Raw genomic sequence first — 56021 nt, 5'->3', positions numbered from 1 at the left:
GCACGCGCCGGACGCCCGGCGTCCGGGCCAGAGCGCGGCGAACCGAACCGGCCCGTTGTGCCTGGGCGCAGGCACGCGGTGAGGTGAGATGTTCTTGTCATCGGGATGCCTCTGTATTCTCGTGTCAAGGCAGGTTTACCCGGGTGCGGGCAAGGAGGGGCGCGGATGGTCCGGCTGACCAGGGCTCAGCAGCAGGAGCGCACGCGCGCGGCCGTGCTGGCCGCGGCGAGGGCGGAGTTCGCCGAGCGGGGATACGCCGCGGCGAAGGTCGACGCGATCGCCGAGCGGGCCGAGCTGACCCGGGGCGCGGTCTACTCCAACTTCCCGAGCAAGCGGGCCCTCTACCTGGCGGTGCTGGTCGACCTGGTCGAGGGCGGCGTGACCGGCGACGCTCCGCCTTCACAGCCGTCGTCCTCTTCGCCACCGCCCGCCCCGCTACCGCCCGCCCCGTCACCGCCCGCCCCGTCACCGCCCGCCCCGTCACCGCCCGCCCCGTCACCGCCCGCACCGTCGTCGGCCGCCGAGGCGCTGGGGGCGTTCGCCCGTACCTGGCTCGAACGGCTGCCTCTGGTCGGAGACACACCCGCGGCCGGTCAGGTGCACGTCCGCTCGCTGGCCGGGGTGCTCGACGACGACGCGATCCGCACCGTGTTCGGTCAGGTGAACGGGCTGGAGACGCTGCTGCTGGCGCTCGCGCTGGAGGCGTACTCGCCCGCCGGTGCGCCGCCCGCGCGGCAGGTGCGGCGGGCCGCGCTGGCCCTGAGACTGCTGGACGGCCCCGGCGCCTCGGTGGATCCGGCGCTCGGCTTCGGCGACCCCTTCGACGTCGCGCACGGTTGCGCGCATCTGTACGGCCTCGCCCTCGCCGACACCTGGGACCCGCCGTACCTGCCCTACGTCGGTCCGGCCCGCTCCTGCCAGGACCGGTGGGACCCACCTCCGGAGCTGCGGGACCTGGTCACCGATCGCCCGGTCGGGTTCGACGAGGACGGTGTGATCGCGGTGCTCGGCGTCAACCGTCTCGACGCCGCCGAGGAGGCCGTCCGCGCCGCGCGGGAGGGCGACCGCGTCACCGTGGCCGTGGCGACGACCGACCCGGCCGAGTTGGGCCGTCTCGTACGGCTGAGGATCGGCGACTTCGCCCAGTGCCTGCGGCGCGTGTTCGCGCCGGACGCCTGGCCGCGCCTGCGTCTCGTCCTCGACGACCACGGCCTGCTGGCGTCGGCCGTGGGCGTGCCGGACGCCGGCGACGCCACCGAACACGCGGTACGCGTCCAGCAGGGCACGCTGGTCGCCCGAGCCCACGGACGGGGCGCCGCACACGCCGCCGCGACCGCCCATCCTGCGGCCACAGGCAGGTCCCGCACCACCCCCGACAGGGCCGCACCGCGACCCGGCCGTCAGGGCAGGTCCGGCGGCTGACCGACCCGATCGTCCCCTCGCCCGGCCGGACCGGGGCCATGGCAAATGTCATGCCCGTGCCGGGCAGATCCCACAGGAGCTCATGGCCGACGGCACTGCTGCCGCGCCGAGTCCCGCAGGAGGGTGGACGCATGCGCCACAACGGTCCCGACTCCCCGGCCTTCGACCCGGACGCCCATCCGCCCGCCCCCGCACCGCCCGCCCTCGCACCGGCCCTGCTCCACGACGCGTCACGGCGCCGCCGTGGCCCGCGGCCGGTTCCGCCGGGCGTTCCCTACCATCGCGTACTGGCCGGTGAGAAACGCCGGGTCGGACGCGGCGTCCTGGCGCTCGTGCTGCTCCTCGTCGGGCTGTTCGGCATCGGCGGTGTCCTCAGCGCCCTCGGCTCCGCCATCGACCAGGCGCTCGGCAGGACCAACCCGATCGCGGGCGGTACGGAGTTCACGCCGATCTACCACGCCGCGAACCTCATCTCGATCGCGCTGATGATCCCATGGAGCATGTGCGTCCAGCGCCGGCTGTACGGGGTGAGGGGGGCGTCGCTGCACTCCGTGCTGTCCGCCTTCCGTCCCGCCGTGTTCGGCCGCGCGGCACTGACGCTCGTGCCGATCTGGGTGCTCTACATGACCGGCTTCTTCCTCCTCTCGCCCTACACGCCAGGATCGTGGCGGTTCGCCGACCTGGTCGCCGTGTTCGTCATCACGCTGCTGCTGTCGCCCCTGCAGTCGGCGGGGGAGGAGTACGGCTACCGTGGCCTGGCGTTCCGGGTGGCCGCGAGCTGGGGCCGTGGGCCCCGTACGGCGCTCGTCCTCGGCCTGGCCGTGTCGAGCGTGCTGTTCGCGGCCATCCACCTGTCCACCGACCCGTGGCTGAACGGCTACTACCTCACCCTCGGCGTCACGTTCGGCCTCATCACGTGGCGCACGGGCGGTCTGGAGACGGCGATCGTCATCCACGCGGCCAACAACACGCTCGCGTACCTGCTGGTGATCGTCACCCACGCCGACCCCCTCGCGGGCGCCGACCGCTTGGCGGGCACGGGGACGGCCGTGATGCTCCTTCCCTGCGTCCTGTTGGCGGTGATCACCGCCGTCGTCTGGGCGCGCACGCGAAGGACCGGTCCCGGCCTGACAGCCTGACGGCTGGTGGGACGGCTGGGTGCCGTCCCACCAGCAGGGGGTCATCCGATCGCGTAGGCGCGGCGGATGGTCTGGGTCACGGTGTCGCCGTTGCCGTCGGTGGCGGTCGCGCGCAGCGACACGTGTCCGGCGGCGTCCGGGTTGGCGACGCGTGCCGTCCAGCCCGCGCGGGTGGCCTTCACGGGGACGGCGGTCCAGGTGGCGCCGTCATCGGTGGAGGTCTCCAGGCGGAGGTCCCGTACGGTGGCGTCGGCGGCGCCGGGGTTGCGTTCGGTCCAGATCGGGAGCGTGGTGGTGGATCCCGGCTCGGCGCGGTTGAGGTCGTCGAGCCCCTGGGGGGCGAAGCGGACCGCGGTGAGGGGGAGCGCCTGCGCCTCGGCGGTGCGCTCGGAGCGGAACGTCCAGGTCGCCTCGACGGAGGTGGACAAGACGGAGGCGCGGGTGCCGGTCGCGGTCAGCGTGTACGTGGCCGCCTCGGCCGGGAGCGTGGCCCCCAGCGCGCACCGGTCCGGATCCCACAGGTCGCACCCCGTGTGGTCCTTCCTGGCGAGCACCTGGTCGCCCTTGGCGAGCGTGATGGCGACGGCGGCGGTGGCGTCCGTGCCGATCCGGTTCCTGCTTCCGTCGGAGAACAGCCTGGTGGCGTTGAACGTCAGCGCGTCGCCCTCGCGCCGGCCGCCGGCGGTGGCGAACGACGGGCCGCTCACCGCGGCGTTCCACGTGTGGCGCGTGTGACCGGGGTCGACGCGCGTGCCCGTGTCCTCCAGTCCGGTGCTGCCGGACTCGACGGTGGTCCGCCAGGTGAATCCGGGCGTCCGGTACTGGATCAGCGTGCCCGGCATCGGGAGGTCCCGGGTCAGGGTGCCCAGTGACCACCAGTCGCCCGGCAGCCGGTAGGCCAGGTACTGCTTGCCGGTCGTGGCCGTGCCGGAGCCCTTGTAGGTGGTGGTCACCTTGGCGAGGTCCTTGGTCCTGGCCGCGTAGGTGGGGTCCTCGGGGATCCCTCCGGTCCGCCGGTCGACGAGGTCGTAGCGGTAGGGGCTCGGTGTCGCGTCCCGCTTGTGCCAGAGGGACCTGGTCTGCAGGGTCAGCCCCGGCTGCTTCGTCGGGATGAGGTAGAACTTGTCCGGTGTCCGCCCGAAGGCGAGCCAGCCGCCGCTCCACCCGCCGTGGGACAGGATGAGCTCGAACTCGTTCGCGGGGGCGGCCGTGGGTTCGTCGAGCGAGACCTTGACCTGGTTGCCGAGCCGGGCGTCGACGTTCGCCGCCACGCCCTGGGCGACCTTCACCGGCTGGTGGGCGGTGGTCGAGTAGGGCGACTCGTGGACGGTCAGGTACAGGTACCACTCGCCTGCCGGGAGCCGGACGCTGCCCGATCCTTTCTCGACGAGCGCCATGCGCGTGTCGCCCGCGGCGTTGTAGACGTGGCCGAGGGCTGAGGCGGGAGCGCCGCTTCTGCCGACGACCTTGATGGGCACGTCGTACGACTCGGGCTCGACGTAGGCGGTGGCGACGGTGCGGACGGTCTGGTCGCCGGCCTTGGCGGTGATGACTCCAGGGTGGTCACCGGGCGCCCTGGCGGCGGCGTCGATCGTGACGGTGACCGTGGTGCTGCCCTTGGCGGGGATCTCGACGCGCTGGGCGGAGACGCGCAGCGCCTCGCCCTCGACGGTGAGGTCGAGGGTGACGGGGGCGTCCCCGGAGTTGGTGTAGGTGACCTCGCGGGTCACCTCGCGTTCGGCCGGTCCGCCGTACGGGAAGGCGGCGTGGAGGTTGGCCGGGTCGGCCACGACCTGCTGGGCCACGGCGCGAACGAGGTCGACGCGTCCGGCGCCCTGGTCGAAGACCGTGGCGTCGGGCTGGGGGGCGGCGCTGCCGGTGAGGGCGGCCTTGAGCTGGCGGCCGGTCCAGTCCGGGTGCTGCTGGGCGAGGATCGCCGCCGCCCCGGCCACGTGCGGTGTCGCCATGGAGGTGCCGGAGTGGGCGACGTGCGGGCCGTTGGCCGTGCCCTTGGCGGCCGCCGCCGTGATGGCCACTCCGGGTGCGGTCACGTCCGGCTTGATCGCGTGGTCGTAGGCCCGCGGGCCCCGGCTGGAGAAGTCGGCCATCTTGTCGGTCTTGTCGACCGCGCCGACCGTCAGCGCCGCGTCGGCGCTGCCCGGACTGGCGACGCCCGCCTCCCCGTCGTTGCCCGCCGCGACGACGAACAGGGCGCCGGTCTGCTCCGACAGCGTGTTGACGGCCTGCTCGACCGGGTCGACGCCAGGGGAGTCGAATCCGCCCAGGCTCATATTGATGATCTTCGCCTTGACCTCGGCCGCCGCCCATTGCATGCCCGCCAGCAGCGCGGATTCGGTGAACCCCTGGGTGCCGAGCTTGCCGACGGCCAGCCTGGCGCCGGGTGCCACGCCTCGGTACCGCTCGTCGGCTCCCGCGATGGTGGCGGCCACGTGGGTGCCGTGGCCGAGATTGTCTGTCGTATCCGGTTCGTCGGAGAAGTTTTGTGCCTGGGTGACCACGCCCTGGAGGTCGGGGTGGTCGGCGTCGTAGCCCGAGTCGAGCACCGCCACGGTGACGCCCGCGCCGGTGAGGCCCTGCTGCCAGGCTTGCGGGGCGCCGATCTGCCGGACGCTCTGGTCGAGGGTGAACGAGCGTTTCCCGTCGAGCCAGATCTTCGACTTGCCTGACGCGAGGGTCTGGGCGCCGCCGACCACGTTCTTCCAGGTCGCCGCGGCGTCGGCCTTCGGGACCGTCATGGTGGCCAGGCCCAGCCCGGCCAGTGGCCTGACCTGCTTCGCGCCGCTGAGCGTGGCCGCCTCCCCTGAGGCGGACTGGACGATCAGCGGGATCGCGGGCTGTCGTGCGTCCCCGTAGCTCCACTTCAGGAGCTGGGTGACGTTGAACAGCCGCTCGTCGAGCAGCCCCTGCGCCAGCAGCGGCAGGGCGTCGGACGGCACGACGTGCAGATCCCCCTCACGCCTGGTCACGTCGAACGACACCTCGCGCTGAGTGCCGGGCTCGACGTGGTAGCCGCCGCCGGTGAGGGTGACCCGGTCGCCGGTCAGCAGGGTCACCGTCCCCGAAACGGGCGCATCGGCCTCGACTGCCGCCCCCGCGGCCGGCGCGGCGCCGGTGAGGGCGCCCGCGCCCATCGAGACCGCCATCGCGGCGGCGAGGACACCGTTGTGTAATCTCATGCGTTCTCCCCGTGTACGCTTTCGACACCGAGGCCCGGTCGCGGTTGTGACGGCCGGTTGGCGGCACAGCCTGAACGGGCACGCCCGGCACCATAATACGTTTAACGAAGCATGGTCAACCCTTCCGGCTCGCCGTGGTGACCGTCCGCCCGCCGATCGGCGGCAAATCCCCACACGCCATCCCGACTCCCTCTAAAGTGATCCAGTCAAGATCAAGATCCAGTCGAGATCACGGAGAGGGAGCACCATGAAGCAGACGACCGCGTTACGAGCCGGCGGCTCAGCGCTTGTGCTGGCGCTGATGGGAGGTGCCGCGCCGGTAGCTCTCGCACCCGCCGCGCTCGCCGAGGGGAAGGCGACGCTCGGGCCGTACGGCTACGGGAACCTGAAGCTCGGCATGACCGCCACGAAAGCCAAGGCGACCGGGAGAATCGTCCACAAACCTGACGGCGACTCCGCCCGGTGCACGGGGTGGGACCTCAAGGAGAACCCGTACGACGAGTACCGGGTGGGGATGTACATCTCCAAGAAGCACGGCGTGGCCATGATCGTCGCACCACCCGGGCTCAAGACGCCGCAGGGCATCAGCCTCGGGTCCACCAACGCCCAACTGAAGGCCGCCTACCCCAACCTGCGCCGCGGCCCGGGTGGCTACCCCGCCGCCACCGTGCCGGGCAACAAGAAGGCGTTCTACCTCTTCTACGTGTCCGCCAAGAACAAGGTCGAAGGGCTGAGCCTGGTCCTCGCCAAGCAGGACTGCGTCCGTTACTAGCGTCCGTTGCCGGCGCCCGTCACCGGGAGAAGGCGGCGCGGTGGGCGACGGCCCACTGGTGGAAGGTCCGCGGCGGCGTCCCCGTCACCTCCTCCACGGTCGGATAGAGCTGGGACTCGTCGAGGGTTCCCGCGCCGTAGAAGCTGAGGAACGCGTGGATGTACCTCTCCGGCATCTGCTGACCGGCCATGTCGGCCCGGGCCTCCTCGTCGGACAGCGCGTGGAAGCGCAGGTCACGACCGAGCACCTTGGCCAGCACGGCCAGCCGCTGCGCGGGCAGCAGCCGTTCGGGGCCGCTCAGCGGGTGGACGCGTCCCTCGTGACCGGGATCCAGCAGGGCGCGTACGGCCACGGCCGCGATGTCGTACGGATCGATGGAGGCGATCGGCACGTCACCGAAGGCGTCGCGCACGACGTCGCCCGCGCGCAGTTGCGGCAGCCAGCGCAGCGCGTTGGACATGAGCGCGTTGGGCCGCAGGAACGTCCAGGCCAGCCCGGACTCGCGGACGGCCGTCTCCGAGTCGATCATGTACTCCGAGACCGCGTTGCGGGTGTCGGTGGCGACCGTGGCCAGGCTGGACAGCAGCACCACCCGTTCCACCCCGGCCTGCCGCATCCGGGCGAGCAGCCCCGGCATGTCCCGGTAGCCGGGCAGCAGGAACACCCCGCGTACGCCGCGGAGGGCCGCGTCGAGCGACTCCGGCCGGTCGAGGTCGCCGACGACCTGCTCCACGGGCAGGTCGGCGGGCCGGCGCACCAGCGCGCGCGCCTTCTCCCCCGCGCGGACGAGCGCCTGGACGACCTCGCCGCCGGCGTTGCCGGTGGCTCCCGTGACGAGGATCATCGCAGCGTCCTGCCGAAGTGCGCCGCCACGGTGTCGACGGCGACGGTGACCTGGGGCTCGGTGTCGTAGAAGTCGAACTGGGTGCCCTGCGTCCAGTAGATGTCGCCGGGGCCGGCGAGTCCGGCGTGGAAGCGGCGGGCGCCGTCCGGGATGGCGGCGTCCTCGCTGTGCACGATCAGGGTGGGCTGGGTGATCCGCGGGGCCAGGGCGATGGAGTCGTAGGTGAGCCAGTCGGGCCAGGCCATGACGGCGTACCTGTTGGGCCAGGCGGGGATACCGCCGCGGGCCGGGTTGAGGTAGAAGTCGATGTCGTACGGCATGGCCGCGCGCGGGTCGCTGCCGGAGACGACCGGCACGTAGTCGATCTCGCCCGTCTCGTCGTAGCGCGACCGAGCCTCCCGCCCGAGCTTGATCTTCTCGGCGACCGCCTCGGCGCCGCCGTAGGCGACCTCGCAGATGGCCGGGTCGTGCAGCCACGGGGCGACCAGGGCCAGCGACTTGACGCGGGGGTCGTGGGCGGTGTTGTCGGCCATGTACATCGCCGCCGCGCAGATGCCCAGCGCGCCCAGCCGACCGCCGTCGACCGCGGGGTGATCGGCCAGGAAGGTCAGCGCGTTGTGGATGTCGCGTACCTTCCTGGCCGGCGACTCGACGTCCCGCGGCCGGCCCGCGGACTCGCCGAACCCGGTGAAGTCGAACGACAGGGCCGCGTAGCCGCGCTGGGCCAGGCGCCTGGCGTAGCGGTCGGCCATCAGCTCCTTGACGCTGGTCCAGGTGCCCGCCACCACCACGCCCGGGGCCCGCTCCCGCCCCTCGGGCAGGTACAGGTCGCCGGTGAGGGTCACGCCGTCGCTGTCGAAGGTGACCTTGTTCATGCGTACTCCAGAGTTGCCTTGGTGATCAAATCGTTGGTGACGTCGAAGCTGTGGCCGGCGCGGAAACCGCCTGCGCCACCGTGCTGGAAGCGGACCGGCACTGGGCGGCCGACGTGCCGGTGGTCGTCCGGGTTCTCACGGCATGAGTCCCCGGTTGCCGTCGCCCCAGGTCGCGGTCATCACCACGCCGGTGATCCGCCAGCCGTCGCCGGTGCGTACGAGGTCGAAGCGGTAGGTGCCGCCCAGCGTCCACAACGAACCGCCGTACGGCTCGGCCTTGCGGTGCGTGGCCTGGAAGGACGCGGTGCACACCGCGGTGTCGCCGTCGATGGCGACCAGATGGTTGCCCAGCAGGTGCTGGGTGGCCGCGAAGCCGCCGAGCACGCTCTGCCAGGCGGCGACGATCTGCGCCGGGGTGAGGGTGGCGGGCTCGCCGCCGTTGAGGCTGGTGTAGTCGAGGGTCACCTCGTCGGCGAACACCGAGCCGAGACGGTCCCATTCGCGCTGGTCGGCGTGCCAGGCCATACGTGTGCAGGTGTCGATGACGTCCAAACGATCCATGCGCCACAGCATGGCGGCCAGGAACGGCGCCAGGCAGGTGGAGGAGTTGCAGACCCGGTTGCAGCATCATGCAACGCCCCCGCGCCACGAGCCGCTGGACTGAAGTACGGCGGATGATCCGCGCCGATCACGGTTCGGGCGGGGACCGATGACTTCTTCGATTCCGGGGAGTCAACACGGCGGAGACACGAGAAGGCCCTGAAGGAGAGGAACCGTCATGCCCGCGATCGATCTCGAGTCCGCCGCCCGTGAAGTGGTACGCCTGCTGGACGGCGTGACCGAGGACCGGATGGACGACCCGACCCCGTGCGCCGGCACCTCGGTCGCCGGGTTGCTCGACCATGTGATGGGGCTGACCCTGGCGTTCACCTGGGCGGCCAGGAAGTCCGCGCCGGAGGGGGAAGCCCCGCGTCCGGGGATCGGGAGCGCCGCGCGGCTCGACCCGCACTGGCGCGCGCTGCTCCCGCGGCGGCTCGACGAACTGGTGGCGGCCTGGCGCGACCCGGCCGCCTGGGAGGGGACGGCCGAGGCCGGCGGCGTGACGCTGCCGGCCGAGCAGATGGCCGTGGTCGCGCTGGACGAACTCGTCCTGCACGGCTGGGACCTGGCCCGCGCGACCGGCCAGTCGTTCGCGTGCAGCCCGGCCGACACGGAGGCCGTCCTCGCGTTCACCACCGAGTCGGCGCGTCCGGAGGAGGCCGCCGGGAGGGAGGGGCTCTTCGGGCCGGTGGTCGAGGTGCCCGAGAGCGCCCCCGCGTTCGACCGCGCGCTCGGCCTCGCCGGACGCGACCCCGCGTGGACGCCGGAATCGGCGTGAGCCAGCGCCGCCCGGCAGCCGATGGCAGAAGGCGGAGTTGACACGCAGCCGGGCAGGGCGACGGTGGCCGATTGCCGAAGTGGCCCGTTCGCCGCGGCTCCGAGTGGCCGCTGGGCCGGTTGGCGAAGTGGCGCGCTCGCTACAGCTCCGAGTAGACGCTGAGCCGATTGCCGTCCGGGTCGCTGAACTCGAAGTAGTCCACCGCGCCCTCGACGTGCTCCAGCGGCCCGACCGGCACCCCGAGCCCGGCCAGCCGGGCATGCTCCTTGGCCGCGTCGCCCACTCCGAACCGGGGCACGATCTCGGCACCGCTGCGATCCGTTTCATCGACACCCAGTTGCAGCCACACCGGGCCGACCTGGAACTCCACCACGCCCTCAGCCGGCTCAAGATCCGGGCCGCCCAGGTCGAAAACCTGCCCGTACCACTCCATCGCACGCGCCAGATCGCTTACCGGAAGCCCGATCGTCACACCCGCAATCTCCATGTCGCACATCCTGCCAGACCCGCTGGAAGACCCGTAGCCGTTACCTGGCTCCCCTTGCTGATTCATAACCCGAATTCCAGCTATATGCACATCTCTGGGGAATCCACTAATCGCGATATCGACGTCCTTGTCGGCTGTGGCTTCGTGCGATCTGGCCGCATGAGATCCCAGTAATCATGCATGATGGCGACATGCCACCCAATTCCGCGATCAGGCAGGCCAAGCGCCGCCGTATCGCCATCTACGTGACTTTAATGGCGGTGACCGCCATCGCGGCCGCCGTACTGGTCGCCCCCAACATCTCTTTGGGGGAGTCCACCGTGAGCGACCCGCAAGGGACGGAACAATTTGTCGCGGAGTGGCGTCGCGGGGCCGTTCTCGGCTACACCTCCGGTAGCGCGGTCGGACATGTGTGCGCGTTGCTCGCCGGCCTGCTGGTGGGGCGGTGGAGCGTGCGCAGGGCGCGCCGAGCCGATCTCGCCACCGCGTTGCTCGCCGGTGCGGGGCTGGGGGCGACCGAACTGGCGGTGTCGTCGTGGCTGGCGACACCTCTCCTGTACGAGCGCTCGGGCTTCCCCGGGACGGGGGATCCGGCGGAGGACTGGGTCGTCGACCCGAGCCTGCACCATGACTTCAACGTCGTCGCCGCCATGGCGCTGGTCTTCGTCATGTTCCTGGTCGCCGCCGGCGCCGGGTTCTGGATGGCTCACCGGGCGCGGTGGCTCGGAGTGGCCTTGACCACGGTGTTCGCGGTCGTCGTTCCTGTCGCCCTCTTCTTCGTGACGGTCATCGCGCTGGTCCCGGACTTTTGAGTCGGGTCCGGGTGAGCGGTGTAAGGGCACTCCGCACGGGTTCATGAACGGCTCGCGCGGGCATCACCTCCCCGAAGTATCTCTATGTGGTCATATAGCTACCGAGGGTAGGAAATGATGGTGATGGACACGCCCCGACGGATCGTTCTGATGCGTCATGCCAAGGCCGACTGGAACGACGGGGCCGACCACGAGCGGCCCCTGGCCGACCGCGGCCGCAAGGACGCGCCCGCCGCCGGACGATGGCTGGCCGGATCGGGCATCAACCTGGACCTCGCACTCGTCACCACCGCCGCACGCGGGCGGGAGACCTGGAAGCTGGTGGCGGCCGAACTGCCGCGGCGTCCCAGGACCGTCTATGACGAGCGGCTGTACGAGACCGGACTGGGCGAGCTGATCGCCCTGATCAACGAGACCCCCGACGACGTCGGCGACCTCGTCGTGCTCGGCGGCAACCCCGGCATCCACGCCGCGGCCGACGCCCTGGCCCTCGAAGCGGAGGGAGACCTGCCGGCCAGGATGAACCGTTCCGGCTTCCCCACCGCCGCGATCGCGGTCCTGACCTTCACCGGGTCCTGGAAGGCCGTGGAGCACGGGACGGCCGAACTGGTCGCCTTCTGGGCCCCGCACCCCTGATCGGCCGAAGGCCGCCTGGCCTGCGCTTCTGGCGGTCGCCCGCGTGCTCAGCTCGGCGGGCGCGTCCCGCGCAGCCGGGCCATCCCGGGGACGAGGAGCAGGCACGGCGGGATCACCAGTACGAGTGCCGCCGCGCCCATGAGGACGGCGTGGTTTCCGGCCAGGGCCGCCAGCGGCCCGGTGACCGCCTGACCGAACGGCATGAGGCCGAACGTGGCGAGCCAGGCCAGCGAGGTGACCCGTCCGATCAACTGGTCGGGCACCTCCCGATACATCGCGACGTCCCAGCAGAGGGCATAGGTCTCCACGCCGAAGCCGGCCACGAGGTAGCAGCAGAAGAGCACCCAGACCGAAGGAGCGTACAGCAGGCCGAGAGGCACGAGGGCGTACGACGCCATCGAGCACATGGCCACGATCCCCGGGCGGCGCGGCTGCCACGCCATCATCGTGACGCTGCTGATCAGCCCGCCGGCGCCGTAGCACGCCAGGGCCGTGCCGTACGCCGTGAAGGACCCGAACGCGTCCCGGCTCAGCACGGGCAGCAGCACCTGGCTGGGCGCGATCACGAACATGAGGCTGACCGGGGAGAACAGGAGCAGGCCCGCCAGCCACGGCCGGCGAGCGGCGTCGGCGACTCCCGCAGTCGCCTCCTTGAGCAGGGAACGGCGGGCGACCGGCGTCCACGACGGCTCCGCGACCCGCCGGAAGGTGAGCGCGCCGGCCGCGAACAACAGCGCTGCCAGCACGAAGGCGAGGACCGCGCCGCCGCCCGCGAGCAGCGTGCCGGTCACCGGGCCGGCGATCACCCCTGTCCGGGTGCAGAGGTTGACCAGGGCGCGGCCGGACACCCGCCGGTCTTCGTCGAGCGTCCCGGCCAGGATGGCGTTCAGGGCGGGCCGGATGAACGCCTCCGCCGCGCCGACCACGAACAGGACCACCGCCAGCAGCCACACCACAGGACTGCGGCCCGCCACGACGATGGGGACGCCCGCCGCGACGGCGTCCACGGCGAGCATGACGGTCAGGATCCGCCGTCGCGGCAGGCGATCGGACCAGACTCCTCCGACCAGGAGCAGGCACAGCGAAGCGATGCCCTTGGCCGCGAGCACGACACCGACCACGCCCGCATCACCCCCGGCGCTGAGCACCGAGACGGTGACGGCGACCGCGAGGACCTGCTCGCCCATCACGAACGCGATCTGCGCCGACGCGATCAGCCGGAAGGCGGGATTCCGCAGCGCCGTCACATCGACGCGGAGCGGCACGAGTCGCACGCGGTCAGCCCCTCAACTTCCCTGGGCACGGGGTCGCACGAGGTCGGCCGTCCGCCTTCCCCGGGTTGGCGCACGCGCCCGACCAGCGCCGACACGCAGGCCGGACGCCCAGGCGTAACCGCGACTCACCCGGCTCCAGCACCTCGACCACCGCCATCGCGTGAGCACCCCTCTCCGCTCGACCGCCCCGCCCCTCCACGATCGCCCCTGGCCCCGCGCGTGGCACCCTCTCATCGCCCACAGCGGAACGTCTTCGCCCACGGCGCAAGCACGCGGCTCTCACCGGCACTCGAAACCCGACGCCCGGCTCAAGCGCGACAAGCATCAGGAGTTCGGCCATCAGGAGTTCGGCCGAGAAGAAGACGGCGCCGATGCATGCTGACCGAGCCAGGTCAGGCACGTGGAATGCTGGTTCGCCGAACTGGCGACCAAGCAGCTACGACGCGGCGTGCGCAAGACGGTGCAGGCGCTGGAGAAGGACTTCCGCACCTGGATCGCGTCCTGGAACGAGGACCCGCTTTACCGGCCCCGACCGCGCGAACCTGGGGCGGAGGACGCCGACCGTGAGTCGTGCGCGCCGTCGCCGGCGTCCTCCGTCATCGTTGCGTCACTCGGCGAACGGTCAGTTCACCCGGGTGACCCGGCCCATGGCCGGGACCTGCAGCGGGCTCTTCGCCCGGATGTAGGACTCGAAGGCCTCGATGTCGCGTACCTTCTCCACCCGGTCGGTGCCCTCGGTCAGCAGGGAGAAGCTGTCGCCGCCGGTCGCGATGAAGGAATTGGCGGTCAGACGGTACTTCGCGGCCGGATCGACGACGGTCCCGTTGAGCTTGATGGTGGCCGGGTCGATCTTGTCGCAGGCGGGCTTGGCGTTGTCGTAGGTGTAGGTGAGCCCCTGGGAGATGCCGAGCACGCGGGCGGTGCTCTGGCCGCACCACTGCTGCTCCAGCAGCCGCTCCAACTGGGTGCCGGTGAGCGTCATGGTGACGAGCATGTTGCTGAAGGGTTGCACGCGCAGCGCCTTGCCGTACGTCACCAGGTTCGACATCTCGTTGCCGGTGGGGTTGACGATCAGGTCTCCGCCGATGCCGCCGCCGTAGGGCGGCTGGATCGCGATCTGGGCGCCGCCCTTCTCCGGGGCGGCCGTGGCGAAGAGCCGGGCGTCGGCCAGGGCGTGGGCGATGGTGGACTCGCCGGCGGCGTTGCGCTGGGCGGTGAGGTCGCGGTTGAGCGTGCCGATGGGTCGGTCCAGCAGCTTCTGGCCCTGCTCGTCGGTCTTGCGGCGCAGGGCGGCGATCTGGCCGTCCGGCTTGATGTCGTGGGTGACGGTGATGTTCTCGGCCTTGGAACCGGTCGGGTTGCCGCTCGCCCGGTCGACGGTGAGGACGATCTTGGTGAGTTCGCGCGTGTGGGCCGAGGTCTGGGTGACGGGGATGCCGTTGATCACGCAGTTGTACGGGTTGTGGGTGTGCCCGGAGATCACGGCGTCGACCTCGGGGTCGAACTTCTGCACGATGTCCTTGATCGGCCCGGCCAGGTTGTTGCACTGATCAGGCAGGCCGCCGCCGGTCTGGCCGCCGCCCTGGTGGATCAGGACCACGACGGTCCGGACGCCCTTGGCCTTGAGCTCGGCCGTGTAGGTGTTGACCGCCTCGGCCTCGTCGCGCCCTTCCAGTGGCGCGGTCGGGCCGGGGGCCTCCTTCAGCGTGTTCTTGTAGCTGACGCCGATGATGCCCACCTTGACGCCCTTGACCTCTTTGACGATGTAGGGCGCCATCGCGGGCTTGCCGGTGGTGGTGTCGACGATGTTGGCGCCCAGGTACGGGAAGTCCGCGCCCTTGAAGTTCGGCAGCGCGCACCCGTCGATCGGGTGGCAGCCGCCGTTCTCCATCCGGCGGAACTCGGCCAGGCCCTCGTCGAACTCGTGGTTGCCGACGCTGGAGGCGTCCAGGCGCATCAGGTTGAGCGCCTGGATGCCCGGCTCGTCGTGCAGGGCGGTGGCGTTCATGGTGCTGGAGGAGATGTTGTCGCCGGCCGACAGCCGCAGCGTGCCACTGGGGTTGTCGCGCTGGAGCCGGTCCAGGTGGGCGGCCAGGTACTCGGCGCCGCCCGCCGGGACCGTCCCGGACGGCGTCGCGGCGAAGCTGGTCGGGAAGCCCGAGTGGAAGTCGTTGAAGGCCAGTAACTGGATGTCCACCGTGTCGGCACGGGTGGGGAGGAGGCTGGCGCTCCCGAGCACCAGCGCGAGGAGGAGGTTGCGCATGGCCTTGAAAGTGACATGCTCCCATCGGATCGCGCAAGAGGGTAATTTTCTAACATTCGATGTCCAATGTGAACTATTGACATAACTGCCGGAAGGCGGGAGGGTTCCTCCCATGTCACCGATCCTGGCCCGAATCCGGGGGGTCGAGCCCACCCTCACCGCGACCCACCGGCGCATCGCCGAGACGATCCTCGCGGAGCCCGCCGCCGTGGCCGCCTCGACCATCGGCGAGCTGGCAGAGCGGTGCGGCACCTCCCTCACCACCGTCACCCGCTTCTGCCGCGAGCTGGGCCTGGCCGGCTACCCCGAGCTGAGGCTGGCGCTGGCGGCCGAACTCGGCCGCAACGACGCCACCCCGCGCGAGCAGAGCCTGATCGCCTTCTCTCCCGACGACCCCGCGAGCCTGGTGCTGCGCAGCCTCCTGGCCAGCGACATGCGGGCGATGGAGGAGACGGCGGCCCAGCTCGACATCGAGGCGGTGGACCAGGCGGTCTCCGCCCTGGTGAACGCCAGGTTCATCGACTTCTTCGCGGTCGCCGGCAGCGCCGGCGTGGCCATGGACCTGCACCTGCGGCTGCACGCCGTCGGCCGGCCGTGCGCATTATGGACCGACGTGCACAGCGCGGTCTGCAGCGCCAACGCCCGCGACGGCCAGGACGTGGCGCTCGGCATCTCCCACTCGGGCACCACGGCCGAGGTGGTCGAGCCGCTGACCATCGCCAGGGAACGTGGTGCCACCACGATCGCGGTCACCAACTTCCCCCGTAGCCCGCTGGCCGAGGCCGCCGACATCGTCCTCACCACCGCCGCGCAGGACACCCCCTTCCGCGCGGGCGGGGTGGCCGCGCGCCACACCCAGATGCTGGTTCTGGACTGCCTCTACATCGGCGTCGTCCAGCGCACCCACGAGACCAGCAACCAACTGCTGACCGCCGCCACCGAAGCCGTCGCCAAGCACCGCCTCCCCCCACGCTAGGAGCCCCTCATGCGCCTCGCCGCCGCTCTCGCCCTGGCGATAGCCGTCACCGCCTGTGCCCCTTCGGCCACCACCCGCGCCAGTCAGGGCAAGGTCACCCTCTCGGTCTGGGGGTGGGGTCCCGAGGCCAACTACGACAAGATGTTCGCCGAGTACGAGAAGCTTCACCCCGGCGTCGACGTCGACGCCCGCTCCTTCACCACCTCCACCGAGTACGACACGATCCTGTCCACCGGCCTGGCCGGCGACAGCGGGCCCGACCTGGCCTGGCTGCGTGCCGGACCCCAGTTGCAGCCGCTCGTCGAGGCGGGACGGCTGCTCCCGCTCGACGCCAAGGACGTGCCCGGCCTGGCGAACTTCGACGCGGGCGTCCTGCGCGCCGCCAAGGGCGACAAGGACGGCCAGGTGTACGGCGTGCCGTTCGCCCTGCAGACCCTGCAGGTGGTCTACAACAAAAAGATCTTCGCGGACAACGGGCTCACCCCGCCGAAAACCTACGACGAGATGATCTCCGCCGCCGAGAAGCTCAAGGCCAAGGGCATCATCCCGTTCGCCTTCGGCGGCAAGGACGACTGGATGCTGCCGATCGTGGCGAGCATCTTCGGCACCGCCCGCTGGGGCGGCGACGAGTTCACCGCCGCAGTCAAGGCCAAGCAGAAGAAGTTCGCCGACCCGCGCTTCGTCGAGGGCATCGACCAGCTCAACAAGCTCAAGCCGTACTTCCCCGAGAACGTCGCCGGGGTCTCCTACACCGACGCGCAGATCCTGTTCTCCTCCGGCAAGGCGGCCATGTTCCCCGGCGGCCTGTGGGAGCTGAACTTCTTCACCGAGAACGCCAAGGACGTCGAGCTGGGCGTCTTCACGCCGCCCGTGCCGGAGGGCCAGGGCCTCATGCCCGGATTCACCGACGGCTCCTACGGCGTCAACGTCAAGACCAGGCACAAGGCCGAGGCGCTGAAGTTCGCCGCCTGGCTGGCCTCCAAGGACTACGGCCAGCTCTACACCGACACCTTGCGCACCTTCTCCGCCGTGCCCGGCGTCACGCCCAAGGACCCGCTGCTCGGCGAGGTGGCCACCACCTTCGACCAGCACGGCGCGACGTACTTCATGAACGAGTTCGCCTACGGCAACCCCTCCTCGTCCGCCGTGTTCTCCAAGGCGCTGCAGGAGATGCTGCTGGGCCGCATCACCGCCAAGGAAGCGGCGGAGCGGCTGGACAAGAGCGTGTCCGCATGGCTCTAGGCACGCGGCGGGGATCGTCGTACCTGTTCCTGATCCCCGCTTTCCTCCTCTACTCGGCCTTCGTGGTCTACCCGCTGTTCACCGGCCTGTCCTACAGCTTCTTCTCCTGGAAGGGCACGCTGCGCGACGACTTCGTCGGGATGGACAACTACGCCGGTCTGCTGTCGGGCACGTTCCTCGACCAGTTGCTGCCGGCGCTGGGGCACAACTTCCTGTTGTTCGCGGGCAGCATGCTGGTGCAGAACACGCTGGGTCTGGCCTTCGCGGTCGCGCTGTCCCGGGTACGGCGCGGCAAGCGGGCCCTGCAGACCATGTTCGCCCTGCCGTACCTCGTCAATCCCCTGGTCATCGGCTACCTGTGGACCCTGCTGCTCAGCCCCACCTTCGGCCCGGTCAACGCGCTGCTCAAGCCGCTCGGCCTGGCGATGCCGTGGCTGGGCGACCCGGAAACCGCGCTGCCGACCGTCATCTTGATCACCACCTGGCAGTGGGTGGGCTTTCCGATGCTGCTGTTCAGCGCCGCCCTCGGCGGCATCCCTCAGGAGTACGGCGAGGCGGCCAGGACCGACGGCGCCAGTTCCTGGCAGGTGTTCTGGCGCATCACGCTGCCGCTGCTCAAGCCGGCCATGGCGACCGTCACCATCCTCAGCTTCATCGGCAGCATGGGCACCTTCGCCCTGGTCTACGCGCTCAGCGGCTCCAACGGCGCCCCCGCGGGCGCGACGGACGTGCTCGGCCTGCTGTTCTACCGGACCGCCTTCGCCTCGGGCGACGTCAACGCGCTGGGCACCTCCTCGGCGCTGGCGGTCTTCATGTTCACCTTCATCTTCGGCTCGACGCTGCTGCTCGAGCGGGTCCTGAGGAGGAAGGCGTGAGAGCGCTCGGAATCAAGATCCTCCTCTGGGGCTACGCGGCTTTCTCCATGGCGCCGCTGGTCGTCATGGTGCTCAGCTCGCTCCGGCCCACCAGCGAGATCTTCGACCAGCCGCTCGGCCGGCCCACCGGCTTCGGCAACTACGTCAAGGCGTGGACGGACGCCTCCTTCTCCACCTACGTGGTCAACTCGGCGGTCGTCGTGGTGTGCGCGGTGCTGCTGGGCGCGGTGGTCTCGCTGCTGGCGGCGTACCCGCTGGGCCGTAGGGAGTTCCGGGGCCGCGGCGTGTTCGCCGCCTACTTCATCTCCGGCATGACGTTGCCCGCCCATCTCGGCGTACTGCCGCTGTTCTACCTGCTGGAGGGCATGGGGCTGGTGGACTCGCTGACCGGGCTGGTGCTGGTCTACGCGGCCGGTTCTGTCCCGTTCAACGTCTTCGTGCTGACCGCCTTCTTCCGCCAGTTGCCGCACGAACTGGACGAGGCCGCGGCACTGGACGGCGCCGGGCCGTTCGCGACCTTCTGGCACGTGATGCTGCCGCTGGTCCGGCCCGCGCTCGCGACCGTGGTGGTCTTCCAGTTCGTACCGATATGGAATGACTTCTTCTATCCCCTGGTCCTGATGCGGGATGAGAGCAAGCTGACCCTGCCGGTCGGTCTCACCCACTTCTTCGGCCAGTTCCAGAACGACTGGGGGACGCTCTTCGCCGGCCTGGTGATGACGACGATCCCGCTGGTCGTGCTCTTCGTCCTGGCCACACGCCAGATCGTCGCCGGCCTGACCGCCGGCATGAACCGTTGAGGAAACCATCTATGGATCTTGTGATGGCCTTCGCCGACGAGGCCCGCTCCCGCCTGGACCAGTTGGTGACCGGCCAACTGCCCACCATCAGGCGGGCGGGGGCGCTGATCGCCGAGACCGTACGCGCCGGCGGCGTCGTGCACGCGTACGGGACAGGGCACTCGGAGGCGGTCGCGCTGGAGGTGGCGGGCCGGGCGGGCGGGTTGATCCCCACCAACCGGCTCGCCCTGCGCGACCCGGTGGTGCTGGGCTCGGCCGACCCGCACGAGTTCGACCCGCTGGCCGAGCGCGACCCGCACACCGCGCACCAGGTGCTGGCCCTGCACACGATCGAGCAGACGGACGCCTTCGTCATCGCCTCCAACTCGGGCGGCAACGGCTCGACCGTGGAGATGGCCCGGCTGGTCAAGGAACGCGGCCTGCCGCTGATCGCGATCACCTCGCTGGCCCACTCCGGCGCCATCACCTCGCGCCATCCGTCGGGGGAGCGGCTGTTCGAGCTGGCGGACATCGTGATCGACAACCTCGCCCCGTACGGCGACGCCGTCCTGCCGACCGAGCACGGCCCGGTCTGCGGCATCTCCTCGATCACCTCGGCGCTGATCGTGCAGTTGATGGTCGCCGAGGCGATCGGCCTGCTCCTGGCCGAGGGAACGGTCCCGCCGGTCTACCTGTCGGCCAACATCCCCGGCGCCGACGCGCACAACGACGCCCTTGTGACCCGCTACACCGGGCGGATCAGGACGGGGGCGCTGTGAACCTGACGATCGCCGCCTTCTGGCCTCCGCCTCCCCACGAGACGACGGCCGCCCGCTACCGGGAGATCGCCGAGGCCGGCATCGACCTGGTCATCACCGGCAACTACCTCAACGACCGCGTCATCCTGCGACACGCGCTGGCCCAAGCCGAGGAGGCGGGGCTCGGCGTGCTGGTCGCCTCCGACCCGCGCGTGGACGTGCTCATGCGCGACCTGGACGTGGACCCCGCGCCGCTGCTCGGCCGCGTGGTCGACGACTACCGCCCGTACCGCTCCTTCCGCGGTCTCAGCCTCATGGACGAGCCGCACGCCGAGCAGTTCCCCAGAGTGGCGGCCGGGGTCGCCGCCGCGCGCGCGGCCGGCGCCTTCGCCTATGCCAACCTCTTCCCGAGCCACGCCACCGGTACCTACGACGCGTACGTGGGGGAGTACGCCAGAATCGTCCGCCCAGACGTGCTCTCGTTCGACCGCTATCCGTTCCTGGCCGACGGCTTCGACGAGGGCTACCTCGCCGACCTCGCGACGGTGCGCGAGCACGCGCGCCGAGCCGGCGTGCCCGCCTGGATGTACGTGCAGACGCTCGCCTACGACGGGCACCGCGAGCCGTCGGCCGCCGAGATGGCCTGGCAGGTCAACACCGCCCTGGCCTACGGCTACACCGGCGTCCAGTACTTCACCTACTGGACGCCCGACCCGGCGCGCGGCGAGGGCTTCCAGCCGGCGCTCATCGGCGGGGACGGCGTCCGGACCGAGCGCTACGGCGTCGTGCGCGACCTCAACACCCGCTGGCTTCGCCCGGTGGCGGCGGAGCTGACCGGCTGGACGTCGGTCGACCGCATCGGCGACGTCCTGGTGGGCCACTACGGCGAGCGCCTGCGGTTCGTCTGCAACGCCCGCTTCGACGAGCCGGTCGAGGCCACGCTCGACGGGATCACCGAGGCTTTCGACCCGGCAACCGGTTCCTACGAGCGCTGCGGCACGACCTTCACCCTCGACCCCGGCGCGGCCAGGCTGGTCCGGTGATCCTCTTCGCCGGCATCGACGCCGGAGGCACCACCACCCGGGCCGCCCTCCACACGGCCGACGGCGCCCGGCTCGGGTACGGCACCGCAGGACCGGGCAACCCCGCCGCGCACGGAGCCGCGGCGGCCGCGGCGGCGATCGAGCAGGCCCTGCGCCGCGCGCTCGACGGCCTGGACCCCTCACTGGTGGCCGCCTCGGTGGCGGGGGTGGCGGGCGCGGACGACGGCTTCGCCGAGGTGCTGCGCCGCGCCTGGGCCGCGTGCGGCATCGCGGCGCCGCCCAGGCTGGTGGGCGACGTGGAGGTCGCCTACGCGGCCGGCACCCCGGCGCCCTCCGGCCTGCTGCTGCTCGCCGGAACGGGGGCGGCGGCCGCCCGCTTCGCCGACCACACGGTGGCGGCCGTCGCCGACGGGCTCGGGTGGCTGCTCGGCGACGAGGGAGGAGGGTTCTGGATCGGCCGGGCCGGAGTACGCGCGGCCGTCCGCGCGCTCGATCGCGGCCTGCCGTACGGGCGGCTGGTGGAGCTGGTCAGCGCCCACTTCGGCGTGCAGGGCGAGCCGCGGTGGCGCGCCGACCGCATCGTGCGGCTGGCGCAGGCCGACCGGATGATGGTGGCGGCGGCGTCACCGCTCGTGGCCGAGGCGGCGGCGGCCGGGGACGGGCGCGCGGCGGAGATCGTCGGCGAGGCCGCGCGGCGGCTGGTGGCGACGGCGGACCGGTTGGCCGGCGAAGGGCCGATCGTGCTGGCCGGCGGCGTCCTGACCGCCGACGGTCCGGTACGCACGACGGTCATGACGCTGCTGACCGGTCGAGACGTGGTCACCGCGCGGGACGGCGCGGCCGGGGCGAGCTGGCTGGCCGCGCTCGACCGGCTCGGCGACCTCGGCACGCACACACGCTTCACGGCGGCGCCGGCCGCACCACGGTGACGGCGGCGCGGATCTTCCCATCGGGGCGAGCAGCCCTTCAGCGCCGTTCAACGAGAATTCAGGTGCCGAATATCTGTATGGGGGCTATTGCTACTTATGTGATGTATGGGGTAAATCATATTCTATGATGGAACGTGACCATAAAACCGGTGATCTCGAGCTGGATCGACTGATCTCGGAGTTTCAGGCCAACTCCGCGGAATTCTCTGATGTGATCCGCCAGGTGGAAGACGTCGTCGGCGAGGCGGAGAGCAGGGACGGCAACATCAGGGTGCGGGTTTCTTCGTCGGGGCAGTTGGTCGGATTACGCATCGATCCGAGAGCCATGAAGATCGGATCTCAGGAATTGGCCGAGGCGATCGTGGAGTTGTCGCAGACGGCCACCGAGGACGCGGCGCGCCGGCTCATGGAGGTGGCGCGGCCCCACCTCGAAAACGGACGGTAGGCGGTCATTTGAGGCGGGGAATGAAGCTCCGGGTGCCGTGGATAAGGAACTTCTGGTACATCTCCTCCTCGGTGAGACCATTCTCGGCGCCGAACCAGGGATTGTCGCCACGCTGCGCGTCGATGGCCATCGAGTACGTGGTCGAGGCCGCCAGACGCGGAACGAAGCTGCCGGTGTTGAGGGCCGTGCCGTTCGGCAGATGGTACGTGGTGCCGAGGGCCCGCAGACCGGGCACCTTGGACATCAGGGCCGCGCCGCCGTCGGCGACCCCGTCGAAGGCCATGTTGGCGACGAAGTGCTGGAGAAACGTGGTGAGGTTGTGGTCGACCGACCTGACCTCGTTGCCGGACAGGTCGGTCTCGATGCCGCCCACGAGGTTGAACCCCAGGGGAATCGCCACCTGGCCCAAGGCGTAGGCCGCGCTGTCGGCGACGTAGTAGGCCAAGGTGGGCAGTACCAGGGTGACCCAGCGACGCGCGGACAGCTTGAACAGGATCGCCTTCCGCCGCATGATCGCCTGCAGGAGCTTCCAGGTGAGTACCTGGAATCCGATGGTGAACATCATTTCCACCGTCATGATCCAGCACAGGACCCTGATCGCGTGGTTGACGTTCTCGACCACGTCGGCGTAGGCGCGGCAGGCGGCCGCCGCCCTGCGGTGCTTGAGCGAGACCGCGAGAACGGCGTGGCCGAAGTCCTCGGCCCAGAAACGTGCGAACTCGTCGACCGCCGGGCCGGAACAGTTCCTCCAGACGCGTTCGGCGGCGTTGTTCGCCTCACGGAAGTGCCGGTCGATCTCGTCGGCGATCTCGTCGAGCACGTCCGCCGCCGCCCGGATCTTCTCGGGGTCGCCTTCGAGGTAGGAGACGCCGAACAGGAACTCGGGCGCCAGCGCCCCGGCCAGGCCGACGCCGGCCATGCCACCCAGCGCGACCTTGGTCGCGAGTCCGACAGGCATGTTCGCCTGCTCAGCTCAGTTCCACCGGGGAGGTGGGAACGGCTATCTCGTCGTCCCCGCGCCTGGCGAACTCGACGAGTTCCCCGACGGAGGCGTACGTGTCGACCGTGGAGGCCCAGTCGGCCGCCTTGACGTTGCCGCTCATCGCCACCACGCCGACTCCGATGTCCTGGTACGCCCTGGTGAGGTTGCGCAGGGCGGTGCTCAGGTCGTCGTACGCGGCGTCGAAACCGGGGTGGCCGTCGGCGCCCCTGCGGAAGGTCTGGGTGGCCTCGTCGGTCGCCGGGTTGCCGAAGTGGGGGAGGAGGGCGTCCAGGCTGGTGAGCAGCCCGCTGACGGCACGGCTGAACTCGCCGCCTTCTGCATGGAGGTCGTCGCCGCTGCTCCGCATGATCGAGTGGTTGATCTCCAAGGCGATTCCCTCCCGTAGCCGTCTTCCGCCCTCCATTCTCGGAACTACTCATTTCGTACAAATGACCTTGTTGTTGCCGTTGGGAACTCTGTGGCCGGCCGGGCTCAGTCCGGCGGTCGCGCGGGCGTCCCGGCCGGGGGCGTCTGGCCGGTCGCGAAGTACGCCGCCAGCTCGCGGGAGACCGGCGGGACCGCGCGCGGCCTCGAACCGTCCCGCAGCGACTCGGTCGCCAGCGCCGCCGTGGCGACCGCGTCGCGGGCCGCGACGGGGGAGGTCTCCGTGGCTCCGCCGTGCCGGGCGAAGCGCAGGAACTCGCTCATCAGCGCGCGGTCGGCTCCTCCGTGGCCGCCCGCCCGCTCACGTACCGGCAGCACGAGGTCGCCGTCGGCGTCGTAGTCGCGGCGGCCGCGGTTCCACACCCGGATGACGCTCTCGCCCCGATGGTCGCCGAAGTTCTCCATCCGGCCCTCGGCGCCGATCACCGTGTAGTTGCGCCAGTAGTCGGGCGTGTAGTGGCACTGCTGGTAGCTGGCCTGGACGCCGTTGTCCAGGTGCATCAGCATCATCGACAGGTCTTCCACGTCCACGACCGGGTTGAGCCCGCGCTGGGCGAGCGGCGGCCAGTTGCGCGCCGGGTCGAACCAGCGCTCGTCCTTCTCCTGGCCGTCGGCGTGCCGGTCGGTGACACGGTTGTAGACCGACAGGCCGCCCATGGCGGTGACGAGTTCGGTGCGCGCGCCGCTGAGCCAGTGGATGACGTCGATGTCGTGCGCGCCCTTCTGCAGCAGCAGCCCGGTGGTGCGGCGGCGGTCGGCGTGCCAGTCCTTGAAGTAGTAGTCGCCGCCGTGGCCGACGAAGTGGCGGCACCAGATCGCGCGTACCTCGCCGATCGTGCCCTGCCGGATGAGTTCGCGCAGTTGCCTGACGACCGGCATGTGGCGCATGTTGTGGCCCACGTAGAGTCGCGCGCGGTGGCGCATCGCGGCTTCCAGGACGTCGTCGCAGTCGCGCACGGTGACGGCCAGCGGCTTCTCCACGAACGTCGGCAGGCCGCGGGAGAGCGCCTCGACGGCGTGCGCGGCGTGCAGGTGGTCGGGTGTGGCGACGATGACGGCGTCCACGTCGTCGAGCGCGTCCCGCACCCGCGTCGACGTACGCGTCCCCGGGCCGAAGAGCCGCCGGGCCGCTGCCAGCCGGCCCTCGTCCAGGTCGCAGACCGACTCCACGCGGGCGCCCCCGCCCGGCCGGTGCGCCTCCTGGGCGATGCTGATCCGCTGGCCCGCGCCTATCACGGCCAGCCGCAGGTCGTTCACCGCAGGTAGTCCTCGGTCAGGATGTCGGACACCAGGCGGGCGTTGCCGGCGCTCAGCCCGCCGTCCACCCGCAGGACGGTGCCGGTGATCCAGGCGGCCTCGTCGGACGCGAGGTAGAGCACCGCGGCGGCGACGTCGGCGGGGGTGCCGATGCGGCCGAGCGGGTACCAGGAGGTCAGCCGCTCCATCAGGCCGGGGTCGCGGGCCAGCCGTTCGTCCCAGATGGGGGTGCGCACGGTGGCGGGGGCGACCAGGTTGACCCTGACCCCCTTCGGCCCGTACCTGACCGCCAGCCCTCTCGTCAGGCTCTCCAGCCCGGCCTTCGCCGCGCTGTAGGCGTCGTTGCCGAAGAAGGCCGAGGCGTTGATGGACCCCACCATCACCACGCTGCCGCCGCCGCGCTCGGCCATGCGCGGGATCAGCGCCTGGCACACGAGGAAGGGGCCTTTGAGCACCGAGGCCAGGTCGGCGTCCCACTCCTGCTCGCCCAGTTCGGGGAAGGGGGTGTCGGAGCAGGTCGCGGCGTTGTTGACCAGGAGGTCGGGGACGTAGTCGATCGCGCGGACCGCCGCCGCGTCGGTGACGTCCAGCCGCAGGGGGGTGGCGCCGAGTTCGTCGGCCGCGCGCCACGGGTCGAGGTCGGCGATGGCGACGTCGGCCCCCTCGGCGAGCAGGCGGCGCGCGATCTCCTCGCCGATGCCGGAACCCGCGCCGGTGACGAGGGCTCTTCTCCCGTCGAACCTGGCCATGGCCGCTCCTTCCCGGTGGTGTCGATCGATCTTAGGGGGCATGGGTACGGAGTGCGCAAGCGATTGCCGCAATTTCCATACGATGCTTGATCGAACCCAGTTTCATAGGGTAGACAAGGTGCGCAACCGCTTGCACCGAGAGGATCACATGAAGGGTTACGCGCTCGTCGGCGCCCGGGTGGTGTTGCAGGACCGGGTCGACGACGAGTTGGCCGTGCTGGTGCGCGACGGCCTCATCGAGGCTCTGACCGCCCCCGGCGACCTGCCGGCCGGGGTGGTCAGGATCGACGCGGGAGGCCGCTACCTGACGCCGGGGCTGATCGACCTGCACGCGCACGGAGCGGCGGGCCACGGGTTCGACGCCCCCAGCCGCGCCGGGTACGAGAGTGTGCTGGCCGCGCACGCCGGGTTCGGGGTGACGGCGATGGCGGCCTCGCTGGCCACCGCCGGGCTCGGCCAGTTGGCGGAGACCCTGGCCTTCGGCACGGCGCTGGCGGCCGATCCGCCCGGTGACGGCGCGCGCCTGCTCGGCGTGCACCTGGAGGGGCCCTTCCTCGCGCCCGAGCAGGCGGGGGCCCACGATCCGGCCCTGCTGATCCCTCCGTCCGCGGCGGCGGTCGAGCGGCTGCTGGCCGCGGGGCGCCCCACGATGATCACCCTCGCCCCTGAACTGCCGGGCGGCATCGAGGCCGTCCGCGCCTTCGCCGCCGCGGGAACGGTCGTCGCCATCGGGCACAGCCAAGCGTGCGGAGCGCGCTTCGCCGAGGCCGTCGCCGCCGGAGCGACCCACCTCACCCACCTGTGGAGCGGCCAGTCGTCGCTCACCCGCGAGGGCCCGTGGCGCGTGCCCGGCCTGCTGGAGGAGTCGCTGGCCTCCACGGGCCTGACCGCGGAGGTCATCGCCGACGGCCGGCACCTGCCGGTCGAGCTGCTGCGCATCGCCTTCCGCTGCCTCGGCGGGCGGCTCTGCGCGGTGTCCGACGCCACGCCGGGGGCCGGGCTGGCGGACGGCACGCCGTACCGGCTGGGCGCGCTGGAGTGCGTCGTCGAGGACGGGGTGGGCATGCTCCCCTCGGCGGGCTGCTTCGCGGGCAGCACGACCGGGCTCGACCGGATGGTGGGGCACCTGCACGCGGCGGCAGGGCTGCCCGCGCACGAGGCGGTCGCGATGGCGACCTCCGTGCCCGCCCGGGTGCTCGGCCTGCGCCGCCAGGGCACGCTCCGCCAGGGGCACCTGGCCGACCTGGCGCTGTTCGACGAGGACTTCACCGCGCGCGCCACGATCGTGGGCGGCCGGTGGGTGGTGGACAAGGACGGGATCGGGGAGAGGGCTCATGGCTGAGGACGTACTGCTGCTGCGCGAGGACGACGACGTCGCCGTCGCGCTGCGCGACCTGGCGGCGGGGGAGCAGGTGCCTGTCGGCGGCGGATGGCTGCAGGTCGCCGGCGCCGTCCCGCGCGGGCACAAGCTCGCGTTACGCGCGCTGCCGCGCGGCACCTGGGTCCGCAAGTACGGCCAGCGCATCGGCGTCGCGGACGCGGACATCCCCGCGGGCGCCCACGTCCACACCCACAACCTCGCCTACGAGGACGACCAGGGCCGCCTGCGGGCGCCCGCGAAGGCCCCGGAGCGCCTGCCCGCCCGGCCCGCGGCCACCTTCGACGGCTACCTGCGCCGGGACGGCGGCGTCGGCACGCGCAACTACCTGGGCATTCTCACGTCGGTCAACTGCTCGGCCACGGTCGCCAAGCTCGCCGCCCTGCGCCTGTCAGACGCGCTGCCGCCCGGCGTGGACGGCGTCGTGGCGCTCACCCACGGCACCGGCTGCGGCCTGGACGAGAGCGGCGAGGGCCAGGCGATCCTCCGCCGCACCCTGGAGGGCTACGCCCGGCACCCCAACTTCGCCGGCCTCGTCATGATCGGCCTCGGCTGTGAGGTCAACCAGATCTCCGCGCTCGACCTGCCCGTACCCGCTCTCACCATCCAGGAGCACGGCGGCACCGCCGGCACGGTCGCCGCCGCCGTGTCCGCGCTGACGGAGGTGGCCGCCGAGGCGGGCGCCGCCCTGCGTACCCCGGTGCCCGCCTCCGAGCTGGTGCTGGGCCTGCAGTGCGGCGGCTCCGACGGCTACTCGGGCCTGACCGCCAACCCCGCCCTCGGCGTCGCCGCCGACCTGCTGGTCGCCCAGGGCGGCACGGCGATCCTGGGCGAGACCCCGGAGATCTACGGCGCGGAACACCTGCTCGCCGAGCGGGCCGCCCGCCCCGAGGTCGCCGAACGCCTCATGGCGCGCATCGCCTGGTGGCGCGAGTACGTGGCGGCCCACGGCGGCAGCATGGACCACAACCCCTCGCCGGGAAACCGCGCGGGCGGCATCACCACGATCCTGGAGAAGTCGCTCGGCGCGGTGACGAAGGGCGGCACCAGCCCGCTGACCGCCGTCCACGAGTACGCCGAGCCCGTCACGGAACGCGGCCTGGTCTTCATGGACACCCCCGGCTACGACCCCGTCTCGGCCACCGGCATGGTGGCCGGCGGCGCCAACCTGATCTGCTTCACCACCGGCCGGGGCTCGGTGTACGGCTGCCGCCCCGTCCCCAGCGTGAAGGTGGCCACCAACACCGAGATGTACCGGCGCCTGTCCGACGACATGGACCTCAACTGCGGCACGATCGCCGACGGCGAGGAGGACCTGCACGCGGCCGGGTCGCGCCTGTTCGACCTGCTCCTGGAGGTCGCCTCCGGCCGGCGCACCCGCAGCGAGGAACTGGGCTTCGGCGCGGAGGAGTTCGTCCCCTGGCAGATCGGCGCGGTGATGTGATGACCGGCCACGGCGAGGGCGTGCTCCATCTCGGCCTGGGCGCGTTCCACCGTGCCCACCAGGCCGTCTACACGCACCTGGCGGGAGGCTGGCGGGTCTGCGCGGTCGCGCCCCGCTCGGCGGGGGTGGTCGAGGCGCTGCGCGCGCAGGGCCACCGCTACCACGTGCTGGTGCGCGAGCACGAACGGGCCTGGGCCGAACCGGTCACCGCGATCGGGCGCACGCTGCACGCCCCCACGCAGCGGACCGAGGTGATCGCCCGGCTGGCCGACCCGGCCACCCGCGTGGTCACGTTGACGATCACCGAGAAGGCGTACGCCGACGCGTCGCCGGGCGCTCCCATGCGGCTGCTGGCCGACGGGCTCGCGGCGCGGGCGGCGGCGGGCGGCCCGCCGCTGGCGGTGGTGTGCTGCGACAACCTGCCGGGCAACGGCCCGGCGACCAGACGCGCCGTGCTGGCGGCCTGCGACGACCGCACGGCCGCCTGGGTGGCGGACGGCGTCGCCTTCCCCGCCACCGTGGTGGACCGCATCGTGCCCGCCACGAGCCCGGCCGACTACGCGCTGGCCGCCGAGCTGACCGGAGTGCCCGACAGGGCGGCCGTGGTGGCCGAGCCGTACCGGATGTGGGTCCTGCAGGACCGCTTCCCCGGCGGGCGCCCCGCCTGGGAGCGGGCGGGTGCGGTCTTCACCGACGACGTCGCCCGCCACGAGCGGGCCAAGATCAGGGTGCTCAACGGGGTGCACAGCGCGCTGGCCTACGCCGGAGCCCTCACCGGGCACGACCGCATCGACCAGGCGCTCGGCGATCCGGCGCTGGCGGGCTTCGCCAGGCTGCTCGCCCACCGCGACGTGCTGCCCACGCTCGACCCGCCGCCCGGCACCGACCTGGGGGAGTACGCGGCCACCGCCCTGCGCCGCATGCGCAACCCCGCCCTGGGCCACCGCTGCGCCCAGGTGGCCGCCGACGGCTCGCTCAAGGTGCCGATCAGGCTGCTCGGCACCGTACGGGAACGGCTGGCGGCGGGGGCGGAGCCGCGCTGGGCCTGCCTGGCCGTCGCCGCCTGGCTGCGGCACGTCGTCACCGGCACGGCCGACGACGGCGGCCCCGTGGAGGTCGACGACCCGAACGCGGCCAGGCTGCGGGAACTCGCCCGAGGGGAGCCCGCAGAACGCCTCGACGCCCTGCTCGGCGCGGACGACATCTTCGGCCCCGACCTGCCGTACGAGCGGCGCTTCACCGACCTGCTCCGCGCGGACCTGCGCGCCATGGCCCGGCACGGCGCCGGGGAGCTCATCAGAAAGGAAGTCGCACTGTGACCCAGCCTCTCGCCCGGTTCGACGCGGGGCACCTGGCCGTCGGCGTGCACGCCGACCAGGCGGCGCTCGCCACCGCCGCCGCCCGGCACACCGCCGGCGTGCTGCGTGAGCGTGTCGCGGCCGGCGGCGCGGCACGGGTGGTCATCGCCACCGGCAACTCGCAGCTCGCCTTCGTCCGGGCGCTGCGCGAGGAGGAGGTGCCGTGGGAGGCGGTCACCGTCTTCCACATGGACGAGTACGCCGGGCTCCCGGCCGGCCACTCCGCCGCGTTCCGCCGCTGGATCAAGGAGAACGTGGCCGACCCCTTCGGCCCCGCCGCCGTCCACTACATCGGCGGCGACGCCCCCGACGCCGAGGCCGAGTGCGGCCGCTACGCCGACCTGCTGCGCGCCGCCCCGCTCGACCTGGTCTGCCTGGGCATCGGCGAGAACGGCCACCTGGCCTTCAACGAGCCCCACGAGGCCGACCCCGCCGACCCGCACTGGGTGAAGGTCATCACGCTCGCCGAGCGGTCCCGGCTGCAGCAGGTCGGCGAGGGCCACTTCGCCACGGTCGCCGACGTGCCCGCCACGGCCATCACGCTGACCGTGCCCGCCCTGCTCAGCGCGTCGGTCGTGCAGGCCGTCGTGCCCGAGCGGCGCAAGGCCGAGGCCGTCAGGGACAGCCTGCTCGGGCCGGTCGGCGCGCACTGCCCCGCCACGTTCCTGCGCGAGAAGCGGGGCGCGGTGCTCTTCCTCGACCCCGGCTCGGCGGCTCTGGTGCCGGAGGCGGCCCATGTCCGGTGACGCGCCCAGCAGAGAACCCAGGAGACGCTACGCGCTGTCGGGGATGAGCGCGCGGGCTATGTCGGTGTTCGCCCGCCCCCTGCTCGGCCCGTACGCGGCCCACGGCGAACTGGTGGCGGTCCTGGATCCCGACAGGGACCGGGTCGCGGAGTTCGACGAACGCCTGGCCTGGTACGCCCCCGGCGACTTCGACCGCATGGTCGCCGCCACCCGTCCCGACACGCTGCTGGTGGCCGGGCCCGACCACACCCACGCCGAGGCGATCATGGCGGGCCTCCGGCACGGCCTACGGGTGATCTCGGAAAAGCCCATGGTCACCACCGCCGAGGCCGCCGCCCGCGTCCTCGCGGCGGCCGCTCCCGGCCAGGTGCGGGTCGCGCACAACCTGCGCCACGCCCCCCGCCACCGGCTCGTCAAACGGCTGCTCGACGAGGGCGCGGTCGGCCGGGTGCTCGGCGTCGAGCTGGTCTGGAACGTCGAGACGCTCCACGGGGCCAGCTACTTCCGCCGGTGGAACCGGCGGGCGGCGCTGTCGGGCGGGCTCCAGGTGCACAAGAGCTGCCACCACTTCGACCTGGTCGGCTGGTGGCTGGGTGACGTGCCACGGCAGGTGTTCGCCTCGGGCTCGCGGGCGTACTTCGGGGCGGACAGCCCGCACAACCCCGGCGCCGCGCTGCCGGTGTCCGAGCAGCGGGCCAGGTGCCCGTACGGGCGGCGCTGGCGGGAGGAGGGCGTGGAGCTGCCCGAGCTGCGCGGCCACCAGTACGACGGGCCCGAGCGCTACCTCTACGACGCCGAGATCGACATCGAGGACAACTACGCGGCGCTGGTGCGTTACCGTGGCGGCGCGCACTTGTCGTACTCCATCCAGTTCTCCGCGCCGTGGGAGGGCTACCGGCTGGGGATCAACGGCACGCACGGCCGCATCGAGACCAGCCTGGAGTACGGCAGGCAGGCGGGTCCCGGGCAGCCGCCCGTCGTGCTGTACCCGATGTTCGGCGAGCGCCGTGACATCGAGGTGGACGGGGAGGACGGCGGCCATCTGGGAGCCGACGAGCGGCTGGTGCGCGAGCTGTTCGCCGAGGGCGGCGGCCGGCTGGCGGACGCCGCGGAGGCGGCGTGGGCGGTGGCGCTCGGCGAAGGCGTGCGCAGGTCGCTGCTGACCGGCGCGGCCGTCGATGTCGAAGCTCTGCTCACAACCGCTTGCGATGCGAAATAGGTGGGGATCGGAGAGGATTGTGGGAGGCTTCCTGCAAGCGCTTGCGAAGAACTGGTCGAGGAAGGGGAGGTGGCCATGACCGTCACGCTGGCCGAGGTGGCCGAGGCGTGTGGGCTGTCGCCGTCCACGGTGTCACGCGCGCTGTCGGACCCCGGCCGGGTCAGCGCCCAGACCCGCGACAAGGTGCAACGGGTGGCTCGCGAGCTCGGCTACACCCCCAACCGGGTGGCGCGCTCGCTGTCGATGGGACGTACCGGGACGATCGGGCTCATCGTGCCCGACGTCGCCAACCCGTTCTTCCCGCCGATCATCAAGGCGGTGCAGGCCCGCGCGGCGCGCAAGGACCTGGCGGTGGTGCTGGCCGACACAGACGAGCGGCCCGCCGACGAGCTGGAGCGCGCCCGGGTGCTCGCCAAGCAGGTCGACGGGCTCATCATGGTCTCGCCGCGCACCACCGAGGCCAGGATCGGGGAGATCGGCGCGCTCGGGCCGACCGTGTTCGTCAACCGGCACGTGCCCGGCGAGCCGACGGTCATCATCGACAACGCCGACGGCGTCAGGCAGGCCGTCGAGCACCTCGTCGCCCTCGGCCACCGCGCCATCGGCTACCTGGCCGGTCCCCGGCGCTCGTGGTCCAACAAGCAGCGCAGCACCGCGATCGCCGACGCCTGCGCGCACCTCGGGGCCGAGCTGACCGTCTTCGGCCCGTTCGAGCCGCAGGTCCAGGCGGGCGTGCAGGCCGCCGACCTGCTGTACGGCAGCGCGGTCACGGCCGTCGTCGCCTACGACGACCTGATCGCGCTGGGCGTCATGGCCCGGATGGCCGAGCGAGGGCAGAGCATCGGACGCGACCTGAGCGTCATCGGCATCGACGACAGCCCGCTGTCGGGGGTGGCCTACCCCACGCTCACCTCCATCCACGTGCCCGGCGCCGAGGCCGGGGCCACGGCGGTCGACCTGCTGCTCGACGTGATCGACGGCACGGGCGAGGCCGCGCCGCTGGTGGAGCTGGAGACCTACCTGGTGGTGCGCAGCTCGACGGGGCCGTCGCCGGACCGGCGATGACGCTGGTTCACGGCTTCGGGCCGCACCTCGACGGGCGTTTCGACGTCGGCCACGACCTGCAGGCGCACGTATACCGGCGCACGGTCGAGCAGCTACGGCACTGGCGCGCGGTCAACGACGCGCTGTCCACGCCCGAGCAGGTCGCCGTGCGCCAGGCCGCCATCAGGGCGCAGGTGCTCGACTCGCTCGGCGGCCTGCCCGACGCCCGGCAAGCCCCGCCGCGGGCCGAGGCGAGGGGAGTGACGAGACTGGGCGGCATCGACGTCGAGCGGCTGCTGCTGACCACCGCGCCGGGCGTGGCCGTGCCCGCCAACCTGTGGCGTCCCGCGACGGTGGCGGAGCCGGCGGGCGCGGTGCTCTTCGTGTGCGGGCACGGCCAGCAGGCCAAGGCACACCCCGCCTACCAGGCCGTCTGCGCCCGCCTGGCCGGGGCGGGCCTGGTGGTGCTCGCCATGGACCCCATCGGCCAGGGCGAGCGCGCCGGGGCGTCCCGCGACGACGGCGGAGTGTCCGAGCACACCGACGCGGGCGTGCAGTGCTGGTGGGCCGGGCGTTCGGTGGCACGCCACTTCGTCCACGACGCCATGCGCGGCATCGACTACCTGTGCTCCAGGCCGGAGGTGGACCCGGCGCGCGTCGGGATCACCGGCAACAGCGGCGGCGGCACGCTCACCACGCTGATGATGGCGCTGGAGCCCCGGCTGGCCGCCGCCGCGCCCGGCACCTTCGTGACCAGCCGCGAGTCCTACCTCTGGTCGGGACAGGCGCAGGACGCCGAGCAGGTGCTGCCGGGCGGCACGCTGGGCGGCGTCGACCACGAGGACCTGCTCATCGCCATGGCGCCGAAGCCGGTGCTGGTGCTGGCGGCCGACTACGACTTCTTCCCCGTCGAGGGCACCGTCGCCACGGTACGCCGGGCCCGCAGGGTCTACGGCCTGCTGGGCGCCCCCGACCGGCCGGCGCTCGTACGGGCTCCCGTGACGCACGGCTATCATCCGGAGCTGGCCAGGGCGGCGGTCGCCTTCCTCGCCCGCGAGCTGGGCGGTTCCGTCACCGACGACCGCGAGCCAGAGCCGCTGCCCGAGGAGGCGCTGCGCTGCACCCCCGCGGGCGTCTTCCCGGGAACCGCCCACGTCAGGGACCTCAACCTGGGCGAACCCGTCACCCGCAGGGGAACGCGGTGGCTGGCCGAGCGGGTGTTCGCGCACCGCCGCCCGCCCGAGGAGTTCTTCGCCCGCTGGTTCGACCGCGAGGACGGCGTCAGGCAGGTGTTCTGGCGCTCGGAGACGGACCTGTGGGGTTGCGGCGTGCTCGCGGGCCCCGCCGACCAGGCTGAAGAGCTGGTCATCGCGCTGCTCGAGGGCGGCACGGGCGCGCTGCCGCGCCCGGCGCCGGAAGGACGTCTCGTGCTGTACCTGGACGTACGGGGCGTCGGCGCGCTGGCGCCCGCGCCCGTCAACGCCAGGCGGGACGACCGCTACTTCGGCACCACCTACAAGCTGATGACGGACCTTCTCTGGCTGGGCGACAGCCTGTGCGCCGGGCAGGTCTACGACGTGCTGAGGGCCGTGGAGTTCGCCTGGGCCACGCCGGACCTGGCGCCCGCCCGCCGCCGCCTGACCCTGTACGCCGAGGGGGGACATCCCGGGCTGCTGGCCCGCCTGGCCGCCGCGATCGAGCCCAGGGTGACCGGCCTGGAGCTGGCGGACCCGCCCCTCGATCCCCGGGCCGCCCTCGCCGCCCCCGTGGGGCACACCCCGGCCGGGTGGGCGGCGGTGTTCCCCGGCCTCGCCGGACTCGACCTGCCCTGACGTGACCTGCCCTGACGTGACCTACGCGGCGGCGTCCCGATCACGCCGTGAGGGGCGGCCCGGATCACGTCGGCAGCGAGCAGACCGGGCTGTCCGGATCCCAGAGGTCCAGCGCCCGGAACAACGCGCCGGCCAGGGCCCGGTGCCCGTACCCGTTGGGATGGCAGTCGTCGGCCATCCACCGCCCGGGGGCCACGCCCCGCCAGCCCGCGTGGTGGTCGACCAGCACCACCTCGGGGTGGGCCGCCGCCACCTCGCGGACCACCGCGACGTAGGCGGGCAGCCACTCCAGGCGGGCGGGCACCGCCGTGGGCAGAACGGGGTTGGGCGTGTGCAGCACGACCCTGGCCGGGGCCGCCCGCCGCACCAGACCGAGGAGCCCGGAGCGGAAGGCGGGCAGGCCCGCGGGGCCCGCCAGGCAGTCGTTGAGGCCGTACATGACCGAGACCACGCCGGCCCGGAACCGCGAGAGATCGGGAACGGTGAGGCGAGCCCCGCTGACCGCCGTGTTGATCATCACGTCCGCGGGCCGGTTCAGCTCGAAGCGCACCCGTTCGGCCAGGAGCTGGGTGTAGTCACGCAGGCCGCCCGTGTGCTTGGCGCCCTGGGTGACGCTGTCACCGCAGAACAGCCAGGTCGTGCTCACCCCTTCACCGCGCCGACCAGCACGCCCTTGGCGAAGTGGCGCTGGAGGAAGGGGTAGACCAGCAGGATCGGCACCAGCGAGATCACCAGCACGGCCATCTGCATGGCCTGCTGCGGAGGAGGCAGCTCGCCCGCCAGGGCGGTGTTGTCCACTCCCATGGTGCTGTTGTCGACCACGAACGTCCGCAGCACCTGCTGCAGCGGCCAGTCGGCGGCGTCGTTGAGGTAGAGCTGCGCGGAGAAGAAGCTGTTCCAGTACGAGACGGCGTAGAACAGCCCGACCACCGCCAGCACCGCCTTCGACAGCGGCAGCACCACCCGCCACAGCACCTGCAGCTCGCCGGCGCCGTCCATGCGGGCGGAGTCGAGCAGGTCGCGCGGCAGGTCCAGGAAGAACGAGCGGAGGACGACGACGTTGAAGCCGTTGATGAGCACCGGCAGGATCAGCGACCAGTGTGAGTCCAGCAGCCCGAGCTGCCTGACGACCAGGTAGAGCGGGATGATCCCCGGCGAGAACAGCAGCGTGAACAGCACCAGCATCAGCAGCGGCCGGGAGCCGAAGCTGCCGGGCCGCGACAGCGCGTAGGCCAGCAGCCCGCTGCACAACAGGCTCAGCAGCGTGCCCACGACCGTCACCAGCAGCGAGATCACCAGTGCCCTGGTCACCACGCCGCCCGCGAAGACCGCCCGGTAGGCGTCGAAGGTGACCGGCGCGGGCCACAGCACGTAGCCGCCGGCGGCGTTGATCTGCTTCTGCCCCGCCAGGCTGGTGGCGACCACGGCCACGAACGGCAGCACCACCACCGCGCAGCACAGCAGCAGGACCAGCCCTTTCGCGGCGCGCACGGGAGGCGCCGGAGTGTGGGAGTAGGCGCTCATCGCGCGTACACGCCCCTTTCGCCGAAGAGGTGGGCGACCTTGTTCGCGCCGAGCACGAGCGCCACTCCGATCACGCCCTTGACCAGGCCGACCGCGGCCGAGGAGCCCCAGTCACCGTTGATCACCCCGTTGTTGTAGACGTAGGTGTCCAGCACCTCGGACGCCTCCACGCCCACCGCGCGCTGCTGGAGCAGGATCTGCTCGAAGCCGACCGTCAGCGCGTCGCCGAGCTTCAGGATGAGCAGGAGCACGATCACGCCTCTGATGGACGGGAGCGTGATGTGCCAGAGCTGGCGCAGGCGGGAGGCGCCGTCCACCGCCGCTGCCTCGTACAGCGACAGGTCCACCCGCGACAGCGCGGCCAGGAACAGGATCGTCCCCCATCCGGTGTCCTTCCAGATCACCTGGCTGGTGATGACCGCTTTGAACAGTTCGGGATCGCCGATGAGGGTGAAGCCCTCCAGGCTCTTGCTGCGCAGCCAGGCGTTGACCAGGCCGCCGTTGCCGAGCATGTGCTGGAACAGCGCGACCACGATCACCCACGACATGAAGTGCGGCAGGTAGAGCACCGACTGCACCAGGCGCTTGAGCCGCTCGGAGATCAGCGAGTTGAGCAGCAGCGCCAGCGCGATCGGCACCGGGAAGACGAAGACCACCTGGAGGAAGGAGATGATCAGCGTGTTGGCCAGCGCGGTCAGGAACGCCGGGTCCAGATCGAGGATCACGCCGAAGTTGGCCCACCCCACCCACGGGGAGTCGGCGATGCCGATGTAGGGCTGGTAGTCCTTGAAGGCGATCACGTTGCCCAGGAGCGGCACGTACTGGAACAGCAGCACCACCGTCATGCCGGGCACGGCCAGGAGCAGCAGGAAACGGTCACGCGTGAAGCGCTCCCGCCACGTCGGCGTCGCGGGGTCACGGCGGGGCGGCCGTTCCGCGGCCACGCGGTCGGCCTCGAGCAGTGCCATGGTCAATCCCTTCAGGCGATGAAGCTGGCCGAGGCGGTCCTGGCGTACGGCAGGCACTGGGCCAGCGCGCCGTCCGGATAGGGGTCGTGGACCTCGAACTCCTCGGGCCCGAACCGCTCCAGGTGTTCGAGCCTGGCCAGCAGCCCGCCGTACCGCCGGTCGATGACGTCCCAGCCGTACGGCTTGTTGTCGCCGCACCAGGTCCGCCGGTGCAGCTCACGCAGGCGCCGCACCTTCTCCGCCAGCCCCGGTACGGCCCGCCGCTCCCGGTGCAGCTCCACCTTGGCGGCCAGGACCTCGGCCAGCAGCGCGGGCAGCGCGAGCCTGGCGTCGCCGCGCCGCGTGGCGGCCAGCCGTTCCGCCAGCCCGCGGTAGTGGTCGGCGAGCCAGCCGGGCAGCCCGGAGGTGAGGAACCCGAGCACCGGGTCGTGCCACAACAGCCACTTGGCCGGGTTCCCCCGCCAGCGCACCGGGTCGCCGGAGCCGGGCAGGTAGTCCAGCTCGGCGGCGGCCAGCCACGCCTCCCACGTGGCGTCGCAGGAGCCGAGGAAGTTGGCGGCGTGGCCGGTCGAGCCGTAGGCCGAGTCGGCGAACGCCTGTACGGCCGGCAGCGCGGAGAACAGGTCGCACTCGGTGCCGTCGTTGCCCCACATGGTGATGACCACCTCGGGCAGGCGGGCCTGGCGTGCGGCGGTCATGCCTGCGGTGAGCGTGGCCAGCGCCCTGGGCAGCGCCGCCCACAGCCGATGGTGGGTCCACCCGCCGGCCGCGAACACCGGGTCCTTGCCCAGGTGGCGGCGGTGACGCTCGATCCAGTCGGCGTAGAAGGCGCTCTCGCCGTGCTCGTAGTCCCAGTAGACCAGCTCGACCTCGTCCGGAATCTGCCCGGCGACCCAGGAGGGGATCTCGGTGGCCGGGTCGTAGTAGTCGCCGGTGGCCGAGCCGAGCCTGAAGTACATGTCGCTCCAGATCATCGGCCGCAGCCCGTGCTCCTGGCAGATGGCCAGCACGTTCTTCAGGTGCGCGGAGAGGATCTCGAACGGCTGGCGCTCGCCGAACCGGCGCCGGTACTGGCCGGTGCCGATCCCGTGGGCCTCGTCCATGCCGATGTGGATCCTGCGGCTGCGGAAGCAGGAGGCGACGGTGCCGAGGAGCTTGCGGATCAGCTCGTAGCCCTCGGCCGCCTCCGCGAGCAGGACCCGCTCGGTGTCGCGCAGCGGCCAGTAGGCCGGCCACTGGAGGATCTGTTCGAAGTGCCCGAGTGTCTGCACGCACGGGATCACCTCGATCCCCAGGCGGTGCGCCTGGTCGTCGATGGCGCGCAGTTCCTCGGCGGTGTAGGCGCCGCGGGCGTAGCCGAGCATGGGCTCGCCCTCGACCTGGTAGGTGTCCTCCATGTAGAGCCAGAGCGTGTCGATGCCCATCAGGGCGCACTTGCGCAGGTAGGAGGCGATGGTCTCGGGGCGCATGACGGCGTTGCGCGAGGTGTCGAGCATCACCGCGAGCGTGCGGAACGGGCTGGACTCGGCCTGCTCGGGAACGTCGCCCGTGGCGAGGTAGGAGCCCATCGCGACGCCGAGGCCGCGCAGGGCGTCCCGGGTGCGGTCGAAGCCGATGCGCCAGCCGCCCTCCTCACGTGTGATCGAGAAGCCCTCGGCCGTGGCGTCGGGGACCAGCCTGAGCAGTGGCCCTCCGTCCTGCGCGAACCGCCACGGGTACTCCGCGGCCAGCTCTTCGGCCAGTTCGACGGGTGCGGACAGGCGCATCGGCGCGACCTCCTAGGAGTGGGTCAGGACCAGACCTGAGTTGGGCGGCAGCGTCACCTGTCCGGTGTGGGCGACGCCGTGGGTGTCGGTCCAGGTGCCCGCGGGCAGCGTGTGCACGGCCGGCAGGGTGGAGGACGGGTTGACCAGCGTCCGGCCGAGCTGGTAGTCGCGATACCACGCGCCCGAGCCGTCCTGCGCGGGAGCGGCTGTGGGCGTGCCCAGGTTCACGGCCAGCTCGGGCCGGTCCAGCCAGACGCCGTACTCGAAGCGCCCGCACAGGGTCAGCATCGTGCGGGGCTCGCGTACCAGCAGGTAGTTGGCGATGACCCAGTCGATCTGCTGCTGACTGGCGTCCGCCAGGTGCGGGGTGGTGGTCATCCCGACGGAGACGACGGGCTTGCTCGCCACGACCGAGCGGTAGAGGGCGAAGGTCTGCGCCCACTCGTCGTCACTGATGTTGCTGTCCCGGCCGCGGGTGAAGCCGCCCTCGTGCAGCCACAGGTCGACGATCCGCACGGCCTCGGCCGACTGCGCGCGCTGGAAGGCGTTGACGCCGAGCGGGGTGATGTTGCCGGCCAGGCCCACGTCGTAGGTGTGCAGGCGGTCGCGCAGCCAGGTCAGCCAGTCGAGGTACACCTCGGCGTAGGCGGGGTCGTCCAGGCCCGCGTACTGCTGGACCCACGTGCCGGAGGAGTCGAAGTGCCCGGCGGCCGAGGTCCAGTTCCACGGGACCACGTTGTCCAGGGCGATCCACTTGTAGCCGGCCTGGATGTTGGGCAGCACCAGGTTGGTGAAGAAGAACTCGCGGACCGCGGGATCGGCCACGTTCAGGGTGACGATCGGGGAGCTGCCGCTCTGGATGACAGGGGTGACGCGGTCGGCCTGGTACATGATCCAGTCCGGGTGGTTGGCCTGGTACCAGGAAAGGGGCCTGGCCGGGCTGTTGTCCCTGATGGACGGCAGATAGCGGCTCGGCACCACGTCGGACGGCTGCGCGTCCAGCGGGTAGGCGCCCCAGACGAAGGGGACGCGGCCCTGGTAGACCGAACGGTCGGGGATGGCGTTGTCGAAGATCTGGGCACGGGCGATGCCGTCGGGCCGTGGCTGCGGCAGCACCAGGTCGGCCCTGGGCTTCGCGGCGGCGACGGTGACGGTCGAGACGACGACCGCGGCGGCTAAGGCCGTCACGGTGAGCAGACGGCGGATCATCTCTCAGTTCCTCCCTGATTTCTGTAGCGCCTCGCTGTACTCGGCGCGGATCTTGTCCCCGCCGCCCGACCTCCACGCGGCCACGCCCTCGTCCCACGCGGAGACGGGCTTGCGGCCCTGGATGACGTCGGCCTGCAGGTCTTTCATCTTCTTGTCGAGCGCGGCGCCCTGGGCCTGGTCGGTGGGCGAGTACAGTCCGCCGATCGGCCAGGGCTCCGCGGTGGTCAGCGCCTGTTTCTCGGCCTCGTACTCGTTCTTGGTGATGTCGGGGAAGCCGGGCGCGTAGTGCACGACCGGCGAGGCGCCGATGTAGAGGGTCGGCACGGTCGTCTCGGACTTGCCGACGTCGGTGTGGATGGGGTCGCTGCCTTTGAGCGTGAAGTCCCAGTCCTTGACGCCGTAGACGCGCTGCCGGTGCTCGGCGGTGCCGAACGGGGAGACCAGCCAGTTGAGCACCCGCAGCACCTCCTCGACGCGCGCCTTGGGCGCCTTCTTCAGGCCGGTGATGGAGAAGATGGCCGGGCCCAGGTAGTTGGCGGCCTGCCCGCCGCCGTCGAACTTGGGCGCGGCGATGGCTCTGATCTCCGCCTCGGGATCGGCGGCGCGGGCGGCGATGGCGATGTTGGACCAGGTGGACGCGCCGACGTGGATCTTGGTGGCTCCGCTGGACATCCAGGCCACCTTCTGCGCGCTCGTGGCGGTGAACGCGTCGGGGTGGAACGCCTGCTCCTTCCACATCTGGGCGACGATCTCCAGAGCCTTGCGCATCTCGGGGGCCTCGTAGTTCTTGGTGAAGCGCCCGCCCTCGACCTTCCAGTTGTTGGCGATGCCGAGCATGGCGCCGACGTACTCCAGGGTCGCCAGCGGCTCGTCGATGGCCCACTTGTTGGCGGCCGGCTCGATCAGCGCCCGGCACAGCTCCAGGAACTCCTGACCGGTCTTGAGCTCCGTCGTGAGCCCCTTGGCCGCGATGAGGTCGGCGCGCGCCGAGGCGGCCAGCCGGACCGCGGGCAGATGGATGGGGATGCCGTAGATGCCGCCGTTGTAGACGGTGGACTGCCAGCTCACGGTGGGGATGTTGGCCAGGCCGGGGTAGTTCTTGATCTTGTCACCCGACAGGAACTCCGTCAGGTCCTGGAACTTGGCCTCCAGCAGCCCCGGCAGTTGCGGGGTGTTGGCCCTGACCTCCATGGTGTCCGGCAGGTCGCCGCCGGCCATCAGGGTCTGGAACTTGTTGATGTAGTCGGCGGTGGGCGCGCCCGTCACCCGGAGTTCCGCGCCGAGCGAGGCGTTGAGCGCCTGCCAGTAGCGGTTGCCGTCGAGCGGGGTGGGCGGGGTGTTCATCGTGCAGAGCGCGTGGACCGCGCCGCCCTTCGCGGGGGGTTCGGCGGTGAACGCGACCGGGTCGGCGGGGTAGCTGAAGAAGGCGGGCAGCACGCCCTCGGGGGTGCCGGGGAGATCGGGCTTGAGCCCCGCGTAGGGGAGGTAACCGGGCAGGCGGACCGGGCCGCCGCCGGACCTGGCCGCCCCCGAAGTGGTGGCGCCCGAACCGCAGGCGGCCAGCGCGCCTGTCGCCGCAATCCCGAGCGCACCCCTGAGCAACTGCCGTCTGTTCAAGCGGATGTAGTCCATCGAGGAGCCACGCCCTTTCGTGATCGCTCGTGACTGGGGTGGTGCAAAGATTGCAAGCGCTTGTCTAAGTTGTCAATAGTTGCGGGCTCGACAGCAAGTCAGGGCTGGTGAGAACGTAAGGCAAACGCTTGTCATCGTGAGCGCGGGTGGGCGCCTGAGGCTCGGCCGTCTGGGCCGGGCTGGAGGGCGGCGGTCGCGCGCGTCACGCGGCTGCCGACCGGCGACGCGCTCGAAGAAGTCGGAGTTTCTTCGGGGCCGGGCAGCGACGTGATAAAGCCGCAGCGCTTGTTCAGGCGAGTTCGCTCTGGGATTTATCGCGGAGTGGGCCGAGGGTCATCGCCGACTCGTTCTCAACGCCCTCTCCTGGGCGGCGGAACTTGTGCTGGAAGATGGCCAGGAAGGAGCGTTGGAGCAGGCACGGAGGCTCGATCCGGAGACGCGGGGAACCTGCTTTCGCATTGCCCAACGGCAATTGCGTCGATCTGGAAGAGACGATGCCGCAGCGAACTGCTGAAATGCCACGACCGCATCAGCGTGGCCCAGGCATGACCGGGGACTTTCAGTCAGGAAAATGGTCGAGCGAGATGCTTCGCAATCGCAAGGTTCTCGCGGACCTGGAAGTCGCCCCCTGCGCCCTCCTGACGGCACTGGCTGCGTCCATGATCTCCATGGCTGCTCATGCGCGGCGAGCGACCGCGCGATCGCGGCCCTGTCCGCGCGGGCCCCGAAGCCGAGTTCCCGCCCGGGTCAGTCGTTCGCCGTGGCCGGTCGTGCCGGTGCGAAGGCCGCCTGACCGGCGCGGCGGAAGCACCAGAGGCGACGGCCGAGTGCGACCGCCCCGAGCACGCAACAGGTGAGGCAGAAGAGCGCCAGCAGCGGCAGCAGCCAGACGGTGATGATCCAGTACTGGAGACTGAACGACCCCCAGACCAGCGTCGGCGGCACCGGGCCCAGCACCGTCACCAGGGCAAGGGGCACGAGCCGCAGAAGAAGCCTCGGGCGGCGTGCCGCGCGGCGTCGCGAGGCCCAGCGGCGCGCTCGGACGGCCGCGGTGACCAGCAGCGCGGCCATCCCCACCGTGAGCCCGAGCAGGACCGCGTTCACGACCGTGAGCGGGTTGCTCATCGGCGTCGCCGGCGCCCCGATGCGTTCGGCGAGAAGGTTCGTCGAGAGCAGGCTGGGGTCGCCGCCGCTGTTGGTGAGGACGAGGGCGGCCACGCCGGTCTTGGGCGAGAAGACCATGTCCCCGGTCCACGTCGCCAGCGTTCCGCCATGGCCGATCAGCGACGCCGGGGCGTCCGCCGCGACGGGGCGGGACTGCCAGCCGAGGGCGTAGTCACCGGCCTTCGGCTGGACGGTGTGCAACTCGGCCAGGGAGCCGGCGCTCAGCAGGTCCGCCCCGAAGGTTCCCTGGTTGAAGCGCAGCCACCGCACCATGTCGTCCAGGGTCGAGATCACCCCGCCGTTGCCGGCGCACATCCCCGGCATCTCCGGCGCCGCGACGGCGACCCCGAGAACGACCTCGTACGCGGACGGCAGGCCCTCGGCCCGATCGGAACACCCCAACGTCGAGCTGGTCCCGGTCATGCCCAGCGGCGCGAACAGCTCGGTGCGGAGGAAGGCGTCGAAGGACTTCCCCGACACCACTTCGACGATCCTCGCCGCGATCGAGTAGTTGGTGTTGTGGTACTCCGAGCGGGTGCCCGGATCGGCGGCCAGGGTCTTGTCGGCCAGCCCGGCCACGATTTCCCGCGGGCTGCGCGGAGGCGGGAACACGTACTCGTTGTTCGTGCTGTTCGACAGCCCCGAGGTGTGGCTGAGGAGGTGGCGCACGGTGATCCCGGTGAAGCGCGGATCGGCCAGCCTGAAGTCGGGCAGGATCTTGGTGACCGGGTCGTCCAGGGAGACGCGGTCACGGTCGACCAGCAGCATGATCGCCGTGGCCGTCATCGACTTGCTCATCGACGCGATCCGGAACCGGGTCCGCGCCGTCACCGCGTTGCCGTCCCCGTCCCGGCCGCGGACGATCGTCTCGACCGACGACCCGTCGATCACGGCCGCCGCGACACCCGGCGTGCCGAAGACGGAGCGGTAGTCGTCGACCAGTCGCTCGCCGGTGGCATGGGCCGGTGCCGTCCAGCCGAGCAGCACTGCGACGAGCACACCGCCGAGGACGAGGAGGGAGGTCACACGGGGAAAGCGCAGACGTGGGAAACGCACGACGTCGAACCTAGGCCGGACGCCACCGGCCGGCATCACCCTACGGGGTGAGACGGCACCACCCGGCAGGATGGAATCTCAGCCGGGCAGATCGTTGCGACCCACCAGCCCGTTCTCGTACGCGTGGATCACCGCGTGCACGCGGTCGCGCAGGTCCAGTTTCTGCAGGATGGCCCGGACGTGCGACTTCACCGTGTTCTCGCTCAGCACCAGTTCCGCGCAGATCTCGCTGTTGGACCTGCCGCGGGCGAGCAGGCCGAAGATCTCGACCTCGCGTGGGGTGAGGCCGTCCAGGGCGGCCGTCCTCCGCATCGGCACCTGCCGTACGAGATCCAGGATCGTCGCGGCCACCCCCGGGGCCAGCGCCGACGTCCCGGAGGCGACGTCACACACGGCCTGGGCCAGGGCGGCGGGCCGGACGTCCTTGGTCAGGTAGCCGCTCGCGCCGGCCCGGATGGCGGCCACGACCAGTTCGTCGTCATCGAACGTCGTCAGCATGAGCACCCGGGTCGCCGGCGCGATCCTGACGATCTCCGCCGTGGCGGCGACCCCGTCCATGCGCGGCATGCGGATGTCCATCAGCACCACGTCGAGGCGGTGCCGCCGGACGACCTCGATCGCTTCGCCGCCGTTCGCGACGTCGTGGGTGACCTCGATGCGTTCGTCGGCCGACAGCACCGTACGGAGCGAGGCCCGCAGCAACTCCTGATCGTCGACGAGCATGACCTGGATCCCGGTCATGTCCCCTCCTTCGTGGGGAGCCTCGCCCGCAGCGCCCATCCGTCGTCCCCTTCGTCGATCGACAGGGTGCCGCCCGCGGTACGCACACGTTCCCCGATCCCCATCAGGCCGGTCCCCTGGCCGCCCACGTCGCGAAGCTCCTTGCCGCCGTCGTCGCGCACCTCCACCACCACCTCGGCCGGGGTCCAGCGCAGGCGAACGGTCACCTCGACCGGTGGTTCGAGGTGGCGCAGCGCGTTGGTGATGCCCTCCTGCACGGTCCGGACCGCCGCGACCTCGGCACTCAGGCTCAGTGGCCGTCGCTCACCCACCTCAGCGAACGTCACCGCATGGAGCGGGCTCGCCGCCGAGGCCACGAGGTCGGGGAGGGCATCGAGCGAGATCGGGACCTCTCCGGGCCGGGAAGCGGCGCGCGCCGCCACGGTGGCCGGGCCCAAGGTGGCCAGCATCGCTCGCAGACCTTGGTGGGCGTCCCGGCCGACCTCGGCGATGTCGCCGAGTTCGCGGCGGGTCGCCGGATCCGCCGTCGTCACCGCCGCGGCCTCGATCCGCGCGACCATGACGGTGACCGTGTGGGCGATCACGTCGTGCAGGTCGCGGCGGATGCCGGCCCGTTCGTCCGCGACCGCCGCGGCCAGTCGTTCGCTCTCGGCCAGCCGGCCGGTCTCGTGCCTGCGGCGTACCAGCAGGGCCGCGAGCCACACGCCGCCGACCACGAGCATCAGCAGCCCGCCCTCGACCAGGCGGTCCCACACGGGGGTGTCAGGGGGCAGCCGGGCCCACGACACCAGTTCGGTGAGGACGATCCCGAGCGCGGCGACGGCCAACGCGGCCGCCGAGGACCTGACCGAGACCAGGCTGGTCAGCCGCCACAACGTGAGGGGGAAGCACACGGCCGAGGGCAGCATGCTCGGCGACCAACCCGGGAAGGGCGTCAACACCAGAACGAGCATGGCCAGCGCGCCGATCGCGTACCCTGCCCACGGTCGTCGACGGGCCACCACCGCTCCCGCATGGAGCAGGACGACGGCACCCGCGGCGGCGACGATCTGCCACAGGTCCGCGCCGAGGTGCCATGCGCCCGCCAGGATGATCACCGTCAGGAGAGCCAGGAGCACGTGCGCCGTCACCGTCGTCGCCGGCCAGGTGCTCCGGCGCTGGGAGGCTGTCATGGTCGTCGCCTTCCGGTGGGCTCGTGGTGGGGAGCCGTACCTGGCTCGACGTGCCACAGGATAGCCAGCGGCGGGCAGGCCGATGCCGGTGCCCCGGGCACGGACCCGTCGACGAGCTGCCTCATCGAACGCCGCGCCGTCGAGGCGACCGGCGCTTCGGAAGACCGCGCGCTCGGTGATCTTCCTCGGTCCGTCGGTGCTAGGTTTGCCGTGTTCGGTCGCGGACCGGCCGCTGGCGGCGGCCCCGAATCCGACAGGAGGATCCCCCGTGTCCGACCCCGCGTCCCTGGTCGAGGTGCGCGCACGAATCGACGCGCTCGACGGTGAACTGGTCCGGCTCCTGGCGGACCGGCAGGCTCTGGTCCGGCAAGCGGCCGCGTTCAAGGCCGACGAGCACGCTGTACGCGCGCCCGGCCGGGTCGAGCAGGTCGTCCGGGCGGCCCGGGAGCGCGCCGCGAGCGCCGGGTTGTCCCCGAGCGTGGCCGAGGCCGTGTGGCGCGCCATGATCACCGCCTTCATCGATCTCGAACTGGCCGAGCACCGAGCCGGTGCTCCCTCCGGGGACGCCGGCGACGGCCAGGACGGAGAGCGCTGAGGGCGCCCGCAGGACACCGCACCGGCATACCGGCGACATACCGGTGCTTCCTAGGCTGACGGGCACTCGTCTACGGATCATGCTGAAGGAATCTCGTGTCCCGTTCTGTGCTCGTCATGGTCGTCGCGTCACTGCTGTCGATGCTCCCCGGTGTGCTCCCCGGTGTGGCCCACGCCGAGGCTCCCGCTGTGGTGGGGACAGAGGGAAACCTCGTACGGGAGGTGGAGCCGCGGGCCGACGGGATCAGGCACGTCGACACCAAGGCGATGATCGCGGGGTTGACGGCGCTCAAAGCCAACACCTACGTCTATCCGATGGCCGGCGACAACGTTCACTGGGAGGACCTGCGCGACGAGTTCCTGCCGGCCGCCGCCACCGCCGGGATCAAAGTCTGGGTACTGGTGTACGCGCCGAGCCAGGCGGTCTGTTGCGTCTCCCGGCCGTACAAGCACGACTACGTGACATGGGCACGCGAGATCGCCACGCTCTCCAAGAGCCACCCGAACCTGGTCGGCTGGACCGTGGACGACTACGGCCACGACCCCAAGACGTTCACGCCCGCGTACGTCAGGCAGATGAGCGCGGCCGCCAAGGCGGTCAACCCCTCGTTGAAGTTCGTCCCCACGGTCTACTACAGCCAGTTCACCGACGCGTTCATCGCTGAGCAGGCCCCGTTGCTGGATGGAGTGATCTTCCCCTTCCGGGACGAGCCGCACCGGGACACGTCGTGGACATGGAGCCTGTCTTATCAGGTCAAACAGCTCGCCAAGCTACTTCCCGGCACCGACGTCTACCTGATGCCGTACGCCCACCCGCTGAGCCACGCCGCCCAGAAGCCGACGGTCGCCTACGTCGAGGCCGTCACCAAGAAAGCTCTCGAGCACGTCCGCGCGGGTGAGCTGTCCGGCGTCGTGCAGTACAAACTTCCCTTCGTGTCCCGCGACGCCGGGTGGACGCGCCCCGCGAGCGACAACCTCGCCCGCACCGGCAACGGGCGGCTGAGCTTCGTCGTCCAGGGAAGCACCGCCACCACGCCGGGCATGTGGTGCGGCGCGAGCCGGAAGGTCCAGCTCACGTCCGGCGCCACCAGGCGCAGCGTGAGCTTCTGGCACGGGGACGGCCGCGGCCCTGACAACCCGGCCGGGTACCACGTGAAGCAGCTTCTCCTCAACGGCAAGGTGGTGTGGGAGCAGGACGTCGCCGCCAACGACCACGCCTGGCAGAAGGCCACGGTCGACCTGACGACCAGGCTGGCCGGGGCGACGAGCGCGACGCTGGAGTGGCGGCTGTACGAGCGCAAGGGCGTGAGCGACTACTTCGTCGACGTCAGCGTGGACGACATCGTGGCCACGGGCCTGCAGTTGAGCGACCCGGGCGTGGAGAACGCCGTCACCTGGACCGCCGGCCTGGCCCGGCGAGGCGGTCCGGTCTACTGCTCCGCCCAGGTCTACCACCAGAACTACGGCGCGGACCTCGGCGCACGGATCGCCACGCTGTACGCCGCCGGGTAGTCGCGGATTTGCCGCTTTCGACCAGCCGGCCCTGGAACAGGCCCGCGGCCGCGACGGATTTCGTGGTCTAGAAAGTAAGCGATCGATCACATATATTTCGGCCATGAGCACGGAACCTCAACGGAACCGGCCCCGACGGCCGGGACGCCCGCCCAAGTCCGAGGCCCAGGACACCAAGGGCGCGCTGATCGAAGCGGCGCTGGACCTGTTCGCCCGGCACGGCTACGGCGGCACCTCGGTACGCGGCATCGCCCAGGCCACTGGGCTGAGCGAAAGCGTCCTCTACCGGCATTTCGCGAACAAGCAGGCGATCTTCGAGGAGGTGCTGTTCCAGGCCGGCGTCGGGCTGTTCACCAGCCAGCGCGCGCTGGTGGACCCCGCGCTGGCGGCACACGATCCCGCCGCCTTCCTGCGCGCCCTGGCCAGGAACCTGGTGACCGCCTGGACCGAGCCCCGCAACCGCCTGCTGACCAGCATCCTGGTCAGGGCCATCGGCGACAGCCACCTCCAGGTGATCTCGACGTTCAAGACCGCCCAGGAGGAGATGGGCCGCCTGATCGCCCACTGGATCAGCGCCGGCCTCATCCCGCCCGACCGCGGGAGGCCCGAACAGCTCGCGTGGGAGCTGTTCGCGCCGGTCGCGTTCGTCCGGCTGCTGTACCTGCACGCCGAAGCCGACCCGGAGACGCAGCGGGCCGGACACGAGCTCGTGCTGGCCCATGCCGAATTCTTCATCGCCCGGGTGCTGCCCACCTCGACCAAGCCGACAGACGTTTCGAACGACTCGGGAGACGGCCATGACTGACACCCAGGTCCTCGTGGTGGGCGCGGGCCCCACAGGGCTCATGCTGGCGGCCGAACTGGCCCTTCGGGGCGTCACATGCCGTGTCCTGGAGCAACGCGCCGAGGAGTCGAACCTCACCCGCGCCTTCGGGGTGCACGCGCGGACACTGGAACAGCTCGACATGCGCGGGCTCGCCGACCCGCTGGTGACGCGGGGAATCCAGGTCGCGGAGATCCGGCCCACCTTCGGCCGGACCTCGGTACGGCTACCGATGCGGCACCCGGAAAGCCGGTTCCCCTTCGTCCTGATCGTCGCGCAGGCGCGTACCGAGGCCGTGCTGGCCGAACGGGCCCGCGCGCGGGGAGTGGAGATCGTACGCGGCGCCAAGGTCGTGGACGTGCGGGAAGACGGCGACGGCGTCGAGGTGACGATCGCAGGGCCCGGCGGCACGCGAACGGAGCGGGCCGGCTACGTGATCGGCTGCGACGGCGCCCACAGCCAGGTCAGGCAGAGCATGGGCGTGGGGTTCTCCGGGTCCGCCTACGCCACGCACATCCTGCTCGCCGATCTCCGCCTGGCGGACGCCGACGTGACGGCCGTGCGGACCTTCGTGGGACGCGACGGCATGGTGCTGATGCCGCCCTTCGGCGACGGCTGGGTACGCGCGGTCATCTGGGACCGCCGGCGCCAGGACGTGCCGCTCCACGAGCCTCTGGGCATCGAGGAGGTGTCCGCGTCGCTGAACCGGCTGGCCGGTCACGACCTCGGCGTCCGTGAAATGCGATGGTCGACCCGCTTCCTCAGCGAGCGCCGCCAGGCGGACGCCTACCGCAAGGGGCGCGTGTTCCTGGCCGGCGATGCCGCCCACGTTCACTCTCCGCTCGGCGCCCTCGGCATGAACACCGGCATCCAGGACGCGACGAACCTGGGCTGGAAGATCGCCGCCGCGGTCCACGGCTGGGCCGCGCCCTGGCTCCTGGACTCCTACCACCGCGAACGCCACCCCGTCGGCGCGGCCGCCCTCCGCCTCACCGACCTGCTCCAGCGCATCAGCGTGGCACCGGCCCCCATCCGGGCCATCCGCCCCCTTCTGGCGCGAGGCGCGCTCGCCGTTCCCGCGATCAGCAACACGCTGCGCCGACGCGTGGCGGGCCTGTCGATCGCGTATCCACCGCAGGACCCCGAGCACGCGCACGCCTGGGAAGGCCGCCGAGTCCCCGATGCCCGGCTGTCCACCGGCCGGCTGTACGAAGCACTACGTCACGGCCGGTTCCTGCTGGTCCAGCGCGGCCACACCGAGCCACTGGACACCGGCGACCGGGCCGACCGTCTCGACGTGGCGTGCCTGGCCGAGACGGCGGACTCCGCAATCCCGGCGGTGATGCTGGTCAGACCCGACGGATACGTCGCCTGGGCCGGAGACGACGGCACCGAAGATCACCCCGACGAGGTCCGCACCGCGTTATCCCAGTGGTGCGGACCAGCCCAAAACACACCACGACCGCATGAAGGGAACAGGTGACCGTCGATCCGGACGCGCCGCCCCTCCGGCACGTCCGGCTGAGCAGCGGCTGGGCCAGGCCCCTGTCCCGGGCCCCAGGGTGGCGCAGGCCGTGGTGACACCGGCGGCCCACCCGCGATCACCGTCGCCTCCGAACTTCTCTGCCCGAGGCCGTCCCCCCGGCGGGTGCTCGTTCGTCAACCGAACATGAGCACTCCCCGGTGGCGGGTCCCTTGCGGGTGCTGGTCGATGACGTGCGGCGGCTGGACCGGTGCTCGGCTGCGGTGTCGTCGTCGGTGGCGCGCCGGTCGCGCGCCGAGGGCATCGCGCCGCGCGGGGTGTGATCGCGGAGTCAATCACAGAACGGATGGACCGACGATGACGCAAGCGAAGGAACTGCCGTTGCAGCAGCGGCGGAACGGATTCGACCCGGCCGAGGAACTGGCCCGGGCCCGCGACGGCGAGGGCGTGGTCCAGGTGGAGACGCCCTGGGGCCTCCCCGCGTACCTGGTCTGCCGCCACGAGGACGTCCGCCGGGTGCTGTCGGATCCGGTCCGGTTCAGCAGCGCCCTGACCCCGCTCCGCGGAACCGGCGCGCTGGACCCCGACGAGGTGGCCAGGCTGCGCGCCGGCCAACTGATCGGGTTAGACCCGCCCGAGCACACCCGGCTGCGCCGACTGCTCACCCCGGAGTTCACGGTACGGCGCATGAGCAGGCTCGAGCCGCGGATCACCGAGATCGTCCAGTCGGCCCTGGACGACCTGGAACGGGCGGGCAAGCCGGCCGATCTGATGGCGCACTTCGCCATGCCGGTGCCGTCCCTGGTGATGTGCGAGCTGCTGGGCGTGCCCTACGCCGACCGCGCCGACTTCCAGGCTCGCTCCACGCGCCTGCTGGGCACCTCCTTGTCGGCGGAGGAGCTGAACGCGGCGCGGAGGGAGGATCGCGCCTACATGGCCGACCTGGTCGCCCGCGCGCAGGCCGACCCGGGCGAGGACCTGCTGGGCATGCTGGTACGCGAGCACGGCGACGAGCTAAGCGCCGACGAGCTGACCGGTGTCGCCGGGCAGTTGCTGCTGGCCGGGCACGAGACCACCGCGCACATGCTCGGCCTGGGCACCCTGGCCCTGCTGCGGCACCCGGACCAGATGGCGATGATCCGCGAGGACCCGGCGCGGATCGAGCCCGCCGTCGAGGAACTACTGCGGTGGCTGTCCATCTCGCAGTCGCCTCCGCCCCGCACCACCTCGACCGAGGTGGAGATCGCCGGGCAGGTCATCCCCGCGGGCGCGCTGGTCATCTGCTCGCTTCCCGCCGCCAACCGCGACCCTGCCTTCACCGGCGACCCGGACCGGCTCGACGTCACCCGGGAGGCCGCCGGTCATGTCGCGTTCGGCCACGGCGTGCACCACTGTCTGGGGGCGCCGCTGGCGCGGATGGAGATGCGCATCGCCTTCCCCGCGCTGCTCCAGCGGTTCCCCGCCCTCGCCCTGGCCGACCCGTACGAGCAGGTGGACTACCTGGCCTTCAGCGTCGTGTTCGGCTTGAACTCGCTACGGGTGACCTGGTGAGCCCACAGGCATGGGGAGCTGACACCGTCCGCGACGGCGAGCGGATCGCCGCGGATGGAGGGCGGATGCGGGAGGCCGGTGAGAACCCGGTCAGCCGACTGACGTGTGGGCGGGTCGGCGCTTCATAGCGTCGAGAGGCGCACCTGTCCGCTTGGTCGCAACCGGCGGACGGGGATCCCGTACTGAAAGGAGGTGTGGTCATGCGACGCGACCGTTCGGATGAACAGCCGCGGCCTCGGCGAGCGCATCCGGGGCGTTTCCGGCCACGCCGGAGAACCGGACACCGAGCTTCGGCGCATCGAGATCGGCGATGGGGATCACCTTCTGCGGGTCCCCGGTCAGGTCCGACGAGTTGAGGCGCCCCTCTCCGTACGGAACGGGGGCGCGACTCGGAGAGGGTGATCCGGGACTGGCCCGGTCGCCGCTCGGGGCGTCGTGCCCACGGTCGCGGCCGACTGTGGCCGCGACCGTGGGCGTGACCGCGGCGAGGAGCCCTCGCCGTTTGAGGCCGTCGCCCGGTGGGTGGGCGTGCGGTCAAGCGGCGTCGAGGGCTTCGGTGATCTTGCGGGTCATGTCGGCCGTGGTGGGGCTGGGCGGGGCCTGGTGGGTGCGGCCGGCTGCTTCGACGGCGACGAGGACGGTGCGGCGGAAGTTGTCGGCCTCGGCCGGGTCCTGCTGCCTGAGCAGGCTCATGGCCGCGGTCAGGGCGGGCAGTACCTGGTCGGCGATCGCGGCTACCGATGCGGTGTCCAGCTTGATGTCCTTGGGATAGGTGGCGAGCACGTGCCCGATCGGGCCGGTGGCGGAGGCCAGGGCGATGGAGCCCTCGGTGGCGGTCTTGTGGGGCTTGCCTGCGGCGTCGGCGGCGGACATCAGGGTGACGGCGCCGTAGGCGGCGGTGCGCAGGGTGAGCTTGTCCTGGTCGGTGAGGGTGATGGACATGATGGTGTACTCCTTCGAATGCGGTGGGGACGAACGGCGTGGAAAGCGGCGTCAGTCGTCGATGGCCTGGTAGAGGGTGGTCCAGAAGTCGTTCATCAGGTGTGCCGGGCTGGGGACGGAGTAGCCGAGCTGGCAGAGGAGGATGCCGGTGAGCTGGTTGGCCGGGTCGGCGTAGCTGGAGGTGCCGCTGCCGCCGTCCCAGCCGAACTGGCCGATGGGCGCGTAGTCGCCGCGGTAGGTGCGTACGGCCATGCCGAAGCCCCAGCCGCCCTGCTGTCCCTGGCCGAAGGAGAGGTGGACGTTGTCGGTGGCCATGGTGGTGCGGGCGGCGTTCTGCTCGGGGGTGAGCCGGTTGGTGGTCATCAGCTCGACCGCGGGCCGGGACAGGATCCGCTTGCCCTGGTGGGTGCCGCCGTTGAGCAGCATCTGGAAGTAGGCGTGGTAGTCGTCGGCGGTGGAGACCAGTCCGCCGCCGCCGCCCTGGAAGGCCGGAGGGCTGCTCCACCGTCCGTTCTCGGGTTCGTCCCAGGCGAGGAACTCGCCGGTGGCCGGGTCGGGCGCGTACAGGGTGGGCAGCCGGTCGATCTGGTCGGCGGGCACGTGGAAGCCGGTGTCCTTCATGCCGAGGGGTTCGAAGATGCGCTCGCGCAGGAACTCCTCGAAGGATTGGCCGGTGACCCTGGCCGTCAGTACGCCGACCAGGTCGTTGCTGATCTGGTACTGCCAGCGCTCGCCGGGCTGGTACTGCAGCGGCAGTTCGCCCAGGCGGCGCATCCACTCATCCGGGTCGGGCTGCGGCTCCGGGCCTGAGGGGGTGAGGTTGTGCGCGAAGACGGCGTTCATGATCGGGGTGCCCAGCGACGCCACGTCCATGCCGAGCCCGAAGGTGGAGCTGAGCACGTCCCGTACGGTGATCGGGCGGCGGGCCGGGACGGTGTCGTCGAGGGGGGCGTCGGGCCGTGTCAGCACCTGACGGCCGGCCAGTTCGGGCAGCCACTCGTCCACCACGTCGTCCAGTCGCAGCCGGCACTCGTCCAGCAGCACCATCGCCGCCGCCATCGACAGCGGCTTGGAGGTGGAGGCCATCCGGAAGATCGTGTCCCGGCGCATCGGCGCGCCGCCGTCGTGCCGCATGGTGCCGAGCGCTTCGACGTGTGTGTGTCCGTTGCGGCTGACCAGGGCGACCAGGCCGGGGATCTTCCCGGACTCGACATGCCGTGCCAGCACCGCACGCAGCCTGCGCAGTCCCGTGGCGGAGAAGCCGCTGTCGCTGTGTCCCATCATGAGTCTCCTTGCCTTCAGTGTTCGATCGGTGTCCGATCGGTGTTCGATCTGGGGAAGCCTCGTCCTGGCGTCGGCGTTCACGGGTGTCCGTGCGCGCCGCGCGAGGCCGGGGTGGGTTCGGTGGGCCCGGTTCGCGACCTGGGTCGCGATCGGTGGACCGTTCATGGCGTCAACCATCGCCGGTCGCGCTGATATCGGACCGTCGCCGTCCTGACGCCGCCGCTGACACGTCCCCGCAGGCGTTCGCGGGGTTGGGCGGCGGGGTGGCTTGTCGGTTCAGATGCGGGGGCCGAGGAAGCAGCCGCCGGAGGCGTCGATGGTCTGGCCGGTGACCCAGCGGCCGGCTTCGCCCGCCAGGAAGGCGACGACGTCGGCGATGTCGGTGGGTTGTCCGGTTCGGGGGATGGCGTTGCCGTTGCCGACCATGTGCTGGATTTCGGGGTTGTCGAGCATCCATGGGTTCATGTCGGTGGCGGTCGGGCCGGGTGCCACGGCGTTGACGGTGATGCCTCGTGCGCCGACGGCCTGGGCGAGGGAGCGGCTGAGTGCTTCGAGGGCGGCCTTGCTCATCGCGTACGGCTGCTCGGGTGTGGCGATTCTGGTGGCCGCGGTGGACAGGTTGATGATGCGGCCGTCGTCGTTGAGCAGGGGCAGGGCTCGCTGGATGATGAACAGTGGTGCTTTGGTGTTGATCGCGATCAGGCGGTCGAAGGTCTCCGGGGTGATCGTCTCGATCGAGTCGGCGGTGATGGCGGCGTTGTTGACGAGGATGTCCAGCCGCGCCTGGCCGGTCCGCGTGAGCAGGCCCGCCTCCAGAGCGGTGAACAGGGTGTCCACGTCTCCGGCCACGCCCAGTTCGGCGCGGAGGGGGAAGGCCCGGCCGCCGTCCTGCTCGATCAGGCGCACGGTCTGGCGGGCGGCTGCCTCGTTGCTGCCGTAGTGCACGGCCACGAGTGCCCCGTCGGCGGCCAGGCGTCGCGCGATGGCCCGGCCGATCCCCCGTGAGGCCCCGGTCACCAGCGCCGTCTTGGTCGTCATCTCGTCACTCCAGAGTGTCTGAAACCGTCCGGCCACTAGGATCGACGCGAACAACCACCCGAAACAACGACAAAGTACGCAAGGTCGCATTAACCCCTGGGTTAATGTCAAAGGAGGATCGTGGAGCTTCGCGACATGGAGATCTTCCTGACCCTGGCCGAAGAGCTGCACTTCGGCCGGACCGCCGAACGGCTGCGCGTGAGTCCCGCCCGCGTCACCCAGGCCATCAAGAAACAGGAACGCCAGATCGGCGCCCCGCTGTTCGAGCGCACCAACCGCACGGTCCGGCTGACCCCGCTCGGCCGGCAACTCCGCGACGACCTCTGGCCCGTCTACACCGGCCTGCGGGACGGCATGCGCCGCGCCAAACTCGCCGCCCAGGGCATCACCGCCGTGCTCCGCGTCGGCATGCTCTCCGTCAACGCCCACGACCTGCGCCCCTACTGGGACACCTTCCACACCCGCCACCCGCAGTGGAAGCTGCGGATCCAGCACGCCTCCTTCGTCGACCCGTTCGCCGGGCTGCGCCGCGGCGACCTCGACGTCCTGGTCTGCTGGCTGCCGGTCGAGGAACCCGACCTGACGGTGGGCCCGGTCCTGTTCACCGAACCGCGGGTGCTGGCCGTGGCCGCCGAGAGCGAACTCACCCGCCGCACCTCCGTCTCGCTGGAGCTGCTCGCCGACTTCCAGCACAGCGACGCCCCATCGGTGCCGGACTACTGGGCCGAGGGCTTCATCCCGTCCCAGACCCGCTCGGGACGCCGGATCGAACGCGGCCCCTTGGTGACCAACACCGAGGAGATCCTCGCCCTGGCCAGCACCGGGGAACTCGTCAACCTCTTTCCCGCCCACATGGTCCGCTACTGGAACCGGCCCGACATCGCCTACCTGCCCGTCCGAGACCTCGACGCCCTGCCGTACGCGCTGGTGTGGCGTACCGAGACCGAGAACGACCTCGTCCGG

At 71.4% G+C, this 56021-nt stretch carries 52 protein-coding genes (1 of these 52 only partly in view); 28 read left to right on the top strand and 24 right to left on the bottom strand.

All coding sequences use genetic code 11. The annotated features are described in order from the left end of the window. The first annotated feature begins 165 nt into the window (after positions 1-165). Positions 166-1422, top strand: coding sequence for a helix-turn-helix domain-containing protein (locus ACZ6S0_RS34395; protein WP_465923483.1), 1257 nt, complete (start codon positions 166-168; stop codon positions 1420-1422). 131 nt (positions 1423-1553) lie between these two features. Then, positions 1554-2561: a lysostaphin resistance A-like protein gene (locus ACZ6S0_RS34390; protein WP_465923482.1), complete on the top strand. Its 1008-nt coding sequence runs from the start codon at positions 1554-1556 to the stop codon at positions 2559-2561. A gap of 41 nt (positions 2562-2602) precedes the next feature. On the opposite strand, the gene ACZ6S0_RS34385 is transcribed toward ACZ6S0_RS34390, so the two are convergent. Further along, a complete protein-coding gene (locus ACZ6S0_RS34385) occupies positions 2603-5758 on the bottom strand; it encodes a S8 family serine peptidase (RefSeq protein ID WP_465923481.1) in 3156 nt (1051 codons plus the stop codon). 247 nt (positions 5759-6005) lie between these two features. Between ACZ6S0_RS34385 and ACZ6S0_RS34380 the strand changes: the two genes are divergently transcribed. After that, complete coding sequence (locus ACZ6S0_RS34380) at positions 6006-6530, top strand: hypothetical protein (protein ID WP_465923480.1); 525 nt, start codon at positions 6006-6008, stop codon at positions 6528-6530. Positions 6531-6549: 19 nt separating this feature from the next. On the opposite strand, the gene ACZ6S0_RS34375 is transcribed toward ACZ6S0_RS34380, so the two are convergent. The 3 genes from ACZ6S0_RS34375 to ACZ6S0_RS34365 form a co-directional block, all read right to left on the bottom strand. Beyond that, a complete protein-coding gene (locus ACZ6S0_RS34375) occupies positions 6550-7374 on the bottom strand; it encodes an NAD(P)H-binding protein (RefSeq protein ID WP_465923479.1) in 825 nt (274 codons plus the stop codon). After that, a complete protein-coding gene (locus ACZ6S0_RS34370) occupies positions 7371-8249 on the bottom strand; it encodes an alpha/beta hydrolase (RefSeq protein ID WP_465923478.1) in 879 nt (292 codons plus the stop codon). Before ACZ6S0_RS34370 ends, ACZ6S0_RS34375 begins: the two co-directional genes overlap by 4 nt. Before the next feature lie 135 nt (positions 8250-8384). Then, entirely contained in the window at positions 8385-8810 is a 426-nt protein-coding gene (locus ACZ6S0_RS34365) for a nuclear transport factor 2 family protein (protein WP_465923477.1), read from the bottom strand. A gap of 217 nt (positions 8811-9027) precedes the next feature. Here ACZ6S0_RS34365 and ACZ6S0_RS34360 point away from each other — a divergent pair, with 217 nt between their 5' ends. Next, positions 9028-9627 (top strand): TIGR03086 family metal-binding protein, encoded by a 600-nt coding sequence (locus ACZ6S0_RS34360; RefSeq protein ID WP_465923476.1) that lies wholly within the window; start codon positions 9028-9030, stop codon positions 9625-9627. 139 nt (positions 9628-9766) lie between these two features. On the opposite strand, the gene ACZ6S0_RS34355 is transcribed toward ACZ6S0_RS34360, so the two are convergent. Continuing rightward, complete coding sequence (locus ACZ6S0_RS34355; RefSeq protein ID WP_465923475.1) at positions 9767-10114, bottom strand: VOC family protein; 348 nt, start codon at positions 10112-10114, stop codon at positions 9767-9769. 191 nt (positions 10115-10305) lie between these two features. Between ACZ6S0_RS34355 and ACZ6S0_RS34350 the strand changes: the two genes are divergently transcribed. Together ACZ6S0_RS34350 and ACZ6S0_RS34345 are read left to right on the top strand one after the other, a co-directional pair. Continuing rightward, entirely contained in the window at positions 10306-10926 is a 621-nt protein-coding gene (locus tag ACZ6S0_RS34350; RefSeq protein ID WP_465923474.1) for a hypothetical protein, read from the top strand. Between the two features lie 150 nt (positions 10927-11076). Further along, positions 11077-11562, top strand: a complete 486-nt coding sequence (locus tag ACZ6S0_RS34345; RefSeq protein WP_465923473.1) for a SixA phosphatase family protein — start codon at positions 11077-11079, stop codon at positions 11560-11562. Between the two features lie 47 nt (positions 11563-11609). Here ACZ6S0_RS34345 and ACZ6S0_RS34340 read toward each other — a convergent pair whose 3' ends face one another. Together ACZ6S0_RS34340 and ACZ6S0_RS34335 are read right to left on the bottom strand one after the other, a co-directional pair. Next, the gene (locus ACZ6S0_RS34340) at positions 11610-12836 is read right to left on the bottom strand and encodes an MFS transporter (RefSeq protein ID WP_465923472.1); all 1227 of its coding nucleotides are present in this window, start codon (positions 12834-12836) and stop codon (positions 11610-11612) included. A gap of 622 nt (positions 12837-13458) precedes the next feature. Continuing rightward, positions 13459-15099 (bottom strand): bifunctional metallophosphatase/5'-nucleotidase, encoded by a 1641-nt coding sequence (locus tag ACZ6S0_RS34335; protein ID WP_465923471.1) that lies wholly within the window; start codon positions 15097-15099, stop codon positions 13459-13461. A 112-nt stretch (positions 15100-15211) separates the two neighbouring features. Between ACZ6S0_RS34335 and ACZ6S0_RS34330 the strand changes: the two genes are divergently transcribed. The 8 genes from ACZ6S0_RS34330 to ACZ6S0_RS34295 all read left to right on the top strand — a co-directional run bounded on the left by ACZ6S0_RS34330 (position 15212) and on the right by ACZ6S0_RS34295 (position 22146). Continuing rightward, the gene (locus ACZ6S0_RS34330) at positions 15212-16075 is read left to right on the top strand and encodes a MurR/RpiR family transcriptional regulator (protein ID WP_465923470.1); all 864 of its coding nucleotides are present in this window, start codon (positions 15212-15214) and stop codon (positions 16073-16075) included. Positions 16076-16084: 9 nt separating this feature from the next. Further along, a complete protein-coding gene (locus ACZ6S0_RS34325) occupies positions 16085-17317 on the top strand; it encodes an ABC transporter substrate-binding protein (protein ID WP_465923469.1) in 1233 nt (410 codons plus the stop codon). Then, the gene (locus tag ACZ6S0_RS34320; RefSeq protein ID WP_465923468.1) at positions 17308-18192 is read left to right on the top strand and encodes a carbohydrate ABC transporter permease; all 885 of its coding nucleotides are present in this window, start codon (positions 17308-17310) and stop codon (positions 18190-18192) included. Before ACZ6S0_RS34325 ends, ACZ6S0_RS34320 begins: the two co-directional genes overlap by 10 nt. Further along, positions 18189-18992 (top strand): carbohydrate ABC transporter permease, encoded by an 804-nt coding sequence (locus tag ACZ6S0_RS34315; protein ID WP_465923467.1) that lies wholly within the window; start codon positions 18189-18191, stop codon positions 18990-18992. The genes ACZ6S0_RS34320 and ACZ6S0_RS34315 overlap by 4 nt, the downstream gene beginning before the upstream one ends. An 11-nt stretch (positions 18993-19003) precedes the next feature. Continuing rightward, entirely contained in the window at positions 19004-19750 is a 747-nt protein-coding gene (locus ACZ6S0_RS34310) for a sugar isomerase domain-containing protein (RefSeq protein ID WP_465923466.1), read from the top strand. After that, positions 19747-20772: a hypothetical protein gene (locus tag ACZ6S0_RS34305; protein WP_465923465.1), complete on the top strand. Its 1026-nt coding sequence runs from the start codon at positions 19747-19749 to the stop codon at positions 20770-20772. Before ACZ6S0_RS34310 ends, ACZ6S0_RS34305 begins: the two co-directional genes overlap by 4 nt. Continuing rightward, positions 20769-21701: an N-acetylglucosamine kinase gene (locus ACZ6S0_RS34300; RefSeq protein WP_465923464.1), complete on the top strand. Its 933-nt coding sequence runs from the start codon at positions 20769-20771 to the stop codon at positions 21699-21701. Before ACZ6S0_RS34305 ends, ACZ6S0_RS34300 begins: the two co-directional genes overlap by 4 nt. Positions 21702-21825: 124 nt before the next feature. Continuing rightward, the gene (locus ACZ6S0_RS34295; RefSeq protein ID WP_465923463.1) at positions 21826-22146 is read left to right on the top strand and encodes a YbaB/EbfC family nucleoid-associated protein; all 321 of its coding nucleotides are present in this window, start codon (positions 21826-21828) and stop codon (positions 22144-22146) included. A gap of 4 nt (positions 22147-22150) precedes the next feature. On the opposite strand, the gene ACZ6S0_RS34290 is transcribed toward ACZ6S0_RS34295, so the two are convergent. The 4 genes from ACZ6S0_RS34290 to ACZ6S0_RS34275 form a co-directional block, all read right to left on the bottom strand. Next, positions 22151-23104: a WXG100-like domain-containing protein gene (locus tag ACZ6S0_RS34290; protein ID WP_465923462.1), complete on the bottom strand. Its 954-nt coding sequence runs from the start codon at positions 23102-23104 to the stop codon at positions 22151-22153. A 10-nt stretch (positions 23105-23114) separates the two neighbouring features. After that, complete coding sequence (locus tag ACZ6S0_RS34285; RefSeq protein ID WP_465923461.1) at positions 23115-23516, bottom strand: hypothetical protein; 402 nt, start codon at positions 23514-23516, stop codon at positions 23115-23117. A 104-nt stretch (positions 23517-23620) separates the two neighbouring features. After that, the gene (locus ACZ6S0_RS34280) at positions 23621-24829 is read right to left on the bottom strand and encodes a Gfo/Idh/MocA family protein (RefSeq protein ID WP_465923460.1); all 1209 of its coding nucleotides are present in this window, start codon (positions 24827-24829) and stop codon (positions 23621-23623) included. Next, a complete protein-coding gene (locus ACZ6S0_RS34275) occupies positions 24826-25578 on the bottom strand; it encodes an SDR family NAD(P)-dependent oxidoreductase (protein ID WP_465923459.1) in 753 nt (250 codons plus the stop codon). Before ACZ6S0_RS34275 ends, ACZ6S0_RS34280 begins: the two co-directional genes overlap by 4 nt. A 148-nt stretch (positions 25579-25726) precedes the next feature. On the opposite strand from ACZ6S0_RS34275, the gene ACZ6S0_RS34270 reads away from it, so the two are divergent. From ACZ6S0_RS34270 to ACZ6S0_RS34240, 7 genes are all read left to right on the top strand, one after another. After that, on the top strand, positions 25727-26920 hold the full coding sequence (locus tag ACZ6S0_RS34270) for an N-acetylglucosamine-6-phosphate deacetylase (protein WP_465923458.1): 1194 nt from the start codon (positions 25727-25729) through the stop codon (positions 26918-26920). Beyond that, entirely contained in the window at positions 26913-28400 is a 1488-nt protein-coding gene (locus tag ACZ6S0_RS34265) for a UxaA family hydrolase (RefSeq protein ID WP_465923457.1), read from the top strand. Before ACZ6S0_RS34270 ends, ACZ6S0_RS34265 begins: the two co-directional genes overlap by 8 nt. Next, positions 28400-29719, top strand: coding sequence for a mannitol dehydrogenase family protein (locus tag ACZ6S0_RS34260; RefSeq protein WP_465923456.1), 1320 nt, complete (start codon positions 28400-28402; stop codon positions 29717-29719). Before ACZ6S0_RS34265 ends, ACZ6S0_RS34260 begins: the two co-directional genes overlap by 1 nt. Beyond that, positions 29716-30504, top strand: a complete 789-nt coding sequence (locus ACZ6S0_RS34255; protein WP_465923455.1) for a 6-phosphogluconolactonase — start codon at positions 29716-29718, stop codon at positions 30502-30504. The genes ACZ6S0_RS34260 and ACZ6S0_RS34255 overlap by 4 nt, the downstream gene beginning before the upstream one ends. Continuing rightward, on the top strand, positions 30494-31723 hold the full coding sequence (locus ACZ6S0_RS34250) for a Gfo/Idh/MocA family protein (protein ID WP_465923454.1): 1230 nt from the start codon (positions 30494-30496) through the stop codon (positions 31721-31723). Before ACZ6S0_RS34255 ends, ACZ6S0_RS34250 begins: the two co-directional genes overlap by 11 nt. A 75-nt stretch (positions 31724-31798) precedes the next feature. After that, on the top strand, positions 31799-32788 hold the full coding sequence (locus ACZ6S0_RS34245) for a LacI family DNA-binding transcriptional regulator (protein WP_465923453.1): 990 nt from the start codon (positions 31799-31801) through the stop codon (positions 32786-32788). Then, on the top strand, positions 32785-34599 hold the full coding sequence (locus tag ACZ6S0_RS34240; RefSeq protein ID WP_465923452.1) for an alpha/beta hydrolase family protein: 1815 nt from the start codon (positions 32785-32787) through the stop codon (positions 34597-34599). The genes ACZ6S0_RS34245 and ACZ6S0_RS34240 overlap by 4 nt, the downstream gene beginning before the upstream one ends. Positions 34600-34663: 64 nt before the next feature. On the opposite strand, the gene ACZ6S0_RS34235 is transcribed toward ACZ6S0_RS34240, so the two are convergent. The 9 genes from ACZ6S0_RS34235 to ACZ6S0_RS34195 form a co-directional block, all read right to left on the bottom strand. Then, positions 34664-35245 carry an SGNH/GDSL hydrolase family protein gene (locus ACZ6S0_RS34235; protein WP_465923451.1) on the bottom strand — a complete coding sequence of 194 codons (582 nt, stop codon included), beginning with the start codon at positions 35243-35245 and terminating at the stop codon, positions 34664-34666. Further along, positions 35242-36123: a carbohydrate ABC transporter permease gene (locus tag ACZ6S0_RS34230; RefSeq protein WP_465923450.1), complete on the bottom strand. Its 882-nt coding sequence runs from the start codon at positions 36121-36123 to the stop codon at positions 35242-35244. Before ACZ6S0_RS34230 ends, ACZ6S0_RS34235 begins: the two co-directional genes overlap by 4 nt. Next, complete coding sequence (locus ACZ6S0_RS34225) at positions 36120-37091, bottom strand: ABC transporter permease (protein WP_465923449.1); 972 nt, start codon at positions 37089-37091, stop codon at positions 36120-36122. Before ACZ6S0_RS34225 ends, ACZ6S0_RS34230 begins: the two co-directional genes overlap by 4 nt. 11 nt (positions 37092-37102) lie before the next feature. Next, entirely contained in the window at positions 37103-38857 is a 1755-nt protein-coding gene (locus ACZ6S0_RS34220; protein WP_465923448.1) for a family 20 glycosylhydrolase, read from the bottom strand. Positions 38858-38869: 12 nt separating this feature from the next. Beyond that, positions 38870-40066 carry a hypothetical protein gene (locus tag ACZ6S0_RS34215; protein ID WP_465923447.1) on the bottom strand — a complete coding sequence of 399 codons (1197 nt, stop codon included), beginning with the start codon at positions 40064-40066 and terminating at the stop codon, positions 38870-38872. 3 nt (positions 40067-40069) lie between these two features. Further along, positions 40070-41683 (bottom strand): extracellular solute-binding protein, encoded by a 1614-nt coding sequence (locus ACZ6S0_RS34210; protein WP_465923446.1) that lies wholly within the window; start codon positions 41681-41683, stop codon positions 40070-40072. Positions 41684-42445: 762 nt separating this feature from the next. Then, positions 42446-43918 carry a serine hydrolase domain-containing protein gene (locus tag ACZ6S0_RS34205; protein WP_465923445.1) on the bottom strand — a complete coding sequence of 491 codons (1473 nt, stop codon included), beginning with the start codon at positions 43916-43918 and terminating at the stop codon, positions 42446-42448. A gap of 78 nt (positions 43919-43996) precedes the next feature. Continuing rightward, entirely contained in the window at positions 43997-44659 is a 663-nt protein-coding gene (locus tag ACZ6S0_RS34200; RefSeq protein WP_465923444.1) for a response regulator, read from the bottom strand. Beyond that, positions 44656-45831 carry a sensor histidine kinase gene (locus ACZ6S0_RS34195; protein WP_465923443.1) on the bottom strand — a complete coding sequence of 392 codons (1176 nt, stop codon included), beginning with the start codon at positions 45829-45831 and terminating at the stop codon, positions 44656-44658. Before ACZ6S0_RS34195 ends, ACZ6S0_RS34200 begins: the two co-directional genes overlap by 4 nt. A gap of 268 nt (positions 45832-46099) precedes the next feature. Between ACZ6S0_RS34195 and ACZ6S0_RS34190 the strand changes: the two genes are divergently transcribed. The 6 genes from ACZ6S0_RS34190 (at position 46100) to ACZ6S0_RS34165 (ending at position 51794) form a co-directional block, all read left to right on the top strand. Then, positions 46100-46426, top strand: a complete 327-nt coding sequence (locus tag ACZ6S0_RS34190) for a chorismate mutase (protein WP_465923442.1) — start codon at positions 46100-46102, stop codon at positions 46424-46426. Positions 46427-46521: 95 nt separating this feature from the next. Beyond that, on the top strand, positions 46522-47937 hold the full coding sequence (locus ACZ6S0_RS34185) for a hypothetical protein (protein ID WP_465923441.1): 1416 nt from the start codon (positions 46522-46524) through the stop codon (positions 47935-47937). Between the two features lie 103 nt (positions 47938-48040). Then, positions 48041-48742 carry a TetR/AcrR family transcriptional regulator gene (locus ACZ6S0_RS34180; protein ID WP_465923440.1) on the top strand — a complete coding sequence of 234 codons (702 nt, stop codon included), beginning with the start codon at positions 48041-48043 and terminating at the stop codon, positions 48740-48742. After that, the gene (locus ACZ6S0_RS34175) at positions 48735-50243 is read left to right on the top strand and encodes an FAD-dependent monooxygenase (protein WP_465923439.1); all 1509 of its coding nucleotides are present in this window, start codon (positions 48735-48737) and stop codon (positions 50241-50243) included. Before ACZ6S0_RS34180 ends, ACZ6S0_RS34175 begins: the two co-directional genes overlap by 8 nt. Positions 50244-50443: 200 nt before the next feature. Next, positions 50444-50566 carry a hypothetical protein gene (locus ACZ6S0_RS34170; protein WP_465923438.1) on the top strand — a complete coding sequence of 41 codons (123 nt, stop codon included), beginning with the start codon at positions 50444-50446 and terminating at the stop codon, positions 50564-50566. A 34-nt stretch (positions 50567-50600) separates the two neighbouring features. Next, positions 50601-51794, top strand: a complete 1194-nt coding sequence (locus ACZ6S0_RS34165; RefSeq protein ID WP_465923437.1) for a cytochrome P450 — start codon at positions 50601-50603, stop codon at positions 51792-51794. 198 nt (positions 51795-51992) lie between these two features. On the opposite strand, the gene ACZ6S0_RS34160 is transcribed toward ACZ6S0_RS34165, so the two are convergent. From ACZ6S0_RS34160 to ACZ6S0_RS34145, 4 genes are all read right to left on the bottom strand, one after another. Next, positions 51993-52115 (bottom strand): hypothetical protein, encoded by a 123-nt coding sequence (locus tag ACZ6S0_RS34160; protein WP_465923436.1) that lies wholly within the window; start codon positions 52113-52115, stop codon positions 51993-51995. A gap of 213 nt (positions 52116-52328) precedes the next feature. Next, positions 52329-52736 (bottom strand): hypothetical protein, encoded by a 408-nt coding sequence (locus tag ACZ6S0_RS34155; protein ID WP_465923435.1) that lies wholly within the window; start codon positions 52734-52736, stop codon positions 52329-52331. Between the two features lie 51 nt (positions 52737-52787). Continuing rightward, positions 52788-54020, bottom strand: coding sequence for a serine hydrolase domain-containing protein (locus ACZ6S0_RS34150; protein ID WP_465923434.1), 1233 nt, complete (start codon positions 54018-54020; stop codon positions 52788-52790). A 276-nt stretch (positions 54021-54296) separates the two neighbouring features. Next, complete coding sequence (locus ACZ6S0_RS34145) at positions 54297-55058, bottom strand: SDR family oxidoreductase (protein ID WP_465923433.1); 762 nt, start codon at positions 55056-55058, stop codon at positions 54297-54299. A gap of 120 nt (positions 55059-55178) precedes the next feature. Between ACZ6S0_RS34145 and ACZ6S0_RS34140 the strand changes: the two genes are divergently transcribed. After that, positions 55179-56021 carry the 5' portion of a LysR family transcriptional regulator gene (locus ACZ6S0_RS34140; protein ID WP_465923432.1) on the top strand. The gene runs 45 nt beyond the window's last position, so 843 of the gene's 888 nt are visible here — the first part of the coding sequence; the start codon lies at positions 55179-55181; the stop codon falls past the right edge of the window.

Source organism: Nonomuraea sp. NPDC051298 (assembly GCF_055586305.1).
The sequence above is the reverse complement of the archived record's forward strand: the minus strand, read 5'-3'. Positions and strand labels throughout refer to the sequence as shown.

What these genes read in the sequence shown, in the direction of transcription:
- ACZ6S0_RS34165 (WP_465923437.1), top strand. Translation starts at nt 50,601, where the DNA reads ATGACGCAAGCGAAGGAACTGCCGTTGCAGCAGCGGCGGAACGGATTC.
- ACZ6S0_RS34345 (WP_465923473.1), top strand. Translation starts at nt 11,077, where the DNA reads ATGCGTCATGCCAAGGCCGACTGGAACGACGGGGCCGACCACGAGCGG.
- ACZ6S0_RS34215 (WP_465923447.1), bottom strand. Translation starts at nt 40,066, where the DNA reads ATGATCCGCCGTCTGCTCACCGTGACGGCCTTAGCCGCCGCGGTCGTC.
- ACZ6S0_RS34225 (WP_465923449.1), bottom strand. Translation starts at nt 37,091, where the DNA reads ATGGCACTGCTCGAGGCCGACCGCGTGGCCGCGGAACGGCCGCCCCGC.
- ACZ6S0_RS34150 (WP_465923434.1), bottom strand. Translation starts at nt 54,020, where the DNA reads ATGATGGGACACAGCGACAGCGGCTTCTCCGCCACGGGACTGCGCAGG.
- ACZ6S0_RS34250 (WP_465923454.1), top strand. Translation starts at nt 30,494, where the DNA reads ATGTCCGGTGACGCGCCCAGCAGAGAACCCAGGAGACGCTACGCGCTG.
- ACZ6S0_RS34395 (WP_465923483.1), top strand. Translation starts at nt 166, where the DNA reads ATGGTCCGGCTGACCAGGGCTCAGCAGCAGGAGCGCACGCGCGCGGCC.
- ACZ6S0_RS34200 (WP_465923444.1), bottom strand. Translation starts at nt 44,659, where the DNA reads ATGACCGGGATCCAGGTCATGCTCGTCGACGATCAGGAGTTGCTGCGG.
- ACZ6S0_RS34195 (WP_465923443.1), bottom strand. Translation starts at nt 45,831, where the DNA reads ATGACAGCCTCCCAGCGCCGGAGCACCTGGCCGGCGACGACGGTGACG.
- ACZ6S0_RS34270 (WP_465923458.1), top strand. Translation starts at nt 25,727, where the DNA reads ATGAAGGGTTACGCGCTCGTCGGCGCCCGGGTGGTGTTGCAGGACCGG.
- ACZ6S0_RS34275 (WP_465923459.1), bottom strand. Translation starts at nt 25,578, where the DNA reads ATGGCCAGGTTCGACGGGAGAAGAGCCCTCGTCACCGGCGCGGGTTCC.
- ACZ6S0_RS34180 (WP_465923440.1), top strand. Translation starts at nt 48,041, where the DNA reads ATGAGCACGGAACCTCAACGGAACCGGCCCCGACGGCCGGGACGCCCG.
- ACZ6S0_RS34265 (WP_465923457.1), top strand. Translation starts at nt 26,913, where the DNA reads ATGGCTGAGGACGTACTGCTGCTGCGCGAGGACGACGACGTCGCCGTC.
- ACZ6S0_RS34350 (WP_465923474.1), top strand. Translation starts at nt 10,306, where the DNA reads ATGCCACCCAATTCCGCGATCAGGCAGGCCAAGCGCCGCCGTATCGCC.
- ACZ6S0_RS34330 (WP_465923470.1), top strand. Translation starts at nt 15,212, where the DNA reads ATGTCACCGATCCTGGCCCGAATCCGGGGGGTCGAGCCCACCCTCACC.
- ACZ6S0_RS34375 (WP_465923479.1), bottom strand. Translation starts at nt 7,374, where the DNA reads ATGATCCTCGTCACGGGAGCCACCGGCAACGCCGGCGGCGAGGTCGTC.
- ACZ6S0_RS34355 (WP_465923475.1), bottom strand. Translation starts at nt 10,114, where the DNA reads ATGGAGATTGCGGGTGTGACGATCGGGCTTCCGGTAAGCGATCTGGCG.
- ACZ6S0_RS34310 (WP_465923466.1), top strand. Translation starts at nt 19,004, where the DNA reads ATGGATCTTGTGATGGCCTTCGCCGACGAGGCCCGCTCCCGCCTGGAC.
- ACZ6S0_RS34360 (WP_465923476.1), top strand. Translation starts at nt 9,028, where the DNA reads ATGCCCGCGATCGATCTCGAGTCCGCCGCCCGTGAAGTGGTACGCCTG.
- ACZ6S0_RS34370 (WP_465923478.1), bottom strand. Translation starts at nt 8,249, where the DNA reads ATGAACAAGGTCACCTTCGACAGCGACGGCGTGACCCTCACCGGCGAC.
- ACZ6S0_RS34390 (WP_465923482.1), top strand. Translation starts at nt 1,554, where the DNA reads ATGCGCCACAACGGTCCCGACTCCCCGGCCTTCGACCCGGACGCCCAT.
- ACZ6S0_RS34260 (WP_465923456.1), top strand. Translation starts at nt 28,400, where the DNA reads ATGACCGGCCACGGCGAGGGCGTGCTCCATCTCGGCCTGGGCGCGTTC.
- ACZ6S0_RS34385 (WP_465923481.1), bottom strand. Translation starts at nt 5,758, where the DNA reads ATGAGATTACACAACGGTGTCCTCGCCGCCGCGATGGCGGTCTCGATG.
- ACZ6S0_RS34320 (WP_465923468.1), top strand. Translation starts at nt 17,308, where the DNA reads ATGGCTCTAGGCACGCGGCGGGGATCGTCGTACCTGTTCCTGATCCCC.
- ACZ6S0_RS34380 (WP_465923480.1), top strand. Translation starts at nt 6,006, where the DNA reads ATGAAGCAGACGACCGCGTTACGAGCCGGCGGCTCAGCGCTTGTGCTG.
- ACZ6S0_RS34335 (WP_465923471.1), bottom strand. Translation starts at nt 15,099, where the DNA reads ATGCGCAACCTCCTCCTCGCGCTGGTGCTCGGGAGCGCCAGCCTCCTC.
- ACZ6S0_RS34365 (WP_465923477.1), bottom strand. Translation starts at nt 8,810, where the DNA reads ATGGATCGTTTGGACGTCATCGACACCTGCACACGTATGGCCTGGCAC.
- ACZ6S0_RS34175 (WP_465923439.1), top strand. Translation starts at nt 48,735, where the DNA reads ATGACTGACACCCAGGTCCTCGTGGTGGGCGCGGGCCCCACAGGGCTC.
- ACZ6S0_RS34325 (WP_465923469.1), top strand. Translation starts at nt 16,085, where the DNA reads ATGCGCCTCGCCGCCGCTCTCGCCCTGGCGATAGCCGTCACCGCCTGT.
- ACZ6S0_RS34155 (WP_465923435.1), bottom strand. Translation starts at nt 52,736, where the DNA reads ATGTCCATCACCCTCACCGACCAGGACAAGCTCACCCTGCGCACCGCC.
- ACZ6S0_RS34220 (WP_465923448.1), bottom strand. Translation starts at nt 38,857, where the DNA reads ATGCGCCTGTCCGCACCCGTCGAACTGGCCGAAGAGCTGGCCGCGGAG.
- ACZ6S0_RS34145 (WP_465923433.1), bottom strand. Translation starts at nt 55,058, where the DNA reads ATGACGACCAAGACGGCGCTGGTGACCGGGGCCTCACGGGGGATCGGC.
- ACZ6S0_RS34240 (WP_465923452.1), top strand. Translation starts at nt 32,785, where the DNA reads ATGACGCTGGTTCACGGCTTCGGGCCGCACCTCGACGGGCGTTTCGAC.
- ACZ6S0_RS34230 (WP_465923450.1), bottom strand. Translation starts at nt 36,123, where the DNA reads ATGAGCGCCTACTCCCACACTCCGGCGCCTCCCGTGCGCGCCGCGAAA.
- ACZ6S0_RS34295 (WP_465923463.1), top strand. Translation starts at nt 21,826, where the DNA reads ATGATGGAACGTGACCATAAAACCGGTGATCTCGAGCTGGATCGACTG.
- ACZ6S0_RS34290 (WP_465923462.1), bottom strand. Translation starts at nt 23,104, where the DNA reads ATGCCTGTCGGACTCGCGACCAAGGTCGCGCTGGGTGGCATGGCCGGC.
- ACZ6S0_RS34245 (WP_465923453.1), top strand. Translation starts at nt 31,799, where the DNA reads ATGACCGTCACGCTGGCCGAGGTGGCCGAGGCGTGTGGGCTGTCGCCG.